A 55,194-nucleotide genomic window follows, 5' to 3' on the forward strand; every position below is an offset into this window, starting at 1 on the left:
GCCGGACACGTCTACCTCTCCCGCCCCCCGCTGTACAAGATCAAGTGGGGCCGCGACGACTTCGAGTACGCCTACTCGGACCGCGAGCGCGACGCGCTGGTCGCGCTGGGCAAGAGCAACGGCAAGCGGATCAAGGAAGACTCGATCCAGCGCTTCAAGGGTCTGGGCGAGATGAACGCCGAGGAACTGCGCATCACCACCATGGACGTGGACCACCGCGTGCTCGGCCAGGTCACCCTGGACGACGCGGCGCAGGCCGACGACCTGTTCTCGGTGCTGATGGGCGAGGACGTCGAAGCCCGGCGCTCGTTCATCCAGCGCAACGCCAAGGACGTTCGGTTCCTCGACATCTGAGTCGGCTCAGCTGACTGCCTGAAAGGATCTTTGACCAGCAATGGCCGACGAAACCACCCAACCCGCTCAGAACGCAGAGAACTCCGCGGAGGAGCAGCCCGTCATGCGGATCGAGCCCGTCGGGCTCGAGACCGAGATGCAGCGCTCCTATCTCGACTACGCGATGTCCGTCATCGTCTCGCGCGCCCTGCCCGACGTCCGGGACGGCCTCAAGCCGGTCCACCGGCGCGTGCTGTACGCGATGTACGACGGCGGCTACCGGCCCGAGAAGGGCTTCTACAAGTGCGCCCGCGTCGTCGGTGACGTCATGGGCACCTACCACCCGCACGGTGACAGCTCGATCTACGATGCCCTGGTCCGCCTGGCCCAGCCGTGGTCGCTGCGCATGCCGCTGGTGGACTCCAACGGCAACTTCGGCTCCCCGGGCAACGACCCGGCCGCCGCGATGCGCTACACCGAGTGCAAGCTGATGCCGCTGGCCATGGAGATGCTCCGGGACATCGACGAGGACACCGTCGACTTCACGGACAACTACGACGGCCGCAACCAGGAGCCGACGGTCCTGCCGGCGCGCTTCCCGAACCTGCTGATCAACGGCTCCGCGGGCATCGCGGTCGGCATGGCGACCAACATCCCGCCGCACAACCTCCGCGAGGTCGCGGCCGGCGCCCAGTGGGCGCTGGAGCACCCGGAGGCCTCGCACGAGGAGCTCCAGGACGCGCTCATCGAGCGGATCAAGGGCCCGGACTTCCCCTCCGGCGCGCTCGTCGTGGGCCGCAAGGGCATCGAGGAGGCGTACCGCACCGGTCGCGGCTCCATCACGATGCGCGCGGTCGTCGAGGTCGAGGAGATCCAGAACCGCCAGTGCCTGGTGGTCACGGAGCTTCCGTACCAGACCAACCCGGACAACCTGGCGCAGAAGATCGCCGACCTGGTCAAGGACGGCAAGGTCGGCGGCATCGCCGACGTCCGTGACGAGACCTCGTCGCGCACCGGTCAGCGCCTGGTGATCGTGCTCAAGCGCGACGCCGTCGCCAAGGTCGTGCTGAACAACCTCTACAAGCACACCGACCTGCAGACGAACTTCGGCGCGAACATGCTGGCGCTGGTGGACGGCGTGCCGCGCACGCTGTCGATCGACGCGTTCATCCGCCACTGGGTGACGCACCAGATCGAGGTCATCGTCCGGCGCACGCGCTTCCGCCTGCGCAAGGCGGAGGAGCGCGCCCACATCCTGCGCGGTCTGCTCAAGGCGCTGGACGCGATCGACGAGGTCATCGCGCTGATCCGGCGCAGCAACACGGTCGAGATCGCCCGCGAGGGCCTGATGGGCCTGCTGTCGATCGACGAGATCCAGGCCAACGCGATCCTGGAGATGCAGCTCCGCCGCCTCGCGGCCCTGGAGCGGCAGAAGATCGTCGCCGAGCACGACGAGCTCCAGGCCAAGATCAACGAGTACAACGCGATCCTGGCCTCCGAGGAGCGGCAGCGCCAGATCGTCAGCGAGGAACTGGCCGCGATCGTCGAGAAGTTCGGCGACGACCGGCGTTCCAAGCTGGTGCCCTTCGACGGCGACATGTCCATGGAGGACCTGATCGCCGAAGAGGACATCGTCGTCACGATCACGCACGGCGGCTACGTCAAGCGGACCAAGACCGAGGACTACCGCTCGCAGAAGCGCGGCGGCAAGGGCGTGCGCGGGACGAAGCTGAAGCAGGACGACCTGGTCGACCACTTCTTCGTCTCCACCACGCACCACTGGCTGCTGTTCTTCACGAACAAGGGCCGGGTCTACCGCGCGAAGGCGTACGAGCTCCCGGACGCCGGCCGCGACGCCCGCGGTCAGCACGTGGCGAACCTGCTGGCCTTCCAGCCGGACGAGCAGATCGCGCAGATCCTCGCGATCCGCGACTACGAGGCCGCCCCGTACCTGATCCTGGCCACCAAGGCCGGTCTGGTGAAGAAGACGGCGCTCAAGGACTACGACTCCCCCCGTTCGGGTGGTGTCATCGCCATCAACCTCCGGGAGACGGGCGACGGCAACGACGACGAGCTGATCGGCGCCGAGCTGGTCTCGGCCGACGACGACCTGCTGCTCATCAGCAAGAAGGCGCAGTCGATCCGCTTCACCGCCACCGACGACTCGCTGCGCCCGATGGGCCGCGCCACCTCGGGCGTGAAGGGCATGAGTTTCCGCGAAGGTGACGAACTGCTCTCCATGAGCGTGGTCCGGCCCGGTACGTTCGTCTTCACCGCGACCGACGGCGGATACGCCAAGCGGACGCCCGTGGACGAATACCGCGTCCAGGGACGTGGCGGTCTGGGCATCAAGGCTGCCAAGATCGTGGAAGACCGCGGATCGCTCGTAGGGGCGCTCGTGGTCGACGCCACCGACGAGATCCTCGCCATCACCCTGAGCGGTGGTGTGATCCGTACGCGCGTCAACGAAGTCAGGGAGACCGGCCGTGACACGATGGGCGTCCAGCTGATCAACCTGGGCAAGCGCGATGCCGTGGTCGGCATCGCTCGTAACGCCGAGGCGGGCCAGGAGGCTGACGAGGTCGACGAGACCGAGGACGCCGAGGGACAGGCCACCGAGGTCGCCGAGGGCACGCAGCCCTCGGCTGGGGAGCACGAGGAGTAAGCGTGAGTGGAGCCACGGGCGCCGGACCGGCCAAGACTGGAGCGAACGGTGCCCGTGGCCCCGCCGCGGACTCCCAGGGGGGAACCGTGACGGACACCCGAGAGCCGAAGCCTCAGACCGGTTCGGCGGGCGGCCCGAGCCGTCCCGCACAGCCGCAGCAGTCGTCGCAGGCCTCCTCGGCGCCTTCGGGCCCGGGGGCGCCCAGGGGCGCCGGCGGCGGTGCGGCGCAGCGGGGGCCGCAGACGGGCGTGCGTACGGCGCCCAGGACGCGCAAGGCGCGACTGCGGGTGGCCAAGGCCGACCCGTGGTCGGTGATGAAGGTCAGTTTCCTGCTGTCGATCGCGCTGGGCATCTGCACGATCGTGGCGTCGGTGGTGCTGTGGATGGTCATGGACGCCATGGGCGTCTTCTCGACCGTCGGCGGGACCATCAGCGAGGCCACCGGCTCCAACGAGAGCAACGGCTTCGACCTCCAGTCGTTCCTGTCGCTGCCGCGCGTCCTGATCTTCACCTCGGTGATCGCGGTCATCGACGTGGTGCTCGCGACGGCACTGGCCACGCTGGGGGCCTTCATCTACAACCTCTCCGCGGGCTTCGTGGGTGGCATCGAGCTCACCCTCGCCGAGGACGAGTGAGCTACGAATGACCTGCGCGGACGCCCTCCGGCAGCGGATTTTGGACTGACCCGGTCTGTGCGCTAATCTTCATCAAGTCAGCGCACAGCGCCGAGGGGCTATAGCTCAGTTGGTTAGAGCGCATCCCTGATAAGGATGAGGCCACAGGTTCAAATCCTGTTAGCCCCACAGTACGGATTCGGTCCGGCGGAGATTCTCCGCCGGACCGTTCTCGTTCCCGGCCTCCGCCCGCGCGGGGCAGGGGTGTTGGGCCGTCGGGGGGCTTCCCAGATAACCGATCGGTATCGGTCGGTGTGTATAGTCGGGCGGCAGTAGTCCCCAACGTCAACGAAGGACGAGGTCGCGCGGTGAAGAAGCTTCTCCTGGTCGCACTGGCCGCCATCGGCGGGCTCCTCGTGTACCGCCAGATCCAGGCGGACCGCGCCGAGCAGGACCTGTGGACGGAGGCAACTGACTCCGTGCCCTCTGGTTCCGGTGTGTGAGACCGAAGATTGAGCTCAGGAAGCCCCGACTGCCGCTGCGGTCGGGGCTTCGTGCTGTTCCGGGGCTTCGTACTGTTCTGACCCAGCTTATTGCATTATGCAAAGATTTTGGTTGCGTCGGCGAATTCGGGGCGGGGTGGGCGTGATGACGCGGGTGCTCTCGGCTGTGCTGCTGGCGGGAACCGCCCTGGTGGGGGCGGTCGACGCGGCCCGCCCGGCGGCGGATCCGGCGGCCCCGCCGCCGTACCGGCCGGCTTCCGGTGCGAAGGCGGTGAGCGGCGCGGGGACCACCGCGGACGCTCCGGCGCTGGTCGCGGGGGCGACGTACGAGGACACCGTGGCCCCCGGCGAGCGCTACTACCGGGTGGTGCTGGACGCGCGCTCCAGCGTCTACGTCTCGGCCGTCGTACGGCCGGCCGCCGGTGCCAGGGTCGGGTACGCGGACGGGATCGAGCTGACCCTCATGACCACCGCGGGGCGGGCCTGTCCGGGCAACCCCGGCCGGGCGTCCTTCGCGTCCGAACCGGTGCCCCTCGCGGCGGTCGGCGCGCGGCTGTCGGCCGAGGACGCCGAGTGCCAGGCGGCCGGGGTGTACTTCGTCAAGCTCGTCCGGAACTCCGCCAAGGACGGCGACCGGGCGCCCTGGCCGGTGGAACTCCAGGTCATGCGCGAACCCGCCCTCGTCCCCGGCGGAGCGCCGACCGCCGCCCCCTCGGCCTGGCCCTCGACCCCGCCCGCGCAGCCCGGCACCGGACCCGTGGCCCGGGCGGGCGGCAGCGGCTTCAACGACGCGCGGGCGCTCGGCCCGGGCGTCTGGCGCGACGACCTGCGGCCCGGTCAGACCCGTTGGTACCGGGTGCCGTTGGACTGGGGGCAACAGCTCGCGGTGGGCGCGGAGCTGGCGGGCGCCCGGATGACGAAGGAGTACGGCACGGCGTACGAGGGGCTCACCGTCAGCCTCTACAGCCCCTACCGGAGCCTGGTCGGTTCCAAGGGCACCCCGTACGACGGAAAGCAGGCCGCGGCCGGGCTCGGGCCGACACCGCCGGTGGCCTACGAGAACCGGCTGTCCGACGACCGGGGGGTGCGGCCGGTCCGGGTGGCGGGCTGGTACTACCTGGCCGTGACGATGGGCGGGAAGGTCGGCGAGTTCACCGAGGACGCGGTCCCGGTGCCGCTGACCCTGCGGCTCACCGTGCGGGGCCGGGTCGCGGCCGCGCCCGCGTACGCCGAGGACCCGGCGCAGGGCGGCTTCGGCGTGGGCGCGCGGGACCGGACGGCGGCGCGGGACGGGCTGACGGCGCCGGAGGCACTGGCCGCGGCCGGGACCCGCGGGGCGATGCGGACCGTGGCCGCGGGCGGCTTCGGGGCGGGGGCGCTGCTGCTGGCCGTGCTGGGCGGGTGGGTGCTGCTGGCGCGGCGCGCGGGGCGGGGGCATTGAGGGTGCGGGCGGCCCTGGGCCCGGCCGCCGGGTCAGAGCCGGGTCAGGGCCCAGGTGCCCACGGCGAAGCACACCAGGGCGGCCGACAGCAGGGCGGCGGTGGCCTTCGGGCCGGGCGGGGCGGGGAAGCCGCTCCGGGTGGGGGGTGCGGGGGGTGCGGGAGGCGGTAGGTGGAAGCTGCCGGTCGATGACGGTGCCGGGTCGGGCGCGTGCGTGGGTGTGGGTGGCGGGCTCGGGTCGTACGCCGTCGGCGCGGGCGGGAGCACCCCGGTGGTGGGGGCGTCGGGCGCGGCCGGGGACCAGGACGCACGACTGCCCAGGGGGCCCTGGGGACCGAAACCGGCGGGGAGCGGGCCCAGTTGGTCGAACACCTCGACGGGCTCCGCGTCCGGTGCGGGCGGGGGCAGCAACTCCACGGCCCCGGCGAGGGCCTTGCGGGCGCCTGTGGCCGTGCGGAAGCGGTTCTCGGGGTCCGGCTGCAGGAGGGTGGAGATGACGTCCCACAGGGCCGCCGGGACCCCTTCCGGGGCGTCCGGGGTGCCGTGGGCGAGGAAGTGTTCGACGAGGGACCGTGCGTCGGGCTTGCGGCCCAGCAGGAGGTAGAGGGCGACCAGCCCGACGGCGAACAGGTCGGCGGTGAAGTCGGGTTCGGCGCCGAGCAGCTGCTCGGGTGCGAAGTAGCCGGGAGTGCCCAGCACGTAGTCCGTCGCCGTCAGGCGGGGCTCGCCCTTGCGCAGGGAGATGCCGAAGTCGGACAGCCGCAGGTGCGGCCGTCCGGTTCCGGTCGCCTCCAGCAGGATGTTGGCCGGTTTGATGTCGCGATGGACGACGCCCTCGGCGTGCACCGCGGCCAGACCCGACAGGAGCTGGTCGAGCAGGGTGCACGCGAAGCGGGGCGGCAGGGGCCCGTAGTCGCCCATGACGTGGCCGAGGGATCCGCCGCTGACGAGGTCCATGGTGAAGAGGACCTTGTCGTCGTCGGCCGCCCAGCTGGCCGGGGCCAGCACGTGCGGGTGATCGATGCGGAGGGCCTGCTCGCGCACGAAGCGGAGCAGGGTGTGGGCGTCGCTCTGCCGCAGGACCTTGGCGGCGACGTAGCGGCGGCGCCTGTGGTCCCAGGCGCGCCACACGGCGCCGACTCCTCCACGACCGATCGGGTCGATCAGCTCGTACCGACCGGCGAAGACCTCACCCATCGCTGCGCCCGTCCCCCCGCTCTGCGCTCTCCGTCCTCCGTCGGCCCGTCCGTACCGCGTCAGTACGGACGCGGTACCGCATCCATCAGTAGCCCGGAGGCACGCATCAGTTCTGGTGTGCCTCGTAGTGCGCGACGGCGTCGGCCGTGCGCCCGGCGCCGTACACCCGGAGGAACTCTGCCAGTTCCGGGTGGCTGGCGGCGAGGGAGTCCGCCGCGTCGATGATGTCACCGGCCGCGGAGACCGAGCGCAGCAGCGACTGGATCTCGCGGACCACCCGCTTGACGGTCGGGGCTCCCGAACTGGCCGTGGTCTGAACGCTGTTGCTGAGGACCGAGCCTCCCTGGGTCTTCTTGATCTCGTCCATCCGGTCGGTGGCCTCTGCCGCACTGACGCTGCCGTCGGCCACCTGGCCGGCGAGATCCTGGAGGGCCTGTACGCGCTGCACCACGGCCGGGTTCCCGATCTTGGCGCGCTGACCGCTCATCAGCTGGGACAGCATGGGCGCCGACAGTCCGAGGACGGCAGCGAGGCGGGCCTGGTTCAAGCCGAGGTCATCTATGAGCCGGCGGAAGAGCGCGCCGAGCGGCTCCCCGTACCAACTGCGCTGGAGTTCCCTGGCTCTGGCGGTTGCCTCTTGCTGTACTGCGTCCACTCTTACTACTCCCCTTCGCTGGTGCGAACCTCGCGAGCATCTTACGGAGAGTGGTCGCGGGACGGGAGTCCCTATCATTTTGCGGGATCTGGCAGTACACCCGGTACTCTGTTCTGCGGAACGACTCCTCCTTCACAGGGGGACAGGCGCGTCCGTTTTCGGGGCCTTAGCTCAGCTGGTAGAGCGCTGCCTTTGCAAGGCAGATGTCAGGAGTTCGAATCTCCTAGGCTCCACATGCTAGATGCCCTCTGACCTGCGGAAACGCGGCTCAGGGGGCATTTTTCGTGCCCATCGGGCCCATGTGTCGACAGCCCCGCCGGATGCGCGCCGCGCCCCGGCCGCGTCCCCGCCGCATGCCCGCGCGCTGTGGACCGGGTCGCCGGCCCGGGGGCCGAGGGCGGCCCGCCGCGCCGGACGGGTCCCGGCCGTCTCGCGGGCGATGGCTCCGGGTCCCCGCCGGGCCGCGAGGTGCGGTGGTGAAAAGCCTGCTGATGGCTCTCGGATTCATTCCGGTAGGTCCATGCAACCGCGGCGGTATCTCGGGGGAACAGAAATGGTCTGTGGTTCCATGATGCTCGGTTCCGTTCGAGAGGATCATGGAACAGCAAGGTGGGGAAATGTGTAGCGCGCTGACAGGACTGGCTGGAATTGTCGCCCTGGCGGTAACTTTCGGAACCGGAGTGGTGGAGCGTGACCTGGGGGGGGTACCGGTATCCGCCGGGGACGGGACTTCTCGTGGAGGGATGGTCTCCGCTATTCCAGGATGACCCGGGGAATGTCCATCGTGGCGAACAATTCCTCGGCGCTGAGCCCGTTTTCCCGGGCCGGCTCTTGAAGGCCGAGTGCCGTTTCGGCGCTCACCAGACCGTGCAGGCCGTGCGCCATTCCTATGCGGTACCCGATGTTCAGCGCCCTTTGATAGGCGCTCCGGTGCAGGCGCAGCACGTTTGCGTAGTCGCCCGCGTGGCGGTGGACGAGCCCCGCGATGTTCTCGACCTCGCACTGCCAGGTCGCCGTGCCCAGGGGCCTGACCAGCGCGAGTGCCTGGCCGATATGGGCCGTGGCCTCCTCGCCCCGTCCCCTCCGTTGGCAGAGGACGGCCCGTAGGGCCAGGGACATGGCCCGGTTCCTGGGCATTGCCGAGTTCTCGCCGAGTGCCAGAGCGCGGTCGAGCCACTTCTGTGCCGCCGTGCCTTCTCCTCGGTCGAGGTGGGCGATGGCCAGATCGTTGAGGGCCGCTCTTTCGTGCTCTTGTTCACCCACGTCCCGGCAGAGCGTGGCGGCCCTTTCCGCGGCGAGGATGGCTTCCGTGGAACGGCCTTGCCACAGGTGCAGGCTGCTGATGTTGTACAGGGCGATGGATTCCCGGCGAACACTGTCGAGTTCGCGGTGGAGCTCGATTCCTTGCAGGAGGAGGTCGTACCACCGACGGGCCGCCCGCGCGTCGGGGAACGACGGCAGGCCCGGGGCGCCGGCGCTCGGCGGATATCCGGTCGGCCGCAGGCCGGGAAAGAGCATGCTGCAGGCTTCATTGGTCACGCCGAGGTAATAGTGCAGCAGCTTGCCGACCGCGGTGTCCTTCTGATTGCGCGCGGACTCCTCCCACAGGCTTAGGGCGAAGCTGCGGACGAGGTCGTGGAAGGCATACCGCCCCGCCTCGTGCTGCAGCAGCAGTTGCGAGTCGAGGAGGTCCTCCAGAATCCGTTCCGCGTCTCTGGGTTCCACGCCGAGCAGGGCCGCCGCCGTCGGGGGATCGAAATCCGGTCCGGGGTGAATTCCCAGGAGCATGAACGCCCTGCGGTGTTCCGCTCCCAGAGCGTCGTAGGAGAGCTGGATGGGATCGCCGGTTTCATCAAGGCCGTCCTGACCGTCCGCGAACGCGCGCTCGTACCCAGCCTGAACCACTCGGGCCCCGGTGAGCGGATCCCCCTCGACGCGCTGCGGCTGCGGGTGAACACCGAACTCCGCCCCTGGCCGGCACCGGAGGGGCGACTGGTCGCGGGTGTGAGCTCGTTCGGCATCGGCGGCACCAACTGCCACGTGGTGCTCTCGGACCGGCCGGCCACGAAGGCGGCTGCGGACGCGGAGCACACCGACGGTGCCGACGAGGGGGCCGACGAGGGGGCCGGGGCACTCGCCTGGGTCCTGTCGGCGGGCATGGCGGCGGAGTTGATCGACACCTGTCCGGTCTTCGCCGACCGGATCGGCGCCTGCGCCGACGCCCTGGCTCCGTATGTGGACTGGTCGCTGACCGACGTCCTGCGCGGTGTCCCCGGCGCGCCCGGCGTTCCACGCCGCCCCGGCCGGGCGCCCCCGCCGATCTGGCCCACGCCGAGGCGCTGATCGGGGCGGCCGGCGCCTACGTGTACGCCACGCTCGAAGACGCGCGGGCCGCGCAGGCGGCGGGCCTGCGAGCGGAGCGCGGCACGGCCGCGCTGGCCCGTCAGTTCGCGCACCGGGCGTGCCGGGAGGCGGTCCAACTCCTCTACGACGCCGTGGGATCGGCCGCGGTCTACAGCGAGCGCACCCCGCTGGACCGATGCCTGCGCGACCTCATGACCGCGGGCCAGCACGTCGCGTCCTCGGCGAAGATCCTCGACGGCGTCGGCGATCTGCGGCTCGGGGGCGATCCGGCCTCACCCCACCTGTGAGTGGAGCGTGAGGTGTGCCTAGCGCCGGCGAGCGTTGTTTCACGTGAAACAACGACGCACGAAACACCGGCCGTTGTTTCACGTGAAACGTGGAACAACGACCGGTGGGATCAGGGGCTCAGGCAGGGCGCCCCGGGCGCAGCAGGGTCGCGGCCAGGGCGACGGCCAGCAGGAGCAGACCCGAGCCGATCCCGAAGGCCACGTGGTAGCCGCCGGTCAGGGCCTCGGCCGTGCTGTGCCCGGCGCGGGTGAGGGACTCGGTGCGCGAGGCCGCCAGGGTGGAGAGGACCGCGACGCCGAGGGCCATGCCGATCTGCTGGGTGGTGTTGAAGAGGCCCGAGGCCAGCCCCGCGTCCTCGGCGCCGGCCCCCGACATCGCCAGCCCGGTCAGGGCCGGCAGGGCCAGGCCGAAGCCCGCCGCGAGGAGCATCACGGGGAGCAGGTCGGTCACGTAGTCGGCGTGCACGGGCAGACGGGTCAGCAGGAGCTGGCCGCCGAGCAGCAGGACGAGACCGGTGAGCAGGACCGTGCGTCCGCCGAACCGCGAGATCAGGCGGGTCGAGATGCCGAGCGAGGTCACGCCGATCACCACGGCGGCCGGGAGCATGGCGAGCCCGGTGGCGGCGGCGCCGTAGCCGAGGACCTTCTGGAGGTAGAGGGCGACCAGGATCTGGAAGGAGAACAGGGCGGCGATCATCAGCATCTGGACCAGGTTGGCGCCGACCACCGTGCGGGACCGGAAGATCCGCAGTGGCACGAGCGGCGTACGGGCCTTGGCCTGCCGGACGGTGAAGGCGGCGAGCAGGGCCAGCGACAGCGCGCCGAGCCCGAGGGTGTGCGCGGAGGTCCATCCGTACTGCTCGACCTTGACGACGGTGTAGATGCCGAGCATCAGCCCCGTGCTGACCAGGACCGCACCGAGCACATCGGCGCCCGCGCCGAGTCCGAGCCCCCGGCCCTTCGGGAGGGAGGGCAGTGCCAGCAGCAGCGCGGTCAGCCCGATCGGCAGGTTGATGAAGAAGATCCAGTGCCAGTCGAGGGCGTCGGTGAGCACGCCGCCGAGCACCTGGCCGAGGGAGGCTCCGGCCGCTCCGGTGAAGGAGAAGACCGCGATGGCCCGGGCCCGCTCACGGGGTTCGGTGAACAGGTTGATCAGGATGCCGAGGCTGACCGCGGAGGCCATCGCGCTGCCCACCCCCTGGAGGAAGCGGGCGGCTATCAGTAGTTCCGGGGAACCGGCGAAGCCGGCCAGGAGGGAGGCGCCGGTGAAGACGGCGGTCCCGGCCAGGAACATCCGCTTGTGGCCGATCAGGTCGCCGAGCCGCCCGGCGAGCAGCAGCAGGCTGCCGAAGGCGATCAGGTAGGCGTTCACCACCCAGCTGAGCCCGGCGGGGGAGAAGCCGAGGTCCTGCTGGATGGCGGGCATGGCCACGGTGACGATGCTGCCGTCCAGGACCGTCATCAGCATGCCGGTGGAGAGGACGGCGAGGGCGGTCCAGCGGGAGCCCAGCCCACCTGCGGGACGGGCCGCCGGCGCGGCCGGGGCCTGGGCGGCGGCCGCGGGTACGGGCACAGGTGCGGGTGCGGGGGCTTCGGCAGGTGCGGTGGGCATCGGGCTCTCCGTTCGATGGCCGTCGGCTGCGGTGCAGCGGGGCGATAGGAAGGACCGTAGCAGATAGTTTTGTTGCAGACTATTTCTTTCGGATCTAATTGTTAGGCTGGATCCATGACTGCAATGGAGCCGACCCGGACCCAGCCCGACCTCTCCTTCCTGCTGGACCACACCAGCCACGTGCTGCGCACCCGGATGGCGGCCGCCCTCGATGAGGTCGGCCTGACCGCGCGCATGCACTGCGTCCTCGTGCACGCCCTGGAGGAGGAGCGCACCCAGATCCAGCTCGCGGAGATCGGCGACATGGACAAGACGACGATGGTGGTGACCGTCGACGCCCTGGAGAAGGCCGGTCTGGCCGAGCGCAGGCCCTCCTCCCGGGACCGTCGGGCGCGCATCATCGCGGTCACCGAAGCGGGCGCGGAGCTGGCCGAGCAGAGCACCCGGATCGTCGACCGGGTGCACGCCGAGGCGCTCGGCTCGCTCGCCGACGACGACCGGGCGGCCCTGCTCCGGGTGCTGAACCTGCTGGTGGAAGAGGATCTGGCGATCCCCAGCGAGAGCCCGCGCCCGGCCCGCCGGGCCCGCCAGTAGGGCGCCGCCGGCCGCCCCTAGCGCACCGCGCGGCCCGCCCTCGGCCCGCCGGAGCGTCCCCCGGATGGCGTAGTCACGCGGCCGGGCGGCGCGCCGTGGCAGAGAGTGGGGGAAGGCACCGAGCCAGGGGGCACACCACGCCGGAGGCGTCACACCATGGGAATCTTCGACTTCCTCAAGTCCGACAAGCAGAAGGCCCGCGAAGCCGCGGAGAACGCCAAGGAGCAGGTCGAACAGCAGGCGGCGGCCGCACCCGCGGCCATGCCGAGCTCACCCGCGGACACCGCCACCAAGTACACCGACGCGTCGGCCACGGCGACCAAGGAGGCCGCGGACCGGATGGCGGCGCAGGCCCGGGCCGCCGCACAGGCGGTCACCCCGCCCAAGCCCGCCCCGGCCGCGCCGAAGCCCGCGGCGGCGGCGCCCGCGCCGCACCGGCCCGCTCCGGCGGCGCCGAAGCCCGCGCCCGTCGCGAAGAAGCGCACCTACACGGTCCGGTCCGGGGACTCCCTCTCCGCCATCGCCCGCCGCGAGCTGGGCAACGAGGCCCGCTGGCGCGAGCTGTACGCCATGAACAAGGGCGTCGTCGGCTCCAACCCGGACCTGATCCGCCCGGGCATGGTGCTCACCCTCCCCAACTGAGCGCCCGCCCGTCCCCACCCCGCACGCCGATGGGGCCCGGATCCACCTACGGATCCGGGCCCCATCGGGCGCGTCGAGTTCTCGGGGGAAACGCGGGAACGCGGGAACGGCTACGGCTGCTGCTCGTCGGCCGCGGTCCGCTCCTTCGCGGCCAGTTCGTCCTCGAAGCTCGCCGCCTCGTCGTCCCGCGCCGACAGCTCGGTCGCCGCGGGCGGCTCCACCAGCCAGTCCGGGTTCGACTGCTGGTCCCACCACTTCCACGCGGCGAAGGCGCCACCGGCCAGCAGGCCGAAGAGGGCGGCGCCCTTGAACAGCCGGCCGCAGCGCGCCCGTCGTTCGTTGCGCCGGACCAACTGCTGCACCTCCTGCGCCGACACCTGACCGCGCAGCGCCGCCAGCGCCGCGGTCGACCGCGAGGCGGCTTCCTCCGCCACCGGCTGCGCCGCGGCCAGCGCGCTCTCGAACCTCGGCGCCGTGTAGTCGGCGGCCTGTCGCGCGGCCTGCCGGGTCCGGGTCACGGCACGCGTCGCCGCCCGGTCCACGTTCGGCGGCACGTGCGAGCGGGCCGACATCACGTGGGGATGGAGATGGCTGTCGTAGGCGGTGCGGGCCTGCCGGGCGGCTTCACCGGCGGCGTAGGAGACCTTCGGCGTCAGCCGTACGTTCGCCTCGTGCGCGTACCGCGCCGCGGCGTCCTTGGCGGTACCCGCGTACGGCGCCACCACTTCCGCGGCGTGCCGCATGCTTTCCCTCGCGCTCTCGGCCGCGGCGTGCACGCTGTCCTTGCGGGTCACGGGATCCTCCTCCTTGGGGGCGGACACGGTTCGGCGGACACAGCTCACCTTTCCACCCTTTGTCGGATCATGCCTGCGATACCGCACCGTGGCATGGCCGACAGGGCATCCGAGTGGCCTATTTCCTCTTCGCGGAGCACTCCGTGGGAAGATTCGGGCGACCAGTGACGACGATGGAAGGCAGATTTCGTGGCCGCGAAGCTTATCGCCACCCTCAAGACGAACCACGGCGACATCGAGATCGAGCTGCTGGCGAACCACGCCCCGAAGACCGTCCGGAACTTCGTGGAACTGGCCAAGGGCGACCGTGAGTGGACCCGTCCCTCGGACGGCCAGAAGACCACCGACCCGTTCTACGACGGCACCGTCTTCCATCGCGTGATCAGCGGTTTCATGATCCAGGGCGGCGACCCGCTCGGGAACGGCACCGGCGGTCCGGGGTACCAGTTCGCCGACGAGTTCCACCCCGACCTCGCCTTCACCAAGCCCTACCTGCTGGCCATGGCGAACTCCGGGCCGGGCACCAACGGCTCGCAGTTCTTCATCACCGTCGCCCCCACCGCGTGGCTGACCCGCAAGCACACGATCTTCGGCGAGATCACCGACAAGGCCAGCCAGGCCGTCGTCAGCGCCATCGCCTCCGGCGCGACCAACCCGCGCACCGACCGTCCCGTGGAGGACGTGGTCATCAAGGCCGTGGTGATCGAAGAGCGCTGATCAGCGCTGATCGGGGCCGATCGGCGCTCCTGGGGGTCCGACCGGGAACCATGCCCTCCGCCCGTCCGTACTCGTTACGACAACGGCACCGCCGCGACGGAGGGGACCGATGGAAAGCGACAGGTCGGACACCGGACGGGTGCCGGGCTGCTACCGGCACCCGGACCACGAGACCGGGATCAGATGCACCCGCTGCGAGCGCCCGATCTGCACCGACTGCATGATCAACGCCTCGGTGGGCTTCCAGTGCCCGGAGTGCGTCCGGTCCGGCTCCGGCACGGGCCACGTCGCGGCGGCCAACACCCCGCGGGGCATCGCCGGCGGGGTCGTGGTCGCCGACACCGCCCTGGTCACCAAGGTCCTGGTGGGGATCAATGTCGCGGTGTTCTTCGCGGCCCTCCTCGCCCCGGCGGTGCTGGTCCAGCTGGAGCTGCTCGGCCGCTACGTCGACTACCTCGGCGGCCCGCTCGAAGGCGTGTCCACCGGCCAGTACTACCGGCTGCTGACCTCGGTCTTCCTGCACGAGCAGTGGTGGCACATCATCGGCAACATGACCGCCCTGTGGTTCCTCGGCGCTCCCTTGGAGGCCGCGCTGGGCCGGGCCCGCTACCTCGCCGTGTACCTGCTCTCCGGGCTGGGCGGCAGTGCGCTGGTCTATCTGCTGACCCCGCCGAACATGCCGACCCTGGGTGCGTCCGGGGCGATCTTCGGGCTGCTCGGCGCCACCGTCGTGCTGATGCGGCGGATGCGGTACAGCATGCGCCCGATCATCGTGATGGTCGTGCTGATGCTGCTGCTGACCTTCGTACCGATCGGTGGGATCGGCGGGACCGGGGAGATCTCCTGGCAGGCCCACATCGGCGGATTGATCACCGGCGCGCTGGTGGGCCTGGGCATGCTGCTGCCCCCGGCCGGGGCCGGGAAGCGGCGGGCGCTGGTCCAGTGGGGGACCTGCGCGGCCGTGTTCCTGCTGGTGGTGGCCGTGGTCCTGGTCCGGACGACAGAGCTGGTCTGAGACTTTTCCGGGCGGACACCGCCCGGAAAAGTCACACCGGCGTCAACTCTCCACAGAGTTATCCACAGATCTTCTGCCTTTTTCCTCAGGTGTGGATGACGCTGTGGATAACTCATGGGGAGAGCTTGCTTCGGACCGCCGTTACTGCTGTGCCACCGTCGGGCCACCGCCGCGTCGGGGTCCGGTCACTTCCACTGCGTGGACACGCCGAAGCCTGCCGCGATGAAGCCGAAACCGACCACGATGTTCCAATTGCCGAGTGATTCGATCGGCAGCTGGGTGTCGGTCACATAGAAGACGACAATCCAGGCGAGACCGATGAGGAAGAACGCCAGCATGACCGGGGCTACCCAGCTGCGGTTCGTCAACCTGATCGTCTGCGCCTGCTTCGCCGGCGGCGGGGTGTAATCGTCCTTCTTGCGGATACGTGACTTCGGCACGAGGGTCTCTCCTGTCGATGCGCTGGGGACCTTGCCTCCCCCGGGCGTCCGTTAGCGTAGTGGGTCTGTGGCGTTGAAGGAGAAGGGTACGTTGAGCAATTCCGACGACTCCTCCGCGGGTCCCCGTCGCCGGCTCAGGCCGGTCCGGCTGCTGACGGCCGCGGTGTTCGCCCTCGCGGGCCTGATCTTCGTCACCAGTTTCAACACGTCCAAGGGTACGAACATCCGCACGGACGGCTCACTCCTGAAGCTGTCCGACCTCATCCACGAGCGCAGCCAGAACAACGCCGAACTCGACGCGGACACCGCCGCGGTGCGCCGCGAGGTCGACGCGCTGGCCGAGCGGGACGACGGCAGCAGCAAGGCCGAGGACGCCAAACTCGCGGCCCTGCGGGTCGCCGCGGGCACCGAGGAGCTCTCCGGGCGGTCCGTCTCGGTGACCCTCAACGACGCCCCGCCGAACGCCACGGCCCGCATCCCCAACGTGCCCGAGCCGCAGCCCAACGACCTGGTGATCCACCAGCAGGACCTCCAGGCCGTGGTCAACGCCCTGTGGCAGGGCGGAGCCCGCGGGATCCAGGTCATGGACCAGCGGCTGATCTCCACCAGCGCCGTGCGCTGCGTGGGCAACACCCTGATCCTCCAGGGCCGGGTCTACTCGCCGCCCTACAAGGTCACGGCGATCGGCGACCCGGGCGCGCTGCGCAAGGCGCTCGCCGCCTCACCGGCCATCCAGAACTACCAGTTGTACGTCAACGCCTACGGGCTGGGCTGGAAAGTCGAGGAGCAGAAGGCGCTGACACTTCCGGGGTACTCCGGCACAGTGGACCTCCACTATGCGAAGCCCGTGGAGTCCGCGTCCGCATCCGCGTCCTGAGCCGGCCGGGTCGACCGGGTCGACCGAGCTGGCCGGGTCGACCGCGCTGACCGGGTCGACCGAGCCGACCGGACCGGGGCGCCGCCGGCCGTCCGCCCAGGCCGTACTGCGGCTGCTGGTACGGACGTTCAGCGAGGTGTGCCTGACGGTCGGCACGCTCATCGTGCTCTTCGTCGGCTACGTCCTGCTGTGGACCGGGGTCAAGGCCGACCGGGCCATGGACGGCGAGATGGACCGGCTGCACGACCGCTGGTCGGCGGCCGCCGCACCCGTGGCGGCGACCCCCCGGGAGCCGGGCCCCGCCCCCGCCCCCGAGCGGGGCCAGGTCTTCGCCGAGATGTACATACCGCGCTTGGGAGCGGACTGGAACAAGCCGGTCCTGGAGGGCACCGCCACCGACGTCCTCAAGAAGGGCCTCGGCCACTACGCGGGCACCGCGCCCCCGGGCGGCGAGGGCAATTTCTCAGTGGCCGGACACCGGCGCACCTACGGAGATCCCTTCAAGGATTTCCCCGAGCTGCGCCCCGGCGACCTGGTCATCGTGAAGGACGCCTCGGCCTGGTACACGTACACCATCCGGAACGAGCCACTGCGCACTCTGCCGACGGACGTCGAGGTGGTCGATCCCGTACCCCGCAAGTCCCCCTTCACCTCACCCGGCCGCTATCTGACCCTGACCACCTGTGATCCGGAATGGGGCCACAGCCACCGGTTGATCGTCTGGGCCGAACTCACCCGGACCAGGGCGGCCGCGCAGGGCAAACCGGAGGGATTGGCCGGCTGACCCCCCGCGCACGCCCGCTGCCTTTAGGCTGTTGCGGTACCGCCCCTGCGGTACGTGGAGGGAAAGGGACGCGGACGGCATGTACGGCTGGATCTGGCGGCATCTGCCGGGCAACGCGTGGGTACGCGCGCTGATCTCCCTCGTGCTGATCCTCGCGGTGGTGTTCGTGCTCTTCCAGTACGTCTTCCCGTGGGCCGAACCGCTCCTTCCCTTCAACGATGTGACCGTCGACGAGGGATCGGGAGCCACCGGGTGAACGCGCGCATTCTGGTCGTGGACAACTACGACAGCTTTGTCTTCAACCTGGTCCAGTACCTCTACCAGCTCGGTGCCGAGTGCGAGGTCGTGCGCAACGACGAGGTCGAGCTCGCCCACGCCCAGGACGGCTTCGACGGCGTCCTGCTCTCCCCGGGCCCGGGCACGCCCGAGGAGGCCGGGGTCTGCATCGAGATGGTGCGCCACTGCGCGAGCACCGGCGTGCCCGTCTTCGGCGTCTGCCTGGGCATGCAGTCGATGGCGGTGGCGTACGGCGGGGTCGTCGGCCGCGCCCCCGAGCTGCTGCACGGCAAGACCTCCCCGGTGGTCCATGAGGGCCAGGGCGTCTTCGCGGGCCTGCCGTCCCCCTTCACCGCGACCCGGTACCACTCCCTCGCCGCCGAGCCGATGACGCTCCCGGACGAGCTGGAGGTCACGGCGCGCACCGAGGACGGGACCATCATGGGGCTGCGCCACCGCGAGCACGACGTCGAGGGCGTGCAGTTCCACCCCGAGTCGGTGCTGACCGAGTGGGGCCACAAGATGCTCGCCAACTGGCTGGTGCGCTGCGGTGACGCGGACGCGGTGGCACGTTCGGTGGGTCTGGCCCCGGTGGTGGGCAAGGCCCTCGCGTGACGACCCTCGCGCCGCCTCCCGCGCCCCCCGGGGGCCGGGCCGCGCGGCGCAGGGCCGCCCAGGAGGCCGCCAAACGCTCCTCGCGGCGCGGTGGCAGGCGCCGCAGGGCGGGTGGCGCGGGAGGTGACGCACCGGGCGGCGGCGCCCCGGGCGATGTCCGTGCGAGTGCTGGTGCTGTCGCCGCGAGCGGTCCCGGAACGGGTCGTGCGGCGGCGGCTCGTGCGGCGGGTCGTGGCGGTACGCGCCGACGCGCGCGACGGCGGCCCGGCGGCGGCCCGGTGGTGGTCGCGAGCAGACTGGCCGGCGAACTCTTCATCACCCTCGGCGTGGTGATGCTGCTCTTCGTCACCTACCAGCTCTGGTACACGAACGTGCTGGCCGAGCGGCAGGCGAGCGGCGCCGCGGGGACGCTGCGCAGCGACTGGGACACCGACAAGGCGGCGCCGCCCGTCGCCGCGTTCTCCCCGGGCCAGGGCTTCGCGATCCTCTACGTCCCCAAGCTGGACCTGAAGGTTCCGGTGGCGGAGGGGATCAGCAAGCCGAAGGTGCTGGACCGGGGCATGGTCGGGCACTACGGCGGCGAGGGTTCGCCGCAGTCGGCGATGCCGTCCGACAAGCAGGGCAACTTCGCGCTGGCGGGCCACCGCAACACCCATGGCGAACCGTTCCGCTACATCAACCGCCTGGTGCCCGGGGACAAGGTCGTGGTGGAGACGCGGGACACCTACTACACGTACGAGATGACCTCGACGCTGGCGCAGACCCCGCCGACGAACGTCTCCGTGATCAAGCCGGTGCCCGAGGGATCGGGCTTCACCGCCCCCGGCCGGTACATCACGCTGACGACCTGCACCCCCGAGTTCACCAGCACCTACCGGTTGATCGTCTGGGGGAAGATGGTGGACGAGCGCCCGCGCGAGAAGGGCGCCCCGCCCGCGCTCACCCAGCCGTAACCCCCGCCGTAAACCCAGCCGTCATCCCCGCCGCCCCCACGGCCGACGACCCCACAGCCCGCACCCGACAGAGGACGAACCCGCAGTGTCACGTGCCCGCCGCGCCGCCCCCCGCGCCCGAGCCGGCCGCAACCGGCTCGCCGGCTTCCTCAGCCTGCTGGGCGAACTGCTGATCACCGTCGGCCTGGTGCTGGCCCTGTTCGTGGCGTACTCGCTGTGGTGGACGAACGTCCTCGCCGACCGGCACGCCGCGCAGCGCGGCGATTCGGTCCGTCAGCAGTGGCAGGCGGCCCCGCCCGCGACGGCCCCCGAGGCGGGCGCCCTCGACACCGGGGACGGCATCGGCTTCCTGCACGTACCGGCGATGAAGAACGGCGAGGTGCTGGTCAAGCGCGGGACCTCGGCCGACGTCATCAACGACGGTGTCGCCGGGTACTACACGGAGCCGGTGAAGTCCGCGCTGCCGTGGGACAAGCAGGGCAACTTCACGCTGGCCGCGCACCGCGACGGGCACGGGGCGAAGTTCCACGACATCGACAAGGTGAGGACGGGCGACGCGGTCGTCTTCGAGACCCGCGACACCTGGTACGTCTACAAGGTCTTCGCCGAGCTGCGCCAGACCTCGAAGTACAACACCGACGTGATCACCCCGGTCCCGAAGGAATCGGGGAAGACCGCGCCCGGCCGCTACATCACGCTGACGACCTGCACCCCGGTGTACACCTCGAAGTTCCGCTACGTCGTGTGGGGCGAGCTGGTCCGTACGGACAAGGTGGACGCGAAGCGGACCCCGCCGCCCGAGCTGCGCTAGCGGGCCGTCACCCCCGTGGCCGGTGGGGCCCGGGAGGGCCCCTGGAGGGTCCTGTGCCGCACGCGAAGGAAGCTCTGGCCCTAGGGCCAGAGCTTCCTTCGTCATCCCGTGTACCGGCCGCGTGCGGGTCCGGGCGCGCCGCGGGTCAGCGGCGGTTGCCGATCCCGCCGAGGAGCCCGGTCCCCTGGTTGTTGCCGTTCTGCTGGCCCGGCACCGTGTTGACGTTGATCGCGGAGCCGGCGGCCACCGGCTGTCCGAAGCCCGGGTCGCTGCTCAGGATCACCGCGTTGTCGTCCGAGGGGCCGGACAGGACCGTGCCGATGGTCAGCCCGCGGGACGCCAGCTCCTGGCGGGCCTTGGCCAGCGTCTTGCCCCCGAGGAAGGGCACGGTGGTCGCCTGGGCGGCCCTGGCGATGGTGACGTTGACCGCGGTTCCCGGCTCGACCTGCGTACCGGGGGCCAGTTCCTGACCGATGATCGACTTGGGCGGCGCGGTGGAGTCGCCCTCGGTGGTGCTGCCGAGCTTGAGCTTCAGGTCGCTCAGGGTCTTGGACGCCTTGTCCGTGGTCATGCCGGTGAGGTCGGGAACGACCGCCTTCGACGGTTCCTTGGCCACCGTCAGGGTGACGGTCGAACCCTTCTCGACGGAGCTGCCGCCCTTCGGGTTCTGCTCCAGGACGGTGCCCGGGGTGCTCTCGGACTCCTGGGACTTGCGCTCGACCTGGAAGCCCTTCTCCTTGAGCGCCGACTCGGCCTGGTCGAAGGGCAGCCGCTTCACGTCGATGACCTGGACCTTGGGCGCGCCCGTGGACACCTTCACCTTGATGACGGTGTCCTTGTCGACCTTGGTGTCGGGCGCCGGGTTCTGCTCGCAGACGGTGCCCTTGGGCTGCGCGTCGCAGGGCTCCTCGGCTTCCTTCTCGATCTTCAACCCGATGTTCTTCGCCCGGTCGCTCGCCCGCTCGAAGGTGTCGCCGATCAGCTTGGGCACGGACGGCCGGTTGTCGGCGGTGTTGTTGAAGAGGGAGCGCCCGATCAGGATCGCGCCGACCAGGACGAGGATCCCGGCCGCGACGAGCAGGAAGGTGGAGGCGCGGTTCTTCTTCTGGCGGCGGCGCGGGCCCTGGTCGTAGCCGCCGTGGCCCTGGTCGCCGTAGCCGTAACCGCCGTCGCCGGGCGGCATCGGCGGCATCATCGAGGTCTGTCCGGCGTCGGCGGAGCGCAGGGCGGTGGTCGGCTGGTCGTAGCCGTTGTGACCGCCCTGGTTCTGGTCCGGGTACGGGTAGGCGCCGTAGCCCGCGCCCATGTTCGCGGCCGCGGCGACGGGCTGGCCGTCGAGGCAGGCCTCGATGTCGGCGCGCATCTCGTCGGCGGACTGGTAGCGGTAGTCGGGGTCCTTGACCAGTGCCTTGAGGACGATGGCGTCCATCTCGGGCGTGATCTCGGGGTCGAAGTTGCTCGGCGGCTGCGGTTCCTCGCGCACGTGCTGGTACGCGACGGCGACCGGGGAGTCGCCGATGAACGGGGGCCGGACCGTGAGCAGCTCGTACAGCAGGCAGCCCGCGGAGTAGAGGTCGGAGCGCGCGTCGACCTGCTCGCCCTTGGCCTGCTCCGGCGAGAGGTACTGCGCGGTGCCGATGACGGCCGCGGTCTGCGTCATCGTCATGCCGGAGTCGCCCATGGCGCGGGCGATGCCGAAGTCCATCACCTTGACCTGCCCGGTGCGCGTCAGCATGACGTTCGCGGGCTTGATGTCGCGGTGGACGATCTGGGCGCGGTGCGAGTACTCCAGCGCCTGGAGGATGCCGATGGTCATTTCCAGGGTGCGCTCGGGCAGCAGCTTGCGACCGGAGTGCAGCAGCTCGCGCAGGGTGGAGCCGTCGACGTACTCCATCACGATGTACGGGATCGAGATGTTGTCGACGTAGTCCTCGCCGGTGTCGTACACGGCGACGATGGCGGGATGGTTGAGCGAGGCGGCCGACTGGGCCTCGCGCCGGAACCGTGCCTGGAAGGACGGGTCGCGGGCGAGGTCGGCGCGCAGTGTCTTGACGGCGACGGTACGGCCGAGCCGGGTGTCGTGGGCGAGGTAGACCTCGGCCATGCCACCGCGGCCGAGCACGTGGCTCAGCTCGTACCGACCGCCGAGGCGACGCGGCTCTTCCATAACGTTCCAGCCCTCTCCGTCAGTCCCTACCGCACCCGTGTGAGGTACGGCGGTGCGCTGTCCGCGCAAAGGCTACCGGCCGCGTGTTGCGGATCGGCCCGTGACCACAGGCCGATACCGGACCGGTACCGTGCGCTCCCACGTGCGCGGGGACCGTGATCCGGGTCACCGCGGGCCGGGCGCGGTGACCGCGCCGGCCCGCGGCACGGGCGGGTCGTATCGGGGCCATTCCCGGCTCAGCCCTGGTTCTTGAGCACGGCGTTCATGACCGCGAGGGCCACGGGCGCGGCGAGACCGCCACCGGTGATGTCCTCGCGGTCGGCCGCGCTGTCCTCGATCACGACGGCGACGGCCACGGGCGCGCCCTTGTCGGTCTTGGCGTAGGAGATGAACCAGGCGTAGGGGCGCTTGGCGTTCTTCTCGCCGTGCTGCGCGGTACCGGTCTTGCCGCCGACCGTGACGCCGTTGATCTTGGCGCCGGTGCCGGTGCCGTTCTCGACGACGTCGACCATCATCTGCTGGACCTTCTGCGCGTTCGCGGCGGAGAGCGGGCGGCTCATCTCCTCCGGCTCGTGCGTCTGCAGGACGTCGAGGTTGGGCGCGGTCACCTTGTCGACCATGTACGGCTTCATCAGCTTGCCGTCATTGGCGATCGCGGCGGTGACCATGGCCATCTGGAGCGGGGTGGCCGCGGTGTTGAACTGGCCGATGGAGCTGAGCGCGTTGCCCGGCTTGTCCATGGTCTTGTCGTAGACGCTCGTGAACGCGCGGACCGGGGTGTCGATCTTGTCGTTGTTGAAGCCGAACTTCTCGGCGGTCTTCACCATGTTGTCCCGCCCCACCTTGTTGCCCATGTTGGCGAAGACGGAGTTGCAGGAGACTTCGAGGGCCCGCAGGAGGCTGGCCTTCTCGCACCCGGAGGCGTGGTTGACCATCGGGGTCTTGGTGTCCGGCAGGATGTACGGCTCGGGGGTGTCGGTCGGCGCGTTGATGTCGGAGACGACACCGTTCTCCAGCGCCGCGGCCGCGGTGACGACCTTGAAGGTCGAGCCGGGCGGGTAGGTCTCGCGCAGGGCGCGGTTGACCAGGTTCTTGTCCTCGCTGTCCTTGAGCGCGACCCAGGCCTTCTCGTCGGCCTTGGAGTTGCCCGCGAAGGTGGAGGGGTCGTAAGAGGGGGTGCTGGCCAGCGCCAGGATCGCGCCGGTGCGCGGGTCGATGGCGGCGACCGCGCCCTTCTTGCTGCCGAGCGAGGTGAACGCGGCCTTCTGGGCGGCGGGGTTCAGCGTGGTGACGACGTTGCCGCCCTGCTTCTTCTCGCCCGTGAACATGCCGATGGTGCGGTCGAAGAACAGTCGGTCGTCGTTGCCGGTGAGGATGCCGTCTTCCAGCGACTCCAGCTGGCTGGAGCCGAAGGCCTGCGAGGCGTACCCGGTGACCGGCGCCCACATGGGGCCGTCGAGATAGGTGCGCTTGAACTTGTAGTCGCTGCCGTTGGTGACGACCGAGCCGGTGATGGGCTGGCCGCCGCCGACGATGATGTTGCCGCGCTCCGCGGAGTACTGGGCGATCTGGACCCGGCGGTTCTCCTTGCGGGTGCTGAGGTCCTCGGCCTTGACGTACTGGAGCCAGTTGGTCCGCAGCAACAGGGCGAGGACGAGCAGCCCGCAGAAGATCGAGATGCGACGCAGGGGCTTGTTCATGAGGGGCGGACCACCTGGGTCATCTCGGAGTCGGGGGACGGTGCCGGGGCCGGTGCGGGGCGGCGTGCGGTGTCGCTGATCCGGATGAGGATCCCGATGAGAGCCCAGTTCGCGAGGACGGAGGAGCCGCCGGACGCGAGGAACGGCATGGTCATGCCGGTGAGGGGGATGAGGCCCATGACGCCACCCGCGACGACGAAGACCTGGATGGCGAAGGCGCCGGAGAGGCCGATCGCGAACAGCTTGCCGAAGGGGTCGCGGGCGGCGAGCGCCGTGCGCACGCCGCGCTCGATGATCAGGCCGTAGAGCAGCAGGAAGGCCATGACGCCCGCCAGCCCGAGCTCCTCGCCGACGGTGGAGAAGATGAAGTCGGAGTTGGCGGCGAAGAGGATCAGGTCGGAGTGGCCCTGGCCGAGGCCGGTACCGAGGACCCCGCCGGAGCCGAAGCTCATCAGGGACTGGCCGACCTGCTCGCAGGCGCCCGAGGTGGCGTAGCAGGCGAAGGGGTCGAGCCAGGCGGTGACGCGGACCTTGACGTGGCTGGCGGTGGTGCCGACCACGACGGCGCCCGCGACGCTCATGAGCAGGCCGATGACGATCCAGCTGGTGCGCTCGGTGGCGACGTACAGCATGATCACGAACATGCCGAAGAAGAGGAGCGAGGTGCCGAGGTCGTTCTCGAAGACGAGGACGAGCAGGCTCATGCCCCAGATCATCAGGATCGGGCCGAGGTCGCGGCCGCGCGGCAGGTAGAGCCCCATGAAGCGGCGGCTGGCCAGCGCGAGCGCGTCGCGCTTGACCATCAGGTACCCGGCGAAGAAGACCGCGATGATGATCTTCGCGAACTCGCCGGGCTGGATCGAGAAGCCGGCCAGGCTGATCCAGATCTTGGCGCCGTAGACGTCGGCGCCCAGGCCCGGGATGACGGGCAGGATCAGCAGGACGAGCGAGACCGCCATGGAGATGTAGGTGAACCGCTGGAGCGTGCGGTGGTCCTTGAGCAGCAGCAGCACGCCCGCGAACAGCGCGAGGCCGACCGCCGTGTAGAACATCTGGTTCGGCGCGGAGGGGGAGAAACCGCCGAACTGTCGCTTGGCCAGGTTCTGGAGCCGCTCCGACTGGTCCAGGCGCCAGATGAAGACCAGGCCCAGGCCGTTGAGCAGGGTGCCCAGCGGAAGCAGCAGCGGGTCGGCGTACTTGGCGTACCGGCGCACGACGAGGTGGGCCAGGCCCGCCAACAGGCCGAGGCCGAGCCCGTACGCGAGCATGCCCGGAGGCAGCTTGCCGTGCACCGCGAGACCTACGTTGGCGTAGGCGAAGATCGGGATGACCACGGCGAACGCGAGCAGCAGGAGCTCGGTGTTGCGCCGGCTCGGCAGCTCGATGGCGCCGATGGTGGTCGTGTTCGTGACAACGCTCATGGTGTGGCAGGCCCCCTGTGCCCGCGTCTGTCTACTGCTTCCCGCACTGGCCGACCAGCTTCTGCTCCTCAGGAGTCAGGCTGGCGCTGGGCGCCGGGGTCTGGTTGGGCTGGCCCTCGGCGCTGCGGCGCGCCTCTTCCTTCTTGCAGGCCGAGACCTGGAGGGCGAGTTCGTCGATCTTCTTGCGGGCGCTGTCGAGGCTGCCTTCGCTGATGGTGGCCTCGACGAGCTTCTGCTGGAAGGACGGCAGGTACTTCAGCTCGATGTCCGGCTGGTCCGTCTCGACCGACGAGAGCTTGATCCAGGCGAGATCCTGGCTGATCCCCCGGTAGAGCGCGACGTGCCCGTCCTTGGCGCCGACGTAGTACTGGGTCTGCGTCCAGCGGTGGGCGGCGTACAGCCCGCCGCCGATCAGCCCGGCCACGATGAGCAGGGTCAGCGTGCGGGTCGTCCACTTGCGCCCTTTGCTGCGGCGCCGGCGCGGGTGGTCGTAGGTGTCGTCGTAGGCGGAGGAATCCCCGTCGTAGCCGTCGGCGTCGCCGAAGCTGCCGTACGCGCCGCCACCACCGCCGGCACTGGGGTACCCCGCGTCGGGAGCGGCGCCGTAGCCGGGGCCCTCGCCGCTGCCGGGGGGGCCGAAGGCGCCGGGGGGCGGCGGGGAGGCCTGGCGGCCCAGCCCGGAGGCGCGGCCGGCCGGGGTCTGCATGGCGTTGCCGCCGTCGAAGAGCTGGTGCTGGTTCTCGGCTACCGCGCCCACGACGACCGGGGTGTCGTTGAGCTGGGCGGCGAGGGTGTCACCGCTGTCGGTGTCGAGGACGTCCGCGACGATGCAGGTGATGTTGTCCGGGCCGCCGCCGCGCAGGGCGAGCTGGATCAGCGCCTGCACGGTCTCGTGCGGGCCGTGGTAGTCGGCGAGGGTCTCTTCCAGGGTCTGGTGCGAGACCACGCCGGAGAGGCCGTCGGAACAGATGAGGTAGCGGTCGCCGGGCCTGACCTCGCGGATCGAGAGGTCGGGTTCCACGTGCTCGCCGCTGCCCAGGGCTCTCATCAGGAGTGAGCGCTGGGGGTGGGTGGTGGCTTCCTCTTCGGTGATCCGGCCCTCGTCGACCAGCCGCTGGACCCACGTGTGGTCCTGGGTGATCTGGGTGAGGAGGCCGTCGCGCAGCAGGTAGGCGCGGGAGTCACCGACGTGCACCAGGCCGAGGCGCTGACCGGTCCAGAGCAGGGCGGTGAGCGTGGTGCCCATGCCCTCCAGCTGGGGGTCCTCCTCGACCATGACGCGCAGCTGGTCGTTCGCGCGCTGCACGGCCGTGGCCAACGAGGTCAGGATGTCGGAGCCGGGGACGTCGTCGTCGAGCTGGACCAGGGTGGAGATCACCTCGGAACTGGCGACCTCACCGGCGGCCTGGCCGCCCATGCCGTCGGCGATCGCGAGCAGGCGCGGACCGGCGTAGCCGGAGTCCTCGTTGCCCTCGCGGATCATGCCCTTGTGCGATCCGGCGGCGAACCGCAGGGACAGACTCATGCGCACCTGCCCAGTCGACGACTCCGGGTACAACCGGTCTCGAGCCACACTGCCCACCCTCCGGTCGGGAGCGCGCGCGGGTCCGTCGCCCCAAGGGGACGGACCGCCGCGGCTCGCTCGCTCCGCTCGCTCATTCTCGTACTACTTCCGCAGCTCGATGACGGTCTTGCCGATGCGGATCGGGGCGCCCGGAGGAATGGGCGTCGGGGTGGTCAGCCGGGTCCGGTCGAGATACGTGCCGTTGGTGGACCCGAGATCCTCGACGATCCACTGGCCGTCACGGTCGGGGTAGATCCTGGCATGCCGGCTGGAGGCGTAGTCGTCGTCCAGCACGATCGTGGAGTCGTGGGCCCGGCCCAGCGTGATGGTCTGCCCCTGGAGGGCGACCGTGGTGCCCGTGAGGGTGCCCTCGGAGACGACCAGCTTGGTCGGCGCACCGCGGCGCTGGCGCTGCTGCGGTGGCGCGGCCTGACGGCCGCCGCCCGACTGCTGCTGTTGCTGCGGGGCGCGGTTGTCGCCGCCACGGCGTGAACCGCGCTGCGTCACCCGCGTCCCGAAGAGGTCGCTACGGATGACCTGGACGGCCACGATGACGAACAGCCACAGAACGGCCAGGAAACCCAACCGCATGACCGTAAGGGTCAGCTCTGACATTGCCCCCGCTTCACCCTTCGGCTTGCCGATAAATGATGGTCGTGTTGCCCACGACGATCCGCGAGCCGTCGCGGAGCGTAGCGCGGGTGGTGTGCTGCCCGTCCACCACGATGCCGTTGGTGGACCCGAGATCCTGGATCGAGGGAGGCGTTCCGGTCCGGATCTCACAGTGCCGGCGCGAGACGCCGGGGTCGTCGATCCGCACGTCGGCTTCGGTGCTTCGGCCGAGTACGAGCGTGGCGCGCGAGATCTGGTGGCGGGTGCCGTTGATCTCGATCCAGCAGCGCGTGGCGCCGCCGCTTCCCGGCGCCTGACCAGCGGCCGGACGCCGCTGGGGGTCGCCCGGAGGGTTGTGGGGCATGGGCGGGGCGGCGACGGGCGGATACCCGTAACCGCCGGCACGGCCCTGGCCGGGCGCGGGCGAGGGCGAGGGCGAGGGCTGAGCCTGCTGGGCCTGGCCCTGATCGCCCGGCGACTGGGAGGTGCTGGAGGCGAGGGTGCGACTGCGGACCCGGTACAGACCGGTGTCCAGGTCGTCCGCCTTCTCCAGGTGGACCTTGATGGGACCCATGAAGCTGTAGCGCTGCTGCTTGGCGTAGTCCCGCACGAGGCCGGCCAACTCGTCGCCGAGCTGACCGGAGTAGGGGCTCAGCCGCTCGTAGTCGCCGGCGCTCAGCTCCACGATGAAGTCGTTGGGGACGACGGTCCGCTCGCGGTTCCAGATGGTCGCGTTGTTGTCGCACTCGCGCTGCAGTGCGCCCGCGATCTCGACCGGCTGGACCTCGGACTTGAAGACCTTGGCGAAGGTGCCGTTCACCAGACCTTCGAGTCGCTGCTCGAACCGCTTCAGAACTCCCATGGGGCACCTCCTCCGTCGTTGTCGCCCTGTACTGCTTACTGATCGTATCCACGCGTGGCGGATTCGGCTGGTTCCCCTCCGGGTCCGTGCCGAGGAGTGTTGGTCCTCACAAGGGATCGTAGGGTCGCCCGGAGAACAGTGTCCCGCACCCGGAGCGCTGTCCGGGAGGGGCTGGCGGGACTGCCGCCGGGAGCTGGGGAAAGCGATGTGATTCCACCCCCTCTGACGTGTTAGTGTTCCGATGTCGCCAGGGGAACGGCCCGCAAGGGAGGAACCGCTGGAGAGCTACTCGGGCGAGTGGCGGAACGGCAGACGCGCTGGCTTCAGGTGCCAGTGTCCTTCGGGACGTGGGGGTTCAAATCCCCCCTCGCCCACGTGTGAGAAGCCCCGCAGATCATCGATCTGCGGGGCTTCTTCGTTGTGCTCCGGTGTTCCCCGCCGCTTCGGTCGGTGCCGGCGGATTGTGGGCTGTCCGACTTTCGTCGGCGCGGGCGCGACGAAAGTGGGCGGACGGGCGGTGCCGGCGCTGTCTAGGGTCGGGGCGTGAATGCGACGGCGAGGATGCGGGCGGGCCTGGACTGGCTGAGGGGGCCCGAACCGTGGACCGCACGGATGGTGGCCGGCGACCTGGTGTTCGCGGCCGTGCTGGTGATGGTCGGGCTGGGCGTCGAGGAGTTGGACCACGGCTCCCCCCTTCGGATGCTGGGCAGCGCGGTGGCCGTGCTGCTGCTCACCCTGCTGCGTCGGCGGCTGCCGGTGACCACGCTGGTCGTGGGCTCGGCGCTCGCCGCGTACCTGCCCGGTGCGTTCCTCGTCACGATCCTGCTCGGCTGGTCGGCGGGCCGGCGCATCGACGGGGCGGTGCGGGCGCTGGGTGCCTTCACCGTCGCCTTCCTCGCCTCGGTCGGGCTGAGCGTCTACAAGGACTGGGCCCACGGCCGGATCGTGCTGGTGATCGTCCTCGACACCCTGATCTTCCTGGCCGTGACCGTCATCCCCGCGCTCGCCAGTCGCTACTGGTCCCAGCGCCGGACGCTGCTGCGCGCCCTCCAGGAGCGCAACGCCCAGCTCGTGCGCGAGCAGGCGATCGTCGCCGGACAGGCGAGGCTGCGCGAGCGGCAGCGGATCGCCCAGGACATGCACGACAGCCTGGGGCACCAACTGGCCCTGATCTCGGTGCACACCGGCGCGCTGGAGGTCGATCCGGCGCTGACCGATCGCCAGCGCGAGGCGGTCGGGGTGCTGCGGCACGCTTCGGTCGCGGCCATGCACGAGCTGCGCGAGGTCGTCGGCATCCTGCAGGACGGGGTCGAGGCGCCGGTACCGGTGGAGGAGTCCGCGGGGCCCGCGGCGCGCGGGATCGCCGGGATCGCCGGGATCGTCGAGGCGGCGCGCGCCGCGGGCACCGACGTCCGGCTGACCACCACGGGACGGCCGAGAGCGCTCGTCGCGGCCTGCGACCACGCGGCGTACCGGATCGCCCAGGAGTCGCTCACCAACGCCTACAAGCACGCACCGGGCGCGCCGATCACGGTGGAACTGCGGTACGAGGACGACTCCCTGGTGGTGGAGATCGCCAACGGTCCGGTCGCCGAACCCGGCGCCGGCGAGGTGGTCTCGGGAGGACAAGGACTGACGGGGCTGCGCGAGCGGGCCCGGCTCGTCGGCGGGATGGTCCATGCCGGAGCGATCGAGGGCGGCGGCTTCCGGGTGGCCGGGGTGCTGCCGTACGGAACGGAACCGGCCGGTGTGCGGGAGAGCGGCGCGGCGGAACTGGCCGATGACTTCGGGCAGCAGCTGCGGGCGCCGTTGGGCAAGGGCGTGGCCGCGCCCGTGGCCGCGCCCGTGGACTGGTCCGCGGTGGACCGGGAGCTGAGGCGGGGACGCAGCAGGACCGGCGGCATCGCGTTGGGCTGCGGGATCGCCTTCGCGGCGCTCGTGGTGCTGGCGATCGTGATCGGGGCCGCCGTGACGCTGCTGGTGGGCTCGGTGAGCGACGTGACGATCAGTCGGTCCGACTACGACGGCGCCAGGGTGGGGGAGGCGGAGGACGTGGTGCGCGGCCGGTTGCCCGAGGCCAACGGCATCTTCACCGACGGTCTGGAGGACAAGGGCCCGCCGGTGCCGGAAGGGTCGCGCTGCATGGCACTGTTGGCCACCGGGAACGGGGAACTGACCACCGACAGAGTTTTCCGGTTCTGCTTCAAGGACGGCAAGCTCGTGGAGAAGCAGGCGTACGAGGTCAAGCAGTAGCAGCGGCGGGAGCGGGCGCGGGTGACTGGCGTGACGGGGACGACGGAGCCGACGGGGGCGCCGAGCGGTGCGATCAGAGTGGTGATCGCCGACGACGAACCGCTCATCCGAGCCGGGATCAGGATGATCCTGACCTCCGCCCCGGACATCGAGGTGGTCGCCGAGGCCGCGAACGGGCGGGAGGCCGTGGAGCTGGCGCGCGCCCACGCGCCCGACGTGGTGCTGCTGGACATCCAGATGCCGGTCATGGACGGGCTGGCCGCGCTCGACGAACTGGCGCGGGCGGCGCCCTCGGCGCACGCCTTGATCCTGACGACCTTCGGGGAGCGGGAGAACGTGCTGCGGGCGCTGTCCCACGGCAGTGCGGGCTTCCTGCTGAAGGACTCCGCCCCGGCCGAGCTGATCGGGGCGGTCCGGGCGGCCGCGGCGGGGGACGCCTACCTCTCCCCGGCGGCGACCCGGCACGTCGTGGACCAGCTGGCGTCGGGCCGGTCGGCGGGGCGCGCCGAGGAGGCCCGGCGCCGCATCGCGGCGCTGAGCGAGCGCGAGCGCGGGGTGTTGGCGTTGTTGGGCGAGGGGCTCTCCAACGCGGACGCCGGGCGACGGCTGCACATGAGCGAGGCGACGGTGAAGACGTACGTGAGCCGCATCCTGGCGAAGCTGGGATGTGAGAACCGGGTGCAGGCCGCGCTGCTCGCTCGGGACGCCGGACTCTGATGTACCCCTTGACCCCCCTTCCCCGGCTCTGTCCCGATCGGTACGGTCATCCGCGGACGAGCAGTGATCCAGACGTGCAGTGGTTCTTCCGCGCACGTGATCTAGCGGGGGCGGCACACATGGCGGCGGTACCGGACCGGGGCGCGGCGAAGGCCAACGGCAGGACCCACAGCAGGGCCTCGGGCAAGGCCGGTGGCAAGGCGGCGACCGCCGAGCGGATACCGGAGGTCGCGGGGTACGCGGCGCGGGCGGCGGCGACCGGTGCGGGCTCGCCCCGGGCCGAGGGCAAGGCGCTGCGGGCCCGGGTGCCGCGCGCCGCGCACGCGCGGTTCGTACCCGTGGCCGGACGTCCGGACGCGGTGCGCGCGGTGGAGGAGTCCAACGTCGGGCGGGTGGCGGAGCTGACGCCGATCCGGGTGGGGCGGATGGCGGCCAACCCCTTCGCGTTCTTGCGCGGGGCGGCCGGCCTGATGGCCCACGACCTGGCGGCGACGCCGGTGACCGGGGTGGGCGCGCAGATCTGCGGGGACGCCCACGCGGCCAACTTCGGGCTGTACGGCGATGCCCGGGGGCGGCTGGTCATCGACCTCAACGACTTCGACGAGACCGTCTTCGGGCCCTGGGAGTGGGACCTCAAGCGACTGGCCACCTCGCTGGTGCTGGCCGGCCGGGTGGCGGGGGCCGATGAGGACACCTGTCGGGCGGCCGCGCTGGACACGGTCGGCGCCTACCGCCGCACGATGCGGCTGCTGGCCAAGCTGCCGGCGCTGGACGCCTGGAACGCCATCGCCGACGAGGAACTGGTCTCGCACACCGACGCCCGGGATCTGCTGGGCACGCTGGAGCGGGTGTCGGAGAAGGCCCGTAACAACACCAGTGCGCGGTTCGCCGCCAAGTCCACCGAGGTCGCGCCCGACGGCGGCCGCCGTTTCGTGGACGCGCTGCCGGTGCTGCGGCGGGTCGGGGACCAGGAGGCGGCGGCGGTCGCGGCCTCGCTGGGCCCGTACCTGCACACGCTCCAGGGGGACCGGCTGCCGCTGCTGGCCCGGTACGCGATCCACGACGTGGCTTTCCGGGTGGTGGGCACGGGCAGCGTCGGGACCCGTTCCTACGTGGTGCTGCTGCTGGACCACCGCGGTGAGCCGCTGGTGCTCCAGGTGAAGGAGGCGCGGCCCTCGGTGCTGCTGCCGCACCTGTCGGGGCTGGGCTTCGACGCCCCGCCGGAGGAGCACGAAGGCCGCCGGGTGGTCGCCGGGCAGAAGCGGATGCAGGTCGTCTCCGACATCCTGCTCGGCTGGACCACGGTCGAGGGCCGTCCCTTCCAGGTGCGGCAGTTCCGCAACCGCAAGGGCAGCGTGGACCCGGCCGCGCTCGCCGTGGACCAGATCGACGACTACGGCCGGATGACCGGGGCGCTGCTCGCGCGGGCGCACGCGCACAGTGCCGATCCCCGGGTCCTGGCCGGGTACTGCGGCAAGAACGAGGAACTGGACGAGGCGGTCGCCGCCTTCGCGGTGGCCTACGCCGACCGCAGCGAGGCCGACCACGCGGATCTGGTGGCCGCGGTGCGATCCGGGCGGGTTGCCGCCGAGTCGGGTGTGTGAGGGATGTTTCACGTGAAACACGCGCTTCGGGCGGGCCGTAGGGTGGCCGGGTGAACGAGCAGACTGCCAAGGACCCCTCGGCCTCCGACGACGAGCGTCCCGAGGCGCGGCTGGAGCGGGCCGTGCGCGCCGCCGAGCAGGCGCTGATCGAGTTCGAGATCGCGGTGGAGACCTTCCGGGTGGAGGTCGAGAACTTCTCCCGGCTGCACCACCAGAAGCTGGGCCCGATGTACTCGCGGCTCGACGAGCTCGACGCGCTGATCGCCGAGGCCAGGGCGGCCCGCACCGGTGACCCCGAGGACCTGCGCAAGGCGCGGGACGCGCGGGCACTGGTCATGCCGATGCCCGGGGTGGACGAGCTGTTCCACGACTGGTTGGACTCGGACGGCATCTCCGACGACGCCGGTGCCATGCTCACCGACCAGCCGGTGCGGCCTCCGGAGCGGGTCCGCCCGTCCGAGGAGGTCCGTCGTCTCTACCGCGAGCTGGTCCGCCGGGCGCACCCCGACCTGGCGCAGGACGACGCGGAGCGGACCCGGCGGGACGAGTTCATCGCCCGGGTGAACTCCGCGTACGGGCGGGGCGACGAGCCGCTGCTGCGGGAGCTGGCCGAGGAGTGGGCGGCCGGTCCCGCGCCGCAGGAGGAGCGCCCTTCGGAGACCGAGGAGCTCTACGCGCGCCTGGAGTGGCTCGCGCGCCGCAAGGAGCTGCTGGCCGTGGTGGCGCGGGAGCTGGAGGACGGCGCGATCGGGTCGATGCTGCGGATGGCTCCGGAGGACCCCGACCGGCTGCTGGAGGAGATCGCCGAGCAGCTGCTCGGGCAGGTCTCCGAGCGCGAGGCGGAGCTGGCCGCGCTCGTCGAGTAGGGGGTGTCCGGCGGACATCCGTCGGACACCCACGAGCCGCCGGCCCGCGCCGCGGGTGGATCGGGCGGCCGGTGCGTTCGGATAGGTTCTGACCACCCCTGTTACGAGAGAAGGCGACAGCTATGAACTTCGGACCGCTCCCCTCGGTGGACGTCGCCGCGGTGCCCTCCGAAGGCTTTGTCCTCGACGTCCGTGAGGACGACGAATGGGCGGCCGGACATGTCGAGGGTGCGCTGCACATCCCGATGAGCGACTTCGTGGCGCGCTTCGGTGAGCTGACCGAGGCCATGGACGCGATCGAGGGCGCCCCGCGCGTCCACGTGATGTGCCGGGTCGGCGGGCGCTCCGCGCAGGTCACCCAGTACCTGGTGCGCCAGGAGATCGACGCCGTGAACATCGACGGCGGGATGCAGGCCTGGGACGCCGCCGGGCGCCCGATGGTGACGGACAACGGGAACCCGGCCTTCGTCCTGTAGGACCCGCGCCTCGCGCGGTCAGGTGAGGGGATGGGCGGCCAGCAGGTCGCCCAGGGCCTCCTCGTGCGCCGCCGCCGGGCCGAGCTGGAGTTCCAGCTGCTTGGCCCAGGCGTGGTAGCGGTGCAGGGGGTAGTCGGTGTCGGCGCCGAAGCCGCCGTGCAGGTGCTGGGCGGTCTGGACGACCCGGCGGACCCCGTCGGACGCCCAGATCTTGGCCACCGCCACGTCCCCGGAGCTCGGCAGCGGTCCGCCCGCTCCGCCCGTCGCCGCGTCCAGCCGCCAGGCGGCCTGCCAGAGGGTGACCTCCATGGCGCGCAGGTCGATGTAGCGGTCGGCGGCCTGCACCGCGACCGCCTGGAAGCTGGCGACGGGGAAGCCGAACTGCTCGCGCTTGCTCGTGTACTGGCTGGTCATGGTCAGGACGCCCTCACCGAGCCCGAGGGCGAGGGCGCAGGTCCCGGTGGCCAGCACCTGACGCAGCCGCTCCCAGGCACCGGGTGCGTCGATGACGTGGTCCGCGGGAACCCGTACGCCGTCCAGGGTCAGCTCCGCCATCTTCTCGCCGCTGGTGGAGAACTGGTCGGCGAGGGCCAGGCCGTCGGCGCCGCGCGGGACGAGCGCGATGACCGCGTCCCCCTCGCCGAGGTGGGCGGGGACGGCGATCCAGTCGGCGCTGTGCGCCCAGGGAACGGCCGTCTGCACGCCGTCCAGGGTCCAGCCGCCGTCGCCCTCCGGGCGGGCGGTGACGGCCAGCTCGGCCGGGTCGTGGCCCGAGCGGCCGTGGGCGGCGACGGTCAGCACGCTCTCGCCGCGGGCGACCGCGGGCAGCAGCTCGGCGCGCAGGGCGGGACCGCCGTGCGCCTGGATCGCCATGGCGGTGGCGCAGTGCTCCAGCAGCGGCACCCGGGCCAGTACCTTCGCCGCTTCGCGCAGCACCAGGCACAGGGCGATGGTGTCCAGCCCGGCCCCGCCGTGCGCCGGGTCGAGGACCAGGCCGATCAGGTCGCAGGCGGCGAGCTTGGCCCACAGCGGTCGGTCGAACTCGTCGGCGACGGCGCCCGGCGTGAGCGCGGGGCTGGGCACGCCGTCGGGCGCGACGTCCGCGAAGACGGCCTTCGCCGCCTCGACCGCGGCCTGCTGCTCCTCGGTGAAGGTGAAGTCCACTGCCTGTCCTCCCGCGCGCACCGGATGTGTTTCTGTCTGACGGTGCGTCAAGATAGAACAGGTTCCTGAAAAAGCACAGGAGTACCGCGAGCGCCTCCGCGCGGCGGCCCGGGCGACCGCCGCGCGCGGACCGGATCAGCGGTCGAAGTCGATCTCCACTTCCTCCGTCACGGGATGCGACTGGCAGGCCAGCACGAAGCCGGCTTCGGTCTCCTCGGCCTCCAGCGCGAAGTTCCGCTCCATCCGGACCTCGCCCGTCACCAGGAACGCCCGACAGGTGCCGCACACCCCGCCCTTGCAGGCGTACGGAGCATCCGCGCGGCCCCGCAGCACCGCGTCCAGCAGGGACTCGCCCTCCTGGACGGGCCAGGTGCCGGAGCGGCCGTCGAGCCGGGCGGTGACCCGGCCGAGCGCGGCCGGACCGCCGCCGCGACCGGTGGCGGCGGGCGCCGCGGTGGTGGCGGTGTCCTCGACGTGGAAGATCTCCTCGTGGATCCGGGTGCGGGCGACGCCCAGCGCGCCCAGCGCCCGCTCGGCGCCCTGGACCAGGCCGTAGGGCCCGCACAGGAACCAGCCCGCCACCTCGTCCACCGGCAGGAGCGCGGGCAGCAGCGCCGCCAGCCGCTCCTCGTCGAGCCTTCCGGACGGCAGCCCGGCCTCCTGCTCCTCCCGGGACAGGACGGTGACCAGCTGGAACCGGGCGGGGTAGCGGTCCTTGAGGTCGGCGACCTCCTCCAGGAACATCGTCGATGCCGCCGTACGGTCGCTGCGCACCAGGCAGAACCGGGAGTCGGGCCGGGCGGCGAGCAGGGTCGCGGCGATCGACAGCACCGGGGTGATCCCGCTGCCGCCGACGACGGCCGCGTAGCGCGCGGTGGCCGGGGCGGCGGCCGGGTCCAGCACGAACCGGCCGGCGGGGACCATCACCTCCAGGACGTCCCCGGCGGCGATCTCCTTGTGCGCGAAGGTGGAGAACTCGCCGCCCTCCACCAGCCGCACCCCGACCCGCAGCCACTGCGGTCCGGGACCGTCGGCGGCCGGGGCGGGGGAGCAGATCGAATACGTGCGCCGGACCTCCGGCCCGTCGGCCGGCCGGCGGCGCAGGGTCAGGTGCTGGCCCGGGGCGTGCCGGTACTCCTCGCGCAGCTCCGGCGGCACCCGCAGGGTGAGCGCGACCGAGTCGTCGGTGAGCCTCTCGACCTCCGTCACCGTCAACGGGTGGAACGCGCCGTGCCGGGCCGCGGTCATCTACAGCTCCTTGAAGTGGTCGAACGGCTCGCGGCAGGAGACGCAGCGGCGCAGGGCCTTGCACGCGGTGGAGGAGAAGCGGCTGAGCAGCTCGGTGTCGGTGGACCCGCACTGCGGGCAGCGCACCGACAGGCTGATCGACACGGGCCCGCCGGCCGCGTGCGGCCGGGGCGGGGCGATCCCGAACTCCGCCAGCTTGCGGCGGCCCTCGGCGCTGATGTCATCGGTGGACCAGGCGGGCGAGAGCACGGTCCGCACGCTCACCTCGGCGATGCCGTGATCGTGCAGCACCCGCTCGATGTCGGCGGACATGGCTTCGATGGCGGGGCACCCGGTGTAGGTCGGGGTGAGCGTCACCTCGGCGCTCCCGTCCTCGCCCATCCGCACGCCGCGCACCACGCCCAGCTCGGCCAGGGTGAGCACGGGCAGCTCGGGGTCGGGCACCGAGCCCGCCAGCGCCGCCAGCTCCTCCTCCAGCCGCGTCGCGGTCACCACGAGGCCCCCGGGTGGCTGCGGTGCAGGTGCTGCATCTCCGCGAGCATCCGGCCGAAGGACTCGGTGTGCAGGCCCTGGCGCCCCGCTCCGGCGGCCCAGGCCCCGGTGCGGGCTCCTTCCGGCAGCGCCAGGCGGGCCCGCTCCAGCACCTCGCCCACCGCGGTCAGCCAGCGCTCCTCCAGGGCGGCCCAGTCCACTTCCAGGCCGGGCACCGGCTGGAACAGCTCGCCGGTGAACTTCCACAGGGAGTCCAGGGCGGCCCGCATCCGGCGCGCGCTCTCCTCGGTGCCGTCGCCGAGCCGCAGGGTCCACTGCTCGGCGTGGTCGCGGTGGTAGGCGATCTCCTTGACGGCCTTGGCCGCGAGCGGCGCGAAGGGCCCGTCCCCGGCGGCCAGCTCGGTGAAGAGCAGCTGCTGGTGGAGGGAGAAGAAGAGCTGGCGCACGATGGTGTGGGCGAAGTCCCCGACCGGCTGCTCGGCCAGCTGGACGTTGCGGAAGGCGCGCTCCTCGCGGAGGAAGGCCAGCTCGTCCTCGTCGCCGACCATGGAGAGCAGCACGCGGGCCTGGCCCAGCAGGTCGAGGGCGATGTTCGCCAGGGCGACCTCCTCCTCCAGGACGGGCGCGTGCCCCGCCCATTCGCCGAGGCGGTGGGAGAGGATCAGCGCGTCGTCGCCCAGGGCGAGGGCCGCCGTGCGCTCGGACTCCGTCAGCGGGACGGAGCCGCCGGGCGCGGTGGCCCGCGGCGGGGTCTGCGACGTGGTGGTCACAGGTGACGCACCCCCTCCGGGATGTCGTAGAAGGTGGGGTGGCGGTACGGCTTGTCGCCCGCCGAGGCGAAGAACGGGTCCCGCTCGTCCGGCGAGGAGGCGGTCACCGCCGCCGAGGGGACCACCCAGATGGAGATGCCCTCGCCCCGCCGCGTGTACAGGTCGCGGGCGTTGCGCAGCGCCATCTCCGCGTCGGGGGCGTGCAGGCTCCCCGCGTGCGTGTGCGAGAGCCCGCGGCGCGAGCGCACGAACACCTCCCACAGCGGCCAGTTCTGCGTCATACCCGTGCCTCCTCGTTCTGTGCGGTGTGCTTCGACGCGTACGCCGCGGCCGCGTCGCGGACCCACGCGCCGTCCTCGTGCGCCCGGCGGCGCTGGCCGATGCGCTCTTCGTTGCAGGGGCCGTTGCCCTTGAGCACGTCCCAGAACTCCGACCAGTCGATCGCGCCGAAGTCGTGGTGCCCGCGCTCCTCGTTCCACCGAAGGTCCGGGTCGGGCAGGGTCAGGCCCAGCGACTCGGCCTGCGGGACGGCGATGTCCACGAAGCGCTGGCGCAGCTCGTCATTGGTGTGCCGCTTGATCCGCCAGGCCATCGACTGGGCGGAGTGCGCCGACTCGTCGTCGGGCGGGCCGAACATCATCAGGGAGGGCCACCACCAGCGGTCGACCGCGTCCTGCGCCATGGCGTGCTGCGCCTCGGTGCCCTGCGAGAGGGCGAGCAGCAGCTCGTACCCCTGGCGCTGGTGGAAGGACTCCTCCTTGCAGATGCGGACCATGGCCCGGGCGTACGGACCGTAGGAGCAGCGGCAGATCGGGACCTGGTTGGTGATCGCCGCGCCGTCCACGAGCCAGCCGATGGCGCCGACGTCGGCCCAGGTCAAGGTGGGGTAGTTGAAGATCGAGGAGTACTTCTGCTTGCCGGCGTGCAGCTTGTCGAGCAGCTCGTCGCGGCTGGTGCCCAGCGTTTCCGCGGCGCTGTACAGGTAGAGCCCGTGGCCTGCCTCGTCCTGCACCTTGGCCATCAGGATCGCCTTGCGGCGCAGCGAGGGCGCGCGGGTGATCCAGTTGGCCTCGGGCTGCATGCCGATGATCTCGGAGTGGGCGTGCTGGGCCATCTGGCGGACCAGCGAGGCGCGGTACTCCTCGGGCATCCAGTCGCGCGGTTCGACCCGCTCCTCGGCCGCGACGGCCGCCTCGAAGGCAGCCACCAGCTGCTCCGTCAGGCCCGCCGCGAGGGCCATGCCCTGCCCCGTCTCCGGGGTCACTGCCACCATCACGGCCTCCTGCCGATGTCGCCCCACCGCCCGACCGACCGATCGTTCGGTTCATTCTCTTCAATGGTGAGACGACGGCCCGTAGGGTGTCAACCTCTGTGGATGGCCGAAGATCGGGGCGGGATGGTTTCGAACGAGCACGAAGCCGCGGCGGGGCCCCCGGCGCAGCCGTCCCGAGCCCCCGGAATCGCCGGTCTGTCCGCCCCGTACCGGGTCGTCGCGGCCCTGGCGCTCGGCGCCGTCGCGGTCACGGCCTGCTGGCACCTGGCCCTGGTGTTCCTGCACGTCGCGCCGTCCAACACGGTCGGCAAGCAGCACGCGCGCACGGTGGACGACTGGATCTATCCCGAGTTCGAGCAGAACTGGAAGCTCTTCGCGCCGAACCCGCTCCAGCAGAACATCGCCGTCGAGGCGCGCGCCCAGGTGCGCACCGGAGCGGGGGAGCTGACCACCACCGCGTGGCGCGACCTGTCCGCCGCCGACGCCGACGCCATACGGCACAACCCGCTGCCCAGCCACACCCAGCAGAACGAGCTCCGCCGGGCCTGGGACTTCTTCACGGGCTCGCACGACGAGGACAACAAGCCGAACGGCGACCGGGGCGCGCTCTCCGAGACCTACCTCCAGCGGATCGCCGTCGCCCGGCTGACCCGGTCCGGCTCCGGTGCGGGCGGCGGCGCGGGGGACCGGATCCTGCGGATCCAGCTGCGCTCGGCGACGACCTCGGTGGCGGCGCCGCCGTGGAGCGCGGAGAAGACCGACACCCAGACCTACTACCGGGAGCTGCCGTGGTGGACCGTGCCGAGCGTGTGAGCCCGGGCGCGGCCGACCGTGCGGGCCCCGGCGCGGCAGACCGTGCGAGCGCGGGCGCGGCAGACCGTGTGGGCGCCGGCGCGGCCGTCCGCGTCCGCGCCGGCGCCGTACGGGCGGCGCTGGGCCGGGGGCTGGAGAAGGTCACCGGGCAGGCGCTGGGCCCGTACCAGAGCGCCGTCGTCCGGATCGGGTTCTCCGCGACCTGGCTGCTCTTCCTGCTGCGCGAGTTCCCGAACCGGCGCGAGCTGTACGGTCCCGACGGGCCCTGGAGCTGGCAGCTGGCCGAGCGGCTGATCGACTCGAACCGCGCCTTCACCGTGCTGATGTGGTCCGACTCGACGCTCTGGTTCGAGATCGTCTACGCGCTCGCGCTCGGGTCGGCGGCGCTGCTGCTGCTCGGCTGGCGCACCCGGGCGATGTCCGTGCTGTTCATGGTCGGGGTGCTGTCCCTGCAGAACCGCAGCGTGTTCATGGGCGACGGCGGGGACAACGTCATCCACCTGATGGCCCTCTACCTCGTGCTCACCCGGTGCGCGCGGGTCTGGTCGCTGGACGCGCGGCGCGCGTCCCGGACCGGATCGGCGTCCACCGGGGCCGCCGGGCCGGTGCTCTGGGTCCTGCTGGGCCTGGTGCTGCCCTACGCCGCCTTCACCGACGCGGTCAGCACCGGCTGGCTGGCCGTGTTCGCGACGCTGTGGGTGGTCCAGGGCCTGTGGTGGATGGTCGAGCGCTACGAGCCGGACGGCGAGGGGCGCGCGACCCTGGACGTGATCGCCGACCTGGTGCACAACGCGGGCCTGCTGGTGATCATGGTGGAGGTCTGCCTGATCTACGCCACGGCCGGCTGGTACAAGATCCAGGGCTCGCGCTGGCAGGACGGCACCGCCCTGTACTACCCGCTGGGGCTGGACTACTTCACGCCCTGGCCCGCGCTCTCGGGGCTGCTCGCGGCCAGCGGCACCCTGGTGATGCTGCTGACCTACGGGACGGTCATGGTGCAGGTCGCCTTCCCGTTCACGCTGTTCAACCGGCGGATCAAGAACGCACTGCTCTGCGTGATGATGCTGGAGCACGCCGGGATCGCGGTGCTGCTGGGGCTGCCGTTCTTCTCGCTCGCGATGATCGCCGCCGACGCCGTCTTCCTGCCGACGGTGTTCCTGGTGTGGCTGGGGGCGCGGGCCCGGGCCCTGCGCGAACGGGCTGGCGGATCCGCGGACCGCGCCGCGGACCCCGAGCCCTCGGCGCCGGAGCCGGAGGAGGAGCCGGACGAGGAGTACGCGCCCGCGCCCGCGCCGTAAGGTCGTGCGCATGAGCAGCGCAGAGACGGCCCCGGCAGAGACGGCCCCGGCGGCCGAGGCGGACGGGACGGCCGGGGTGGTCCGGCGGTGGCGCGAGGCCGCGGGGCGGGAGGAGCTGGTGCTCCTCGACGGGTTCCACGCGCTCAAGCACGCGGTGCGCTTCGGCGCGGAGGTCACCCTGGCCGTCGCCGAGGACCGCGGGGCGCTGCTGGAGCTGGCCGACGAACTGGCCCCGGACGTCCGGGCCGCCCTGGACGGCCTCGTGCGCGAGGCGCCGCTGCGCGAGCTGGTGACCCGCGTGCACCCCACCGGGGTCGCGGCCCTCGCCGTGCGCCCGGACCGGGAGACCCTGCGGGGCGCGCTCGAACGGACCCCCCGGGGCGCACCGGTGGTGGTCCTGGACAACCCCCGCAACCTCGGCAACGTCGGCGCCGTCGTCCGCCTCGCGGCGGGTTTCGGCGCCACCGGCGTGGTGACCCGGGGCGATCTCGATCCCTGGCACCCGCACGTGGTCCGCGCGGGCGCCGGGCTGCACTACGCCACTTCGGTGGCCCGGCTGGAGCTGGAGGAGCTGCCCCCGGGGCCGCTCTACGCGCTCGATCCGGAGGGCGAGGACATCCGCGCCCTCACCCTCCCGGACGACGCCCTGCTCGCCTTCGGCTCGGAACGCCACGGCATCTCGCCCGAACTGCGCGCCCGGGCCGATCACCTGGTGTCCCTGCCGATGCGCCCGCAGGTCTCCAGCTACAACCTCGCCACCAGCGTGGCCATGACCCTCTTTCACTGGGGCGGCCCGAAGGCCTGACCAGTGGGCAGCCGCTCAGGCCTGGCGGCGCACCTCCACCACTCGGAAGCGGTTGGCCACGAACGCCCCGTCGCACAGAGCGGCGTTAGCGGCCGGATTGCCACCCGAGCCGTGGAAATCGGAGAAGGCGGCGGTCTGGTTGACGAAGACCCCGCCCGTCAGGTTCAAGGAGAGCTGCGCGGACTCCTCCAGGCAGACCTCCTCGATCGCGCGCTCGGTGTCGGCCGAGGAGGTGTACGCGCCGACCGTCATGGCGCCCTTCTCCCGCACCGTGCGCCGCAGCAGCTCCAACGCGTCCGCGGTCGAGTCGACCGCCACCGCGAAGGACACCGGGCCGAAGCACTCGGAGAGGTACGCCGCCTCCGGGTCGGCCTTGCCCGCGTCCAGCTTGACCATCACCGGCGTACGGACCACCGCGTCCGGGAACTCCGGGTTGGCGACCTCGCGCGAGGCCAGCGCGACCTCGCCGAGCCCGGCCGCTGCCTCCAGCCGCGCCTTCACGTCCGGGTTGACCAGCGCGCCCAGCAGCGCGTTGGCCCGGGCGTCGTCGCCCAGCAGCCCCTCGACCTGGCGGGCCAGGTCGGCCACGACCTCGTCGTACGACTTGTGGCCCGCGTCCGTCGCGATGCCGTCGCGCGGGATCAGCAGGTTCTGCGGGGTGGTGCACATCTGGCCGCTGTAGAGGGAGAGCGAGAAGGCCAGGTTGCCCAGCATCCCCTTGTAGTCGTCGGTGGAGTCCAGGACGACCGTGTTGACCCCGGCCTTCTCCGTGTACACCTGCGCCTGGCGGGCGTTGATCTCCAGCCAGTCGCCGAAGGCGGTGGAGCCGGTGTAGTCGATCAGCTTGATCTCGGGGCGGACCGCGAGGGTCTTGGCGATGCCCTCGCCGGGGTTCTCGACGGCCAGCGCCACGAGGTTGGGGTCGAAGCCGGCCTCGGCGAGGACCTCGCGCGCCACCCGCACCGTGAGCGCGAGCGGCAGCACGGCCCGCGGGTGGGGCTTGACCAGCACCGGGTTGCCGGTGGCCAGGGAGGCGAACAGGCCCGGGTAGCCGTTCCAGGTGGGGAAGGTGTTGCAGCCGATGACCAGCGCGACGCCGCGCGGCACGGCGGTGAAGGTCTTGCCCAGCTGGAGCGGGTCCTTCTTGCCCTGCGGCTTGGACCAGTCCGTCCGCCCCGGGACCCGGGTCTGCTCCTCGTACGCGTAGGCCACGGCCTCCAGGCCGCGGTCCTGCGCGTGCGGGCCGCCCGCCTGGAAGGCCATCATGAAGGCCTGGCCGCTGGTGTGCATGACCGCGTGCGCGAACTCGTGCGTACGGGCGCCGATCCGGGCCAGGATCTCGATGCAGACGAGGGCGCGCGCCTCGGGTCCCGCGTCGCGCCAGGCAGCCATGCCCGCCTTCATCGCCGGCAGCAGCACGTCGGGGTCGACGTGCGGGTACTCGACGCCGAGCTCCGGCCCGAACGGCGACACCTCGGCGCCCGCCCAGCCGTCGGTACCGGGCTGCTCCAGGTCGAAGCGGGTGCCGCGGACGGCCTCGAAGGCGGCGAGGCCCTCGGCCGCGGCGTTCTCGCCGTAGGCCTTGGGGTGCTCGGGGTGCGGGGACCAGTAGGCACGGCTGCGGATGGCCTCCAGCGCCTGGTCGAGGGTGGTCCGGTGCTTCTCGGACAGCTGGGGGACGGTGAGCGCGGCGGCCATCTGGGACCAACTCCTCGTTGAGCCGGGCGGGATCGAACTGCGGATCGACGGTGCGGATCGGCAAGCGGATCGGGCAAGGAAGGGCGGGGAAGAGCAGACTGGAGTTAGAGTAACCGAACGATCGGTCGGGACAAGAGGGCCCGACCGACCTGTGGATAAGTCGGTGCGGGAGGATCGGGTCATGACAGCAATCGAGCGCTCCCGCACTGTGGCGGTCGTCGGCGCCGGCACCATGGGCCAGGGCATCGCACAGGTCGCCCTTCTCGCAGGTCACCGGGTGCTGATCTACGACATCGACGAGGCGGCGGCCCGTGCGGGCCGCGCCGCGGTGCAGGACCGGATCGAGCGGCTGACCGCCAAGGGGCGGTTGGATCGAGCCGAGGCCGACGCGGCGATCGGCCGGATCGAGTCGGCCCACGAGCTGGCGGACCTCGCCGGCGCCGCGCTGGTGATCGAGGCGGTCGTGGAGGACGCGGGCGTCAAGCGCGCGCTCTTCGCCTCACTCGAAAAGGTGGTCGCTCCGGACGCCCTGCTGGCGACCAACACCTCCTCCCTCTCCGTCACCGAACTCGCGGCGGGCCTCTCCCACCCCGGCCGCTTCCTCGGCCTGCACTTCTTCAACCCGGCCCCGCTGCTCCCGCTGGTGGAGGTGGTCAGCGGCTTCGCGACCGACCCGGCGGCCGCCGGGCGCGCGTACGAGACCGTCCTGGGCTGGGGCAAGAGCCCGGTCCGCTGCGCGGACACCCCCGGCTTCATCGTCAACCGGATCGCCCGCCCCTTCTACGCCGAGGCCTTCGCGGTGTACGAGGAGCGCGGCGCCGACCCCGCCACGATCGACGCCGTGCTGCGCGAGAGCGGCGGCTTCCGGATGGGGCCCTTCGAACTGACCGACCTGATCGGGCAGGACGTCAACGAGGCGGTCACCCGCTCCGTGTGGGAGTCCTTCTTCCACAGCCCGAAGTTCACGCCCTCCCTCGCCCAGCGCCGGCTGGTCCAGTCGGGCCGGCTGGGCCGCAAGTCGGGGCACGGCTGGTTCCCCTACGGCGAGGCCGCCGCGGCGCAGGACGCGCCCGCGCGGCCGCACACCGCGGAGCCGCGGCCCGGTCCGGCGGCGGTGAGCGTCGTCGGTGACCTGGGTCCCGCCGCGGAGCTGGTCGACCTGATGGAGGAGGCCGGGATCACGGTCAGCGTCACCGGGACCGGCGGCCCGTACATCCAGCTGCCCGGCGAGGGTCAGCTGGTCCTCGCCGACGGCAAGACCTCGGTCGAATTCGCCGACGTCGTCTACTTCGACCTCGCCCTCGACTACCGCGGGGCCACCCGGATCGCGCTCTCCGCCAGCGAGGACACCTCCGAGGAGACCCTCGCCGAGGCCGTCGGCCTCTTCCAGAAGCTGGGCAAGGACGTCTCCGTCATCGGGGACGTGCCCGGCATGATCGTCGCCCGCACGGTCGCGATGCTGATCGACCTCACGGCCGACGCGGTCGCGCGCGGCGTGGCCACCGCCGAGGACATCGACACCGCGATGCGGCTCGGGGTCAACTACCCGCTCGGGCCCTCGCAATGGCACGCCGAGCTCGGCCAGGACTGGGCCTACGACCTCCTGCACCACCTCGACGAGCGCTGCCCCGGCGGCCGGTACGCGCCCTCGCTGGCCCTCTACCGGCTGGGCTACGCCGCCGACGCCGAGGACGCCGGGGCCGAGGACGCCGCCGGTGCGGACGACGACGCCGCCGGTGCGGAGGACGGGGCGTGACCACCGCGAGGCGCGACACGTACACCCCGGAGACCCTGCTGACGGTCGCCGTGCAGGTCTTCAACGAGCGCGGCTACGACGGCACCTCGATGGAGCACCTCTCCAAGGCCGCCGGCATCTCCAAGTCCTCGATCTACCACCACGTCGCGGGCAAGGAGGAACTGCTGCGCCGGGCCGTCAGCCGGGCCCTGGACGGGCTGTTCGCCGTCCTGGAGGAGCCGGGCGCGGTGCGCGGCCGGTCCGTGGACCGGGTCGAGTACGTCACGCGGCGCACGGTGGAGGTGCTGGTCGCGGAACTGCCCTACGTCACCCTGCTGCTGCGGGTGCGCGGCAACACCCGCACCGAGCGCTGGGCGCTGGAGCGGCGCCGCGAGTTCGACCACCAGGTCGCCGAGCTGCTGAAGGCGGCCGCGGCCGACGGGGACCTGCGCGCGGACGTCGACACGCGCCTGGCCACGCGACTGCTCTTCGGCATGGTGAACTCGCTGGTCGAGTGGTACCGCCCGCACTCCGGCGGGGACCGCGAGCAACTGGCGGACGCGGTCGTCCGGATGGCCTTCGGCGGCCTGCGCACGGCCGTCTGAGGACGCGCGTACGGCCGTCTGAGGACGCGCGTACGGTCGTTCGGGGACGCGCGTACGGTCGTCCGAGGGCGGGCGCGCACGACCGTTCGAGGGTGGGCCCACGGCTGTCCGAGGGCCGCGCACGCCCTTACCGGCCGGGCTCAGTCCTCCGGGGCGAGCACCGGGCCCTCGTGCACCGGGCCCGTGCCCGGGGCCAGTAGATCCGTTTCCTCGAACACCAGCAGGGTGCGGGTCGAAAGTACCTCCGGGATGGCCTGGAGCCGGGTCAGCACCAGCTCCCGCAGCGTGCGGTTGTCCGGCGTGTGGACCAGCAGGAGCACGTCGAAGTCCCCGCTGACCAGGGCGATGTGCACGGCCCCCGGCAGCTCGCGCAACTGCTCGCGGACGGTCCGCCAGGAGTTCTGGACGATCTTGAGCGTGATGTAGGCGGAAGCGCCCTGACCTGCGCGCTCGTGGTCCACGCGGGCCGTGAAGCCCCGGATGACCCCGTCGTCGATCAGCCGGTTGATCCGCGCGTAGGCGTTCGCCCGCGAGACGTGGACCTGCTCCGCCACCGACCGTATCGAGGCGCGGCCGTCCGATTGGAGCAGTCGCAGGATCGAACGGTCGATGGGGTCCAGCGGGCGCGGCGGGGCAGCCGGCGGCCCCACGGGCGGCGCCGCGGGCGGTACGGGACCCCCCGGTGCGGCCGGCGACGGACCCGCTCCGGCCATTTGTTCATCCGGCATTGCCCGATGCCTCCCTCTCCTGGACGTCCTGCCCCCATCCCAGGCCCCCGGCGCCCGTTTGTCCACAGCCTGGAGGTGCCTGTAGCCAAAATGCGCGCCGAACCGAACAATCGGTAGGTGAGGCGCCTCACACCCGGGGCTCTCCCTGCCCGCTTCCCACGAGGAGGTGTACGCCGCCATGACGGTCCAAGAGCTGCCCGGTGCCGGTGCGTCCCACCGTCCCACCCCGCCGCCCGCCTGGAGTCCCCGTACGGACGCCGCCCCGCTGCTCCCGGACCCCGCGCCGTACCGGGTGCTCGGCACCCCGGCGGCGGAGAAGCTCGACCCCGAGCTGATGCGCCGGTGCTACGCCGAGCTGGTGCGCGGCCGCCGCTACAACGCCCAGGCGACCGCGCTGACCCGGCAGGGCCGGCTCGCGGTGTACCCGTCCACCGTGGGCCAGGAGGCCTGCGAGATCGCGGCGGCACTGGTCCTGGAGGACCAGGACTGGCTCTTCCCCAGCTACCGCGACACCCTGGCGGCCGTGGCCCGCGGGCTGGATCCCGTACAGGCGCTGACGCTGCTGCGCGGCGACTGGCACACCGGCTACGACCCGCGCGAGCACCGGATAGCCCCGCTGTGCACCCCGCTCGCGACCCAGCTGCCGCACGCGGTGGGCCTGGCGCACGCGGCGCGGCTGCGCGGCGACGACGTGGTGGCGCTGGCGATGGTCGGCGACGGCGGCACCAGCGAGGGCGACTTCCACGAGGCGCTGAACTTCGCGGCCGTCTGGCGCGCCCCGGTGGTCTTCCTCGTCCAGAACAACGGCTTCGCGATCTCCGTCCCGCTCGCCAAGCAGACCGCTGCCCCGACGCTGGCCCACAAGGCCGTGGGGTACGGGATGCCGGGCCGGCTGGTCGACGGCAACGACATCGCGGCGATGCACGAGGTGCTGTCCGAGGCGGTCGGCAGGGCCCGCGCGGGCGGCGGTCCGACCCTGATCGAGGCCGTCACGTACCGGATCGACGCGCACACCAACGCCGACGACGCGACCCGCTACCGGGCCGACGACGAGGTGGCGGCCTGGAAGGCGCACGACCCGGTGGAGCTGCTGGAGCGCGAGCTGACCGCCCGCGGTCTGCTGGACGCCGAGGGCATCCAGCAGGCCAAGGACGCGGCCGAGGTGATGGCGGCGGCGCTGCGCGAGGGAATGAACGCCGATCCGGTCCTCGATCCGATGGACCTCTTCGCGCACGTCTACACGGAGCAGACCGACCGGCTGCGGGAGCAGGCCGCCATGCTGCGCGCCGAACTGGAAGCGGGGGCCGAAGCATGACCACGGTGGCGGCGAAGCCGGCGACGAAGACGGCGGCCAAGCCCGCGACCATGGCGCAGGCCCTGGGACGGGCGCTGCGCGACGCGATGGCCGAGGACCCGACCGTGCACGTCATGGGCGAGGACGTCGGCGCGCTGGGCGGGGTCTTCCGGATCACGGACGGCCTGGTGAAGGAGTTCGGCGAGGACCGCTGTACGGACACCCCGCTCGCGGAGGCCGGGATCCTGGGCGCCGCGGTGGGCATGGCGATGTACGGGCTGCGGCCGGTGGTCGAGATGCAGTTCGACGCCTTCGCGTACCCGGCGTTCGAGCAGCTGATCTCGCACGTGTCGCGGATGCGCAACCGCACGCGCGGCGCGATGCCGATGCCGATCACCATCCGGGTGCCGTACGGCGGCGGCATCGGCGGCGTCGAGCACCACAGCGATTCCTCCGAGGCGTACTACCTGGCCACCCCGGGGCTGCACGTGGTGACCCCGGCGACCGTGGAGGACGCCTACGGGCTGATGCGGGCGGCGATCGCGAGCGACGACCCGGTGGTCTTCCTGGAGCCCAAGCGGCTCTACTGGTCGAAGGCCGACTGGTCGCCGGAGGCGCCCACGGCGGTCCCGGGCATCGGGAAGGCGATGGTCCGCCGGGCGGGCACGAGCGCCACCCTGATCACCTACGGGCCCTCCCTGCCGGTCTGCCTGGAGGCGGCCGAGGCGGCCCGCGAGGAGGGCTGGGACCTGGAGGTCCTGGACCTGCGCTCGCTGGTGCCCTTCGACGAGGAGACGGTGGTCGCGGCGGTGCGCCGGACCGGGCGCGCGGTCGTGGTCCACGAGGCGAACGGTTTCGGCGGACCCGGCGCGGAGATCGCGGCCCGGATCATGGAGCGCTGCTTCCACCACCTGGAGGCGCCGGTGCTGCGGGTGACGGGCTTCGACATCCCGTATCCGCCGCCGATGTTGGAGAAGCACCACCTGCCCGGCGTGGACCGGATCCTGGACACCGTGGCCCGCCTCCAGTGGGAGAACTGATGCCCCAGGTGATGGAGTTCAAGCTGCCCGACCTCGGTGAGGGACTGACCGAGGCGGAGATCGTGCGCTGGCTGGTGGCCGTGGGCGACGTGGTCGCCGTGGACCAGCCGGTCGTGGAGGTCGAGACGGCCAAGGCGATGGTCGAGGTGCCCTGTCCGTACGGGGGCGTGGTCACCGCCCGGTTCGGGGAGGAGGGCACCGAGCTGCCCGTCGGCGCCCCGCTGATCACGGTGGCGGTCGGCTTCAGCACGGTGCCGCAGGCCGATCCGGTCACCGTCGAGGCGGCAGCGGCAGCGTCGGAGTCGGCGGAGTCGGGTTCGGGTTCGGGTTCGGGGAACGTGCTGGTGGGCTACGGGACGGACCACTCCCGCCAGGCCCGGCGGCGCCGGATCCGCCCGGCGGCGGCCGCTCCCGCGCCGGTCGCCCCCGTCGTGCCGGTGGCCGTCGCCCCCGTGCCCGCGGCCCCCGTGGCCCTCGGGCCGGTGGCGGTGATCTCGCCGCTGGTGCGCAAGCTGGCCCGGGACAACGGGCTCGACCTGCGCGCCCTGAACGGTTCGGGCCCCGAGGGGTTGATCCTGCGTGTGGACGTCGAGGCGGCGCTGCGTGCTCCGCAGCCCGCGGCGGCGCCGCTGGTGAACACAGGGGCGTCGCTCTCCCCCGCGGGCGAGCGGATCCCGCTCAAGGGCCTGCGCGGGGCGGTCGCGGAGAAGCTCTCGCGCAGCCGCCGGGAGATCCCCGACGCCACCTGCTGGGTGGACGCGGACGCCACCGAGCTGATGGCGGCCCGGGCCGCGATGAATGCCGCGGGCGGGCCGAAGATCTCGGTACTGGCCCTGCTGGCCCGGATCTGCACGGCGGCGCTCGCCCGCCACCCGGAGCTGAACTCCCGGGTGGACCTGGAGGCGAAGGAGATCGTCCGGCTGTCCTCGGTGCACCTGGGCTTCGCGGCCCAGACCGACCGGGGCCTGATGGTCCCGGTGGTCAAGGACGCGCAGGCGATGAGCGCGGAGGCGCTGTCGGCCGAGTTCGGCCGGCTGACCGAACTGGCCCGGGCGGGGAAGCTGGCCCCCTCCGACCTCACCGGTGGCACCTTCACGCTGAACAACTACGGCGTGTTCGGGGTGGACGGCTCCACGCCGATCATCAACCACCCGGAGGCGGCCATGCTCGGCGTGGGCCGGATCATCGACAAGCCGTGGGTGCACGGCGGCGAGTTGGCCGTGCGCAAGGTCGTGCAGCTCTCCCTCACCTTCGACCACCGGGTGTGCGACGGCGGTACGGCAGGGGGCTTCCTGCGCTACGTCGCCGACTGTGTGGAGTCCCCGGCGGTACTGCTGCGCGGGCTCTGACAGCCCCCGCATCGGAGGCCGGGCGGCGTCCGGGGCTCAGCGGGTCAGCAGGAGTTTGCCCACGTGGGCGCTGGACTCCATGACCCGGTGGGCCTCGGCGGCCCCGCTCATCGGATAGGTGGCGTGCACCACCGGGCGCACCCGGCCGTCCCCGATCAAGGGCCAGACGTGCTCGCGGACGGCGGCGACGATGGCCGCCTTCTCGCCCGGCGGGCGGGCCCGCAGCGAGGTCGCGCTGATGCTCGCCCGCTTCGAGAGCAGGGCGCCCAGGTTCAACTCGGCCTTCACCCCGCCCTGGAGACCGATGACGGCGAGACGACCGTCGCGCGCGAGCGCGTCCACGTTCCGCGCCAGGTACTTCGCCCCGATGATGTCGAGGATCACGTCGGCCCCGGCGCCGCCGGTCGCCCCGCGGACCTCGGCCACGAAGTCCTGCTCGCGGTAGTCGATCAGGACGTCCGCGCCCAGCTCCGCGCAGCGGGCCAGCTTCTGCGGGCCGCCCGCCGTCACCGCGACCTCGGCGCCGATCGCCTTCGCCAGCTGGATCGCCATCGTGCCGATGCCGCTGGAACCCCCGTGCACGAGCAGGGTCTCGCCCGCCCGCAGGTGCTTGCCCGGGCCCATGAACACGTTGGACCACACCGTGCACACGACCTCGGGCAGCGCGGCGGCCGTCACCAGGTCGACGCCCGCCGGCACGGGCAGCAACTGGCCCGCCGGGACGGCCACGCGCTCGGCGTAGCCGCCGCCCGCCAGGAGCGCGCACACCTCGTCTCCCACCGACCAGCCCGACACCCCCTGCCCCAGCGCGATGATCCGGCCGGAGCATTCGAGGCCGGGGTAGCGGGAGGCACCCGGCGGCGGATCGTAGAAGCCCTGCCGCTGGAGCACGTCGGCCCGGTTCACGGCGCCGGCCGTGACCTCGACGAGGACCTCGCCCTCGGCCGCCACCGGGTCGGGTACTTCGGCCCAGACCAGGGCCTCGGGGCCACCGGGCTGCGGGATGGTGATCGCATGCATGGGCCGGAGCCTACTCGGCGGGTCCCAGCATCACCGGGGGCGAAGTGCGCGGTGTCGCACGGACGATGGCGATCACCCGGTCCGTCGCCTGGAGCGGGCTGGCGTGCGGGTCGTCGTAGGGGAGCAGCCGGTGCCCGCGCACCACGGTGACCACCAGGTCCTCGGTCTCCCGGACCCGCATGCCGACTTCGGCCTTTCTGACGGGCCGTTCGATCAGGTCGAGTCCGCTGCCCTGCTGGATCAGATCCTCCATCACGGTGCCCGCGCTGGGGCTGAGCACGGACAGACCCAGCAGTCGTCCGGCCGCGCTCGCGCTCGTGATGACGGCGTCCGCGCCCGATTGGCGCAGCAGCGGCGCGTTCTCCTCCTCGCGCACCGCGGCCACGATCTTCGCGCCGCGGTTGAGTTGGCGGGCCGTCAGGGTGACCAGGACCGCCGTGTCGTCGCGCTGGGTGGCGATGACCACCTGGCGGGCCTTTTGGAGTTCGGCGCGCAGCAGGACGTCCGAGCGGGTCGCGTCGCCGACCACACCCGTGAAGCCCTCCGCGTTGGCGATGTCGATGACCTTCGCGCTGGGGTCGACGATCACCACCTGCTCCTTGGAGAGGCCGGTGGCCAGCAGCGTCTGCAGGGCCGAGCGGCCCTTGGTGCCGAAGCCGACGACGACCGTGTGTTCGCGCAAGTTCTTCCTCCAGCGGTTCAGCCGCCACTCCTCCCGGGTCCGTTCGGTCAGGACTTCCAGGGTCGTGCCGACCAGGATGATCAGGAACACCACGCGCAGGGGCGTGATCAGTAGGACGTTGACCAGCCGCGCGCCGTCGCTGTACGGGACGATGTCGCCGTAGCCGGTGGTCGAGAGGGTTACGGTCGCGTAGTAGACGCAGTCGAGGAAGTCGACCTTGCCGTTGGCGTTGTCGTGGTAGCCGTCGCGGTCGATGTAGACGATGAGGACCGTGAGGGCGAGCACGAACAGGGCCATCAGCAGCCGCCGCGTGACCTGCCGCAGCGGCTTGGTGACCTCGCGCTTGGGGAGCTTGATCCGCCGGGAGACGAGCTTCTCGTCCGCTTGGCGGGCCATCGCGTCCTGGCCGTGCAGTTTCACGTGAAACATCCCCCCGTGGCCCAGGGCAGGTCGAGGACCTCGACGTCCTGTCCGGCCCCCACCCCGCCGGGCGGTACGACGACCAGTGCGTCCGCGGCCGCGATGCCGCGCAGCATCGCCGGACCGTTGTAGTGCAGCGGCACCGCGTGGTCGGAAGTGAGCAGGACCGGAACGAGCCGGGTGTCGTACGGGTGGCCGGGCACCTCGTCGCGCGCGGGCACGGTGTAGCGGTGCCGGGGCGGGCGGCCGGCGAGGGCGCGGAGCAGCGGCTCGGCGAGGGTGAGCAGGCCGGAGACGGCGGCCAGCGGGTTGCCGGGCAGGCCCACCAGGTGCCGGGCGGCGCTCTGGTCGGGCGCGCGGTCGGCGAGCCGGGCGAGCAGCATCGGGTGGCCGGGGCGTACGGAGACCCCGTCCACCAGCAGTTCGGCGCCGGCCCTGGCCAGCACGGGGTGGACGTGGTCGACCGGGCCGGAGGCCGTGCCGCCGGTGGTGACGACCAGGTCGGCGGGGGAGCCGGTGACCGCCCGGTAGAGGGCCTCGGCCCCCTCGGGATCGTCGCCGAGGCGGCGGGTGCCGATGACATCGGCGCCGAGCTGGGTGAGCCAGGGGCCGAGCATGGGGCTCAGGGCGTCCCGGATCAGTCCGTCGTGCGGGCGGCCCTCGGTGAGCAGCTCGTCGCCGAGCACCAGGATCTCCACGCGGGGGCGCGGCCGGGTGTGCAGCCGGTCGTATCCGGCGGCGGCGGCCAGGCCCAGGACGGCCGGGGTGACCAGGGCGCCGGCGGGCAGCAGCAGGTCACCGGAGCGGCACTCCTGGGCGCGCGGCCGGATGTCCTGGCCGGTGACCACGGGCCGGTCGGCGTGCAGTCGGACCGGCTCGCCCGCGGCGTGGGCGTGCTCGCTGCGGATCACGGCGGTGGTGTCGGCCGGGATCCGGGCGCCGGTGGCGATCCGTACGGCTTCGCCGCAGGCGAGGGGGAGCGGCCGGTCGGAGCCGGCCAGGACCCCGCCGCCGTGGCGCACCGTCCAGGGGCCGGGTCCGGCGACCGCCCAGCCGTCCATGGCCGAGGTGTCGAAGGAGGGCAGGTCGGTCAGGGCGTCCAGCGGGGTCACGAGGACCTCGCCGAGGGCCTCGGCGAGCGGGGCGTGGTGGGTGCGGGCGGGGGTGAGCGCACCGGCCCGGATCGCGGTGTCCACGGCCCGGGACCAGGCGGTGGCCCGGTGTGCGCCGCCCTTGCCCGCCGAGGGCCGGCCGACCAGGGCGAGCGCTTCGTCGAGGTGCTGCTCCAGGCTGCCGCGCGCCGGCTCCGCAGGGGCGGTGTCCGGGTCACCGGACGCCGCCCCCGGGCCGCCGGTGTCCGACGCGGCGGGGGCCGCGGCGGGCGGGGGAGTGGCGGCGGGGGCGGGCGCGGTGGCCGCGGCGTGGGCCGGGGCCGTACGCGCGGGGGCACCCGCCGCGTCGGCGTGGGCGGGGTCGGCGCCCGGTCCCGCGCCCGATCCGGTGGCCCGGGCGGGGGTCGGGTGGTGTCGGGCGGTGGGGCGGGTCAGCGCGGCCAGGGCTTCGTCCAGGGCGCGCTCGGCGTCGGTGGCGTCGGCGGGTGTCATCCCGAGCCGGTCCCGTCGGCGGAGTCGGCTTCCGCCGCCCAGCGCAGGGCCAGGTCCGCGGCCTTGCGGGAGGCTTCGGCGACCGCCGCGGCGGGGTCGGCCCCGGTGGCTTCGGCCTGCGCCGCCGCGTACCCGACCAGGAAGGTGGTCAGCGGTGCGGCGGGACGGGCGACGCCGTGGGCGGCGTCACGGGCGAGGTCGAGCAGGGTCTTGGTGTCGACGGCGACGTCGATGCCCAGCTCGTTCTTGACGGCGGTGATCCATTCGTCCAGCACGGACCCATGCTCCCTGATCCGGGCGCGCGCGGCCGCGAGATCGTCCCAGGTGTCGCAGTCGAAGGAAGCGAGGGGCGCGGCCGCGCCCACTCGGACCAGTTCCAGTTCGGCGGTCAGCGCACGCAGCGGCAGCCCGGTGAGGCTGCCGTGTTCGGCGGCCAGCACGGCGGTCCCGTGGCGCAGCGATGCGGCCCGGTAGGCCGCGACGAGCGGCTGGTCGCGCCCCTCGGCGTCGCGGAGCAGGGCCCCGTCCACCGCGGCGCCCGTCGCGCCGGTGCCGGTCACGGCGGCGCACAGCGCCCGTACGGTCTCGCGGTCGAGGAAGGGCAGGTCGGCGGAGAGCACGAGCACCAGCTCGGCGTCGGTGTGCCGCAGCCCGGCGGCCAGCGCGGCCAACGGTCCGCCCCCGGGCGGTTCCTCGCGGGTCCAGCGCACCGGCCGGGACGTGGGG

Annotated in this window: 52 protein-coding genes, 3 tRNA genes and 2 pseudogenes (1 of these 57 only partly in view); 33 read left to right on the top strand and 24 right to left on the bottom strand. The window is 72.0% G+C overall.

Annotation, left to right across the window (positions count from 1 at the left end):
• The 6 genes and pseudogenes from ACIQWR_RS33430 to ACIQWR_RS33455 form a co-directional block, all read left to right on the top strand.
• Positions 1 to 354: pseudogene (locus ACIQWR_RS33430) on the top strand (DNA topoisomerase IV subunit B); the annotation flags it as partial.
• A gap of 40 nt (positions 355 to 394) precedes the next feature.
• The gene (gene gyrA, locus ACIQWR_RS33435) at positions 395 to 2,998 is read left to right on the top strand and encodes a DNA gyrase subunit A (RefSeq protein ID WP_404017439.1); all 2,604 of its coding nucleotides are present in this window, start codon (positions 395 to 397) and stop codon (positions 2,996 to 2,998) included.
• A 2-nt stretch (positions 2,999 to 3,000) separates the two neighbouring features.
• Complete coding sequence (locus tag ACIQWR_RS33440) at positions 3,001 to 3,633, top strand: DUF3566 domain-containing protein (protein WP_404017442.1); 633 nt, start codon at positions 3,001 to 3,003, stop codon at positions 3,631 to 3,633.
• A gap of 94 nt (positions 3,634 to 3,727) precedes the next feature.
• Positions 3,728 to 3,801: transfer RNA gene (locus tag ACIQWR_RS33445), tRNA-Ile, on the top strand.
• A 179-nt stretch (positions 3,802 to 3,980) separates the two neighbouring features.
• Complete coding sequence (locus tag ACIQWR_RS33450) at positions 3,981 to 4,115, top strand: DLW-39 family protein (protein ID WP_208809277.1); 135 nt, start codon at positions 3,981 to 3,983, stop codon at positions 4,113 to 4,115.
• A 145-nt stretch (positions 4,116 to 4,260) separates the two neighbouring features.
• Positions 4,261 to 5,556 (top strand): hypothetical protein, encoded by a 1,296-nt coding sequence (locus ACIQWR_RS33455; RefSeq protein ID WP_404017445.1) that lies wholly within the window; start codon positions 4,261 to 4,263, stop codon positions 5,554 to 5,556.
• Between the two features lie 32 nt (positions 5,557 to 5,588).
• Here ACIQWR_RS33455 and ACIQWR_RS33460 read toward each other — a convergent pair whose 3' ends face one another.
• Positions 5,589 to 6,752, bottom strand: coding sequence for a protein kinase (locus ACIQWR_RS33460; protein ID WP_404017448.1), 1,164 nt, complete (start codon positions 6,750 to 6,752; stop codon positions 5,589 to 5,591).
• Positions 6,753 to 6,858: 106 nt separating this feature from the next.
• Positions 6,859 to 7,407 carry a DNA-binding protein gene (locus tag ACIQWR_RS33465; RefSeq protein ID WP_354378828.1) on the bottom strand — a complete coding sequence of 183 codons (549 nt, stop codon included), beginning with the start codon at positions 7,405 to 7,407 and terminating at the stop codon, positions 6,859 to 6,861.
• A gap of 160 nt (positions 7,408 to 7,567) precedes the next feature.
• Between ACIQWR_RS33465 and ACIQWR_RS33470 the strand changes: the two genes are divergently transcribed.
• A tRNA-Ala gene (locus ACIQWR_RS33470) sits at positions 7,568 to 7,640 on the top strand.
• 520 nt (positions 7,641 to 8,160) lie between these two features.
• On the opposite strand, the gene ACIQWR_RS33475 is transcribed toward ACIQWR_RS33470, so the two are convergent.
• Complete coding sequence (locus tag ACIQWR_RS33475; RefSeq protein ID WP_404017451.1) at positions 8,161 to 9,195, bottom strand: tetratricopeptide repeat protein; 1,035 nt, start codon at positions 9,193 to 9,195, stop codon at positions 8,161 to 8,163.
• 12 nt (positions 9,196 to 9,207) lie between these two features.
• Here ACIQWR_RS33475 and ACIQWR_RS33480 point away from each other — a divergent pair, with 12 nt between their 5' ends.
• Entirely contained in the window at positions 9,208 to 9,750 is a 543-nt protein-coding gene (locus ACIQWR_RS33480; protein ID WP_404017453.1) for a ketoacyl-synthetase C-terminal extension domain-containing protein, read from the top strand.
• The gene (locus ACIQWR_RS33485; RefSeq protein WP_404017768.1) at positions 9,750 to 10,058 is read left to right on the top strand and encodes a hypothetical protein; all 309 of its coding nucleotides are present in this window, start codon (positions 9,750 to 9,752) and stop codon (positions 10,056 to 10,058) included. Before ACIQWR_RS33480 ends, ACIQWR_RS33485 begins: the two co-directional genes overlap by 1 nt.
• Positions 10,059 to 10,176: 118 nt before the next feature.
• On the opposite strand, the gene ACIQWR_RS33490 is transcribed toward ACIQWR_RS33485, so the two are convergent.
• A complete protein-coding gene (locus ACIQWR_RS33490; RefSeq protein WP_404017456.1) occupies positions 10,177 to 11,670 on the bottom strand; it encodes an MFS transporter in 1,494 nt (497 codons plus the stop codon).
• A gap of 114 nt (positions 11,671 to 11,784) precedes the next feature.
• Between ACIQWR_RS33490 and ACIQWR_RS33495 the strand changes: the two genes are divergently transcribed.
• Together ACIQWR_RS33495 and ACIQWR_RS33500 are read left to right on the top strand one after the other, a co-directional pair.
• On the top strand, positions 11,785 to 12,264 hold the full coding sequence (locus ACIQWR_RS33495; RefSeq protein WP_404017459.1) for a MarR family winged helix-turn-helix transcriptional regulator: 480 nt from the start codon (positions 11,785 to 11,787) through the stop codon (positions 12,262 to 12,264).
• Between the two features lie 156 nt (positions 12,265 to 12,420).
• A complete protein-coding gene (locus ACIQWR_RS33500) occupies positions 12,421 to 12,906 on the top strand; it encodes a LysM peptidoglycan-binding domain-containing protein (protein ID WP_404017461.1) in 486 nt (161 codons plus the stop codon).
• A 110-nt stretch (positions 12,907 to 13,016) separates the two neighbouring features.
• Here the strand turns inward: ACIQWR_RS33500 and ACIQWR_RS33505 are convergent, their stop codons facing one another.
• Positions 13,017 to 13,700, bottom strand: a complete 684-nt coding sequence (locus ACIQWR_RS33505; protein ID WP_404017463.1) for a DUF5324 family protein — start codon at positions 13,698 to 13,700, stop codon at positions 13,017 to 13,019.
• Between the two features lie 189 nt (positions 13,701 to 13,889).
• Between ACIQWR_RS33505 and ACIQWR_RS33510 the strand changes: the two genes are divergently transcribed.
• Positions 13,890 to 14,417, top strand: a complete 528-nt coding sequence (locus ACIQWR_RS33510; RefSeq protein WP_399265514.1) for a peptidylprolyl isomerase — start codon at positions 13,890 to 13,892, stop codon at positions 14,415 to 14,417.
• A 109-nt stretch (positions 14,418 to 14,526) separates the two neighbouring features.
• Positions 14,527 to 15,432, top strand: a complete 906-nt coding sequence (locus tag ACIQWR_RS33515) for a rhomboid family intramembrane serine protease (protein ID WP_404017465.1) — start codon at positions 14,527 to 14,529, stop codon at positions 15,430 to 15,432.
• Positions 15,433 to 15,617: 185 nt separating this feature from the next.
• On the opposite strand, the gene crgA is transcribed toward ACIQWR_RS33515, so the two are convergent.
• Positions 15,618 to 15,872 (bottom strand): cell division protein CrgA, encoded by a 255-nt coding sequence (gene crgA, locus ACIQWR_RS33520; protein WP_214931340.1) that lies wholly within the window; start codon positions 15,870 to 15,872, stop codon positions 15,618 to 15,620.
• 91 nt (positions 15,873 to 15,963) lie between these two features.
• Between crgA and ACIQWR_RS33525 the strand changes: the two genes are divergently transcribed.
• The 6 genes and pseudogenes from ACIQWR_RS33525 to ACIQWR_RS33550 all read left to right on the top strand — a co-directional run bounded on the left by ACIQWR_RS33525 (position 15,964) and on the right by ACIQWR_RS33550 (position 20,188).
• Positions 15,964 to 16,749 carry a DUF881 domain-containing protein gene (locus ACIQWR_RS33525; RefSeq protein ID WP_404017468.1) on the top strand — a complete coding sequence of 262 codons (786 nt, stop codon included), beginning with the start codon at positions 15,964 to 15,966 and terminating at the stop codon, positions 16,747 to 16,749.
• Entirely contained in the window at positions 16,709 to 17,533 is an 825-nt protein-coding gene (locus ACIQWR_RS33530; protein WP_404017471.1) for a class E sortase, read from the top strand. Before ACIQWR_RS33525 ends, ACIQWR_RS33530 begins: the two co-directional genes overlap by 41 nt.
• A 79-nt stretch (positions 17,534 to 17,612) precedes the next feature.
• A complete protein-coding gene (locus ACIQWR_RS33535; protein ID WP_330331465.1) occupies positions 17,613 to 17,789 on the top strand; it encodes a hypothetical protein in 177 nt (58 codons plus the stop codon).
• Complete coding sequence (locus tag ACIQWR_RS33540) at positions 17,786 to 18,424, top strand: aminodeoxychorismate/anthranilate synthase component II (RefSeq protein WP_404017474.1); 639 nt, start codon at positions 17,786 to 17,788, stop codon at positions 18,422 to 18,424. Before ACIQWR_RS33535 ends, ACIQWR_RS33540 begins: the two co-directional genes overlap by 4 nt.
• Positions 18,415 to 19,377: pseudogene (locus tag ACIQWR_RS33545) on the top strand (class E sortase); the annotation flags it as partial. The gene ACIQWR_RS33540 and the pseudogene ACIQWR_RS33545, both read left to right, overlap by 10 nt.
• An 85-nt stretch (positions 19,378 to 19,462) precedes the next feature.
• On the top strand, positions 19,463 to 20,188 hold the full coding sequence (locus ACIQWR_RS33550) for a class E sortase (RefSeq protein ID WP_399265505.1): 726 nt from the start codon (positions 19,463 to 19,465) through the stop codon (positions 20,186 to 20,188).
• Positions 20,189 to 20,333: 145 nt separating this feature from the next.
• On the opposite strand, the gene pknB is transcribed toward ACIQWR_RS33550, so the two are convergent.
• The 6 genes from pknB to ACIQWR_RS33580 form a co-directional block, all read right to left on the bottom strand.
• The gene (gene pknB, locus ACIQWR_RS33555; protein WP_404017478.1) at positions 20,334 to 22,355 is read right to left on the bottom strand and encodes a Stk1 family PASTA domain-containing Ser/Thr kinase; all 2,022 of its coding nucleotides are present in this window, start codon (positions 22,353 to 22,355) and stop codon (positions 20,334 to 20,336) included.
• A gap of 236 nt (positions 22,356 to 22,591) precedes the next feature.
• Positions 22,592 to 24,055, bottom strand: coding sequence for a peptidoglycan D,D-transpeptidase FtsI family protein (locus ACIQWR_RS33560; protein WP_404017480.1), 1,464 nt, complete (start codon positions 24,053 to 24,055; stop codon positions 22,592 to 22,594).
• Positions 24,052 to 25,476, bottom strand: coding sequence for an FtsW/RodA/SpoVE family cell cycle protein (locus tag ACIQWR_RS33565; RefSeq protein ID WP_404017483.1), 1,425 nt, complete (start codon positions 25,474 to 25,476; stop codon positions 24,052 to 24,054). The genes ACIQWR_RS33560 and ACIQWR_RS33565 overlap by 4 nt, the downstream gene beginning before the upstream one ends.
• A 31-nt stretch (positions 25,477 to 25,507) precedes the next feature.
• Complete coding sequence (locus ACIQWR_RS33570; protein ID WP_404017486.1) at positions 25,508 to 27,001, bottom strand: PP2C family protein-serine/threonine phosphatase; 1,494 nt, start codon at positions 26,999 to 27,001, stop codon at positions 25,508 to 25,510.
• Between the two features lie 141 nt (positions 27,002 to 27,142).
• Complete coding sequence (locus tag ACIQWR_RS33575; protein ID WP_354378799.1) at positions 27,143 to 27,655, bottom strand: FHA domain-containing protein; 513 nt, start codon at positions 27,653 to 27,655, stop codon at positions 27,143 to 27,145.
• A 10-nt stretch (positions 27,656 to 27,665) separates the two neighbouring features.
• The gene (locus ACIQWR_RS33580; RefSeq protein ID WP_404017489.1) at positions 27,666 to 28,514 is read right to left on the bottom strand and encodes an FhaA domain-containing protein; all 849 of its coding nucleotides are present in this window, start codon (positions 28,512 to 28,514) and stop codon (positions 27,666 to 27,668) included.
• A 291-nt stretch (positions 28,515 to 28,805) separates the two neighbouring features.
• On the opposite strand from ACIQWR_RS33580, the gene ACIQWR_RS33585 reads away from it, so the two are divergent.
• From ACIQWR_RS33585 to ACIQWR_RS33610, 6 genes are all read left to right on the top strand, one after another.
• Positions 28,806 to 28,888, top strand: a tRNA-Leu gene (locus ACIQWR_RS33585).
• Between the two features lie 187 nt (positions 28,889 to 29,075).
• Positions 29,076 to 30,767, top strand: a complete 1,692-nt coding sequence (locus ACIQWR_RS33590; protein WP_404017770.1) for a sensor histidine kinase — start codon at positions 29,076 to 29,078, stop codon at positions 30,765 to 30,767.
• A 30-nt stretch (positions 30,768 to 30,797) separates the two neighbouring features.
• Positions 30,798 to 31,484 carry a response regulator gene (locus ACIQWR_RS33595; RefSeq protein ID WP_404017491.1) on the top strand — a complete coding sequence of 229 codons (687 nt, stop codon included), beginning with the start codon at positions 30,798 to 30,800 and terminating at the stop codon, positions 31,482 to 31,484.
• 119 nt (positions 31,485 to 31,603) lie between these two features.
• Positions 31,604 to 33,088, top strand: coding sequence for a DUF2252 domain-containing protein (locus ACIQWR_RS33600; protein WP_404017494.1), 1,485 nt, complete (start codon positions 31,604 to 31,606; stop codon positions 33,086 to 33,088).
• Between the two features lie 50 nt (positions 33,089 to 33,138).
• Positions 33,139 to 33,954, top strand: coding sequence for a J domain-containing protein (locus ACIQWR_RS33605; protein WP_404017497.1), 816 nt, complete (start codon positions 33,139 to 33,141; stop codon positions 33,952 to 33,954).
• A 122-nt stretch (positions 33,955 to 34,076) separates the two neighbouring features.
• A complete protein-coding gene (locus ACIQWR_RS33610) occupies positions 34,077 to 34,430 on the top strand; it encodes a rhodanese-like domain-containing protein (RefSeq protein WP_385773800.1) in 354 nt (117 codons plus the stop codon).
• 18 nt (positions 34,431 to 34,448) lie between these two features.
• On the opposite strand, the gene ACIQWR_RS33615 is transcribed toward ACIQWR_RS33610, so the two are convergent.
• The 6 genes from ACIQWR_RS33615 to paaA form a co-directional block, all read right to left on the bottom strand.
• Complete coding sequence (locus ACIQWR_RS33615; RefSeq protein WP_404017501.1) at positions 34,449 to 35,594, bottom strand: acyl-CoA dehydrogenase family protein; 1,146 nt, start codon at positions 35,592 to 35,594, stop codon at positions 34,449 to 34,451.
• A 135-nt stretch (positions 35,595 to 35,729) separates the two neighbouring features.
• Positions 35,730 to 36,842, bottom strand: coding sequence for a 2Fe-2S iron-sulfur cluster-binding protein (locus tag ACIQWR_RS33620; RefSeq protein WP_404017503.1), 1,113 nt, complete (start codon positions 36,840 to 36,842; stop codon positions 35,730 to 35,732).
• Positions 36,843 to 37,337, bottom strand: a complete 495-nt coding sequence (paaD, locus tag ACIQWR_RS33625) for a 1,2-phenylacetyl-CoA epoxidase subunit PaaD (RefSeq protein WP_404017506.1) — start codon at positions 37,335 to 37,337, stop codon at positions 36,843 to 36,845.
• Positions 37,331 to 38,047 (bottom strand): 1,2-phenylacetyl-CoA epoxidase subunit PaaC, encoded by a 717-nt coding sequence (gene paaC, locus ACIQWR_RS33630; RefSeq protein WP_399265576.1) that lies wholly within the window; start codon positions 38,045 to 38,047, stop codon positions 37,331 to 37,333. Before paaC ends, paaD begins: the two co-directional genes overlap by 7 nt.
• A gap of 53 nt (positions 38,048 to 38,100) precedes the next feature.
• On the bottom strand, positions 38,101 to 38,385 hold the full coding sequence (gene paaB, locus ACIQWR_RS33635; RefSeq protein WP_330331447.1) for a 1,2-phenylacetyl-CoA epoxidase subunit PaaB: 285 nt from the start codon (positions 38,383 to 38,385) through the stop codon (positions 38,101 to 38,103).
• Entirely contained in the window at positions 38,382 to 39,344 is a 963-nt protein-coding gene (paaA, locus tag ACIQWR_RS33640) for a 1,2-phenylacetyl-CoA epoxidase subunit PaaA (RefSeq protein ID WP_404017771.1), read from the bottom strand. Before paaA ends, paaB begins: the two co-directional genes overlap by 4 nt.
• A gap of 135 nt (positions 39,345 to 39,479) precedes the next feature.
• Between paaA and ACIQWR_RS33645 the strand changes: the two genes are divergently transcribed.
• The 3 genes from ACIQWR_RS33645 to ACIQWR_RS33655 are packed head-to-tail and all read left to right on the top strand — an operon-like array spanning position 39,480 to position 42,293.
• Positions 39,480 to 40,190, top strand: coding sequence for a DUF5819 family protein (locus tag ACIQWR_RS33645; RefSeq protein ID WP_404017509.1), 711 nt, complete (start codon positions 39,480 to 39,482; stop codon positions 40,188 to 40,190).
• Positions 40,169 to 41,488, top strand: a complete 1,320-nt coding sequence (locus ACIQWR_RS33650) for an HTTM domain-containing protein (protein ID WP_404017512.1) — start codon at positions 40,169 to 40,171, stop codon at positions 41,486 to 41,488. Before ACIQWR_RS33645 ends, ACIQWR_RS33650 begins: the two co-directional genes overlap by 22 nt.
• Positions 41,489 to 41,498: 10 nt before the next feature.
• Positions 41,499 to 42,293, top strand: a complete 795-nt coding sequence (locus ACIQWR_RS33655; protein ID WP_404017515.1) for a TrmH family RNA methyltransferase — start codon at positions 41,499 to 41,501, stop codon at positions 42,291 to 42,293.
• A gap of 15 nt (positions 42,294 to 42,308) precedes the next feature.
• Here ACIQWR_RS33655 and paaN read toward each other — a convergent pair whose 3' ends face one another.
• Complete coding sequence (gene paaN, locus ACIQWR_RS33660) at positions 42,309 to 43,991, bottom strand: phenylacetic acid degradation protein PaaN (protein ID WP_404017518.1); 1,683 nt, start codon at positions 43,989 to 43,991, stop codon at positions 42,309 to 42,311.
• Positions 43,992 to 44,172: 181 nt separating this feature from the next.
• On the opposite strand from paaN, the gene ACIQWR_RS33665 reads away from it, so the two are divergent.
• Both ACIQWR_RS33665 and ACIQWR_RS33670 read left to right on the top strand, forming a co-directional pair.
• Entirely contained in the window at positions 44,173 to 45,747 is a 1,575-nt protein-coding gene (locus ACIQWR_RS33665) for a 3-hydroxyacyl-CoA dehydrogenase (RefSeq protein ID WP_404017521.1), read from the top strand.
• A complete protein-coding gene (locus ACIQWR_RS33670; RefSeq protein ID WP_404017524.1) occupies positions 45,744 to 46,331 on the top strand; it encodes a TetR/AcrR family transcriptional regulator in 588 nt (195 codons plus the stop codon). The genes ACIQWR_RS33665 and ACIQWR_RS33670 overlap by 4 nt, the downstream gene beginning before the upstream one ends.
• A gap of 140 nt (positions 46,332 to 46,471) precedes the next feature.
• On the opposite strand, the gene ACIQWR_RS33675 is transcribed toward ACIQWR_RS33670, so the two are convergent.
• Positions 46,472 to 47,059, bottom strand: a complete 588-nt coding sequence (locus ACIQWR_RS33675; RefSeq protein ID WP_404017526.1) for an Lrp/AsnC family transcriptional regulator — start codon at positions 47,057 to 47,059, stop codon at positions 46,472 to 46,474.
• Positions 47,060 to 47,237: 178 nt separating this feature from the next.
• On the opposite strand from ACIQWR_RS33675, the gene pdhA reads away from it, so the two are divergent.
• From pdhA to ACIQWR_RS33690, 3 genes are read left to right on the top strand one after another with little or no spacing between them, the layout of a single operon-like run.
• Positions 47,238 to 48,374 (top strand): pyruvate dehydrogenase (acetyl-transferring) E1 component subunit alpha, encoded by a 1,137-nt coding sequence (gene pdhA, locus ACIQWR_RS33680; protein WP_404017529.1) that lies wholly within the window; start codon positions 47,238 to 47,240, stop codon positions 48,372 to 48,374.
• Positions 48,371 to 49,393 (top strand): alpha-ketoacid dehydrogenase subunit beta, encoded by a 1,023-nt coding sequence (locus tag ACIQWR_RS33685; protein WP_404017532.1) that lies wholly within the window; start codon positions 48,371 to 48,373, stop codon positions 49,391 to 49,393. Before pdhA ends, ACIQWR_RS33685 begins: the two co-directional genes overlap by 4 nt.
• Positions 49,393 to 50,742: a dihydrolipoamide acetyltransferase family protein gene (locus ACIQWR_RS33690; protein WP_404017534.1), complete on the top strand. Its 1,350-nt coding sequence runs from the start codon at positions 49,393 to 49,395 to the stop codon at positions 50,740 to 50,742. The genes ACIQWR_RS33685 and ACIQWR_RS33690 overlap by 1 nt, the downstream gene beginning before the upstream one ends.
• 36 nt (positions 50,743 to 50,778) lie before the next feature.
• Here the strand turns inward: ACIQWR_RS33690 and ACIQWR_RS33695 are convergent, their stop codons facing one another.
• The 4 genes in view from ACIQWR_RS33695 to ACIQWR_RS33710 are tightly spaced (at most 10 nt apart) and all read right to left on the bottom strand, a layout consistent with a single transcriptional unit that may run on beyond the window.
• Positions 50,779 to 51,762 (bottom strand): NAD(P)H-quinone oxidoreductase, encoded by a 984-nt coding sequence (locus ACIQWR_RS33695; RefSeq protein ID WP_404017537.1) that lies wholly within the window; start codon positions 51,760 to 51,762, stop codon positions 50,779 to 50,781.
• Between the two features lie 10 nt (positions 51,763 to 51,772).
• Positions 51,773 to 52,873, bottom strand: coding sequence for a potassium channel family protein (locus ACIQWR_RS33700; protein ID WP_404017538.1), 1,101 nt, complete (start codon positions 52,871 to 52,873; stop codon positions 51,773 to 51,775).
• The gene (locus ACIQWR_RS33705) at positions 52,861 to 54,468 is read right to left on the bottom strand and encodes a molybdopterin molybdotransferase MoeA (RefSeq protein WP_404017540.1); all 1,608 of its coding nucleotides are present in this window, start codon (positions 54,466 to 54,468) and stop codon (positions 52,861 to 52,863) included. Before ACIQWR_RS33705 ends, ACIQWR_RS33700 begins: the two co-directional genes overlap by 13 nt.
• Positions 54,465 to 55,194, bottom strand: partial view of an NTP transferase domain-containing protein gene (locus tag ACIQWR_RS33710; RefSeq protein ID WP_404017543.1) — the 3' portion only. Its footprint extends 155 nt past the window's final position; the window shows 730 of its 885 coding nt (coding positions 156–885); the start codon falls outside the window, past its right edge — the gene reads right to left on this strand; the stop codon is at positions 54,465 to 54,467. The genes ACIQWR_RS33705 and ACIQWR_RS33710 overlap by 4 nt, the downstream gene beginning before the upstream one ends.

The sequence above is a fragment of the Streptomyces sp. NPDC098789 genome (assembly GCF_044759975.1).
GTDB lineage: Bacteria > Actinomycetota > Actinomycetes > Streptomycetales > Streptomycetaceae > Streptomyces.

Excerpts from the sequence above, each read along its gene's own strand:
- gyrA (WP_404017439.1), top strand. The coding sequence starts at position 395 with ATGGCCGACGAAACCACCCAACCCGCTCAGAACGCAGAGAACTCCGCG.
- ACIQWR_RS33645 (WP_404017509.1), top strand. The coding sequence starts at position 39,480 with ATGGCCGAAGATCGGGGCGGGATGGTTTCGAACGAGCACGAAGCCGCG.
- ACIQWR_RS33690 (WP_404017534.1), top strand. The coding sequence starts at position 49,393 with ATGCCCCAGGTGATGGAGTTCAAGCTGCCCGACCTCGGTGAGGGACTG.
- ACIQWR_RS33495 (WP_404017459.1), top strand. The coding sequence starts at position 11,785 with ATGACTGCAATGGAGCCGACCCGGACCCAGCCCGACCTCTCCTTCCTG.
- ACIQWR_RS33695 (WP_404017537.1), bottom strand. The coding sequence starts at position 51,762 with ATGCATGCGATCACCATCCCGCAGCCCGGTGGCCCCGAGGCCCTGGTC.
- ACIQWR_RS33620 (WP_404017503.1), bottom strand. The coding sequence starts at position 36,842 with ATGACCGCGGCCCGGCACGGCGCGTTCCACCCGTTGACGGTGACGGAG.
- ACIQWR_RS33590 (WP_404017770.1), top strand. The coding sequence starts at position 29,076 with ATGCGGGCGGGCCTGGACTGGCTGAGGGGGCCCGAACCGTGGACCGCA.
- ACIQWR_RS33655 (WP_404017515.1), top strand. The coding sequence starts at position 41,499 with ATGAGCAGCGCAGAGACGGCCCCGGCAGAGACGGCCCCGGCGGCCGAG.
- ACIQWR_RS33600 (WP_404017494.1), top strand. The coding sequence starts at position 31,604 with ATGGCGGCGGTACCGGACCGGGGCGCGGCGAAGGCCAACGGCAGGACC.
- ACIQWR_RS33455 (WP_404017445.1), top strand. The coding sequence starts at position 4,261 with ATGACGCGGGTGCTCTCGGCTGTGCTGCTGGCGGGAACCGCCCTGGTG.
- pknB (WP_404017478.1), bottom strand. The coding sequence starts at position 22,355 with ATGGAAGAGCCGCGTCGCCTCGGCGGTCGGTACGAGCTGAGCCACGTG.
- paaB (WP_330331447.1), bottom strand. The coding sequence starts at position 38,385 with ATGACGCAGAACTGGCCGCTGTGGGAGGTGTTCGTGCGCTCGCGCCGC.
- paaN (WP_404017518.1), bottom strand. The coding sequence starts at position 43,991 with ATGGCCGCCGCGCTCACCGTCCCCCAGCTGTCCGAGAAGCACCGGACC.
- ACIQWR_RS33560 (WP_404017480.1), bottom strand. The coding sequence starts at position 24,055 with ATGAACAAGCCCCTGCGTCGCATCTCGATCTTCTGCGGGCTGCTCGTC.
- ACIQWR_RS33500 (WP_404017461.1), top strand. The coding sequence starts at position 12,421 with ATGGGAATCTTCGACTTCCTCAAGTCCGACAAGCAGAAGGCCCGCGAA.
- ACIQWR_RS33685 (WP_404017532.1), top strand. The coding sequence starts at position 48,371 with ATGACCACGGTGGCGGCGAAGCCGGCGACGAAGACGGCGGCCAAGCCC.
- ACIQWR_RS33700 (WP_404017538.1), bottom strand. The coding sequence starts at position 52,873 with ATGTTTCACGTGAAACTGCACGGCCAGGACGCGATGGCCCGCCAAGCG.
- paaA (WP_404017771.1), bottom strand. The coding sequence starts at position 39,344 with ATGGCCCTCGCGGCGGGCCTGACGGAGCAGCTGGTGGCTGCCTTCGAG.
- ACIQWR_RS33490 (WP_404017456.1), bottom strand. The coding sequence starts at position 11,670 with ATGCCCACCGCACCTGCCGAAGCCCCCGCACCCGCACCTGTGCCCGTA.
- ACIQWR_RS33575 (WP_354378799.1), bottom strand. The coding sequence starts at position 27,655 with ATGTCAGAGCTGACCCTTACGGTCATGCGGTTGGGTTTCCTGGCCGTT.
- ACIQWR_RS33675 (WP_404017526.1), bottom strand. The coding sequence starts at position 47,059 with ATGCCGGATGAACAAATGGCCGGAGCGGGTCCGTCGCCGGCCGCACCG.
- ACIQWR_RS33515 (WP_404017465.1), top strand. The coding sequence starts at position 14,527 with ATGGAAAGCGACAGGTCGGACACCGGACGGGTGCCGGGCTGCTACCGG.
- ACIQWR_RS33580 (WP_404017489.1), bottom strand. The coding sequence starts at position 28,514 with ATGGGAGTTCTGAAGCGGTTCGAGCAGCGACTCGAAGGTCTGGTGAAC.
- ACIQWR_RS33460 (WP_404017448.1), bottom strand. The coding sequence starts at position 6,752 with ATGGGTGAGGTCTTCGCCGGTCGGTACGAGCTGATCGACCCGATCGGT.
- ACIQWR_RS33530 (WP_404017471.1), top strand. The coding sequence starts at position 16,709 with ATGCGAAGCCCGTGGAGTCCGCGTCCGCATCCGCGTCCTGAGCCGGCC.
- ACIQWR_RS33535 (WP_330331465.1), top strand. The coding sequence starts at position 17,613 with ATGTACGGCTGGATCTGGCGGCATCTGCCGGGCAACGCGTGGGTACGC.
- ACIQWR_RS33610 (WP_385773800.1), top strand. The coding sequence starts at position 34,077 with ATGAACTTCGGACCGCTCCCCTCGGTGGACGTCGCCGCGGTGCCCTCC.
- ACIQWR_RS33570 (WP_404017486.1), bottom strand. The coding sequence starts at position 27,001 with ATGAGTCTGTCCCTGCGGTTCGCCGCCGGATCGCACAAGGGCATGATC.
- ACIQWR_RS33475 (WP_404017451.1), bottom strand. The coding sequence starts at position 9,195 with ATGCTCCTGGGAATTCACCCCGGACCGGATTTCGATCCCCCGACGGCG.
- ACIQWR_RS33565 (WP_404017483.1), bottom strand. The coding sequence starts at position 25,476 with ATGAGCGTTGTCACGAACACGACCACCATCGGCGCCATCGAGCTGCCG.
- pdhA (WP_404017529.1), top strand. The coding sequence starts at position 47,238 with ATGACGGTCCAAGAGCTGCCCGGTGCCGGTGCGTCCCACCGTCCCACC.
- ACIQWR_RS33705 (WP_404017540.1), bottom strand. The coding sequence starts at position 54,468 with ATGACACCCGCCGACGCCACCGACGCCGAGCGCGCCCTGGACGAAGCC.
- ACIQWR_RS33665 (WP_404017521.1), top strand. The coding sequence starts at position 44,173 with ATGACAGCAATCGAGCGCTCCCGCACTGTGGCGGTCGTCGGCGCCGGC.